At 38.0% G+C, this 53877-nt stretch carries 57 protein-coding genes and 4 tRNA genes; 51 read left to right on the top strand and 10 right to left on the bottom strand.

Translation table 11 applies throughout. The features are described from left to right. Positions 1 to 413 precede the first annotated feature (413 nt). Both Q7O55_RS05810 and Q7O55_RS05805 read left to right on the top strand, forming a co-directional pair. Positions 414 to 851 (top strand): hypothetical protein, encoded by a 438-nt coding sequence (locus tag Q7O55_RS05810; RefSeq protein ID WP_303929124.1) that lies wholly within the window; start codon positions 414 to 416, stop codon positions 849 to 851. Positions 852 to 921: 70 nt separating this feature from the next. Continuing rightward, positions 922 to 1053, top strand: coding sequence for a hypothetical protein (locus tag Q7O55_RS05805; RefSeq protein WP_303929123.1), 132 nt, complete (start codon positions 922 to 924; stop codon positions 1051 to 1053). Positions 1054 to 1161: 108 nt separating this feature from the next. Here Q7O55_RS05805 and Q7O55_RS05800 read toward each other — a convergent pair whose 3' ends face one another. After that, on the bottom strand, positions 1162 to 2535 hold the full coding sequence (locus tag Q7O55_RS05800; RefSeq protein ID WP_369691710.1) for an MFS transporter: 1374 nt from the start codon (positions 2533 to 2535) through the stop codon (positions 1162 to 1164). A gap of 211 nt (positions 2536 to 2746) precedes the next feature. Here Q7O55_RS05800 and Q7O55_RS05795 point away from each other — a divergent pair, with 211 nt between their 5' ends. After that, positions 2747 to 2959: a hypothetical protein gene (locus Q7O55_RS05795; protein WP_303929121.1), complete on the top strand. Its 213-nt coding sequence runs from the start codon at positions 2747 to 2749 to the stop codon at positions 2957 to 2959. A gap of 101 nt (positions 2960 to 3060) precedes the next feature. On the opposite strand, the gene Q7O55_RS05790 is transcribed toward Q7O55_RS05795, so the two are convergent. Then, entirely contained in the window at positions 3061 to 3852 is a 792-nt protein-coding gene (locus Q7O55_RS05790; protein WP_303929120.1) for a carbon-nitrogen family hydrolase, read from the bottom strand. Positions 3853 to 4155: 303 nt separating this feature from the next. Between Q7O55_RS05790 and Q7O55_RS05785 the strand changes: the two genes are divergently transcribed. The 12 genes from Q7O55_RS05785 (at position 4156) to Q7O55_RS05730 (ending at position 16240) form a co-directional block, all read left to right on the top strand. Then, positions 4156 to 4959, top strand: a complete 804-nt coding sequence (locus tag Q7O55_RS05785) for a polysaccharide deacetylase family protein (protein ID WP_303929119.1) — start codon at positions 4156 to 4158, stop codon at positions 4957 to 4959. A gap of 11 nt (positions 4960 to 4970) precedes the next feature. Next, positions 4971 to 5909 (top strand): phosphodiester glycosidase family protein, encoded by a 939-nt coding sequence (locus tag Q7O55_RS05780; RefSeq protein ID WP_295817249.1) that lies wholly within the window; start codon positions 4971 to 4973, stop codon positions 5907 to 5909. Positions 5910 to 5917: 8 nt separating this feature from the next. Next, positions 5918 to 6865, top strand: a complete 948-nt coding sequence (locus Q7O55_RS05775) for a hypothetical protein (RefSeq protein WP_303929118.1) — start codon at positions 5918 to 5920, stop codon at positions 6863 to 6865. Between the two features lie 72 nt (positions 6866 to 6937). Then, positions 6938 to 8113, top strand: coding sequence for a glycosyltransferase family 9 protein (locus Q7O55_RS05770; protein ID WP_303929117.1), 1176 nt, complete (start codon positions 6938 to 6940; stop codon positions 8111 to 8113). After that, positions 8100 to 8426, top strand: coding sequence for a hypothetical protein (locus tag Q7O55_RS05765; protein WP_303929116.1), 327 nt, complete (start codon positions 8100 to 8102; stop codon positions 8424 to 8426). The genes Q7O55_RS05770 and Q7O55_RS05765 overlap by 14 nt, the downstream gene beginning before the upstream one ends. Before the next feature lie 544 nt (positions 8427 to 8970). Continuing rightward, positions 8971 to 10323 carry a pyruvate carboxylase subunit B gene (locus Q7O55_RS05760; protein ID WP_008715613.1) on the top strand — a complete coding sequence of 451 codons (1353 nt, stop codon included), beginning with the start codon at positions 8971 to 8973 and terminating at the stop codon, positions 10321 to 10323. Positions 10324 to 10765: 442 nt separating this feature from the next. Next, positions 10766 to 12106 carry a sensor histidine kinase KdpD gene (locus Q7O55_RS05755; protein WP_303929113.1) on the top strand — a complete coding sequence of 447 codons (1341 nt, stop codon included), beginning with the start codon at positions 10766 to 10768 and terminating at the stop codon, positions 12104 to 12106. After that, a complete protein-coding gene (locus Q7O55_RS05750) occupies positions 12103 to 12792 on the top strand; it encodes a response regulator transcription factor (RefSeq protein WP_004693664.1) in 690 nt (229 codons plus the stop codon). Before Q7O55_RS05755 ends, Q7O55_RS05750 begins: the two co-directional genes overlap by 4 nt. A 668-nt stretch (positions 12793 to 13460) precedes the next feature. Then, positions 13461 to 14558, top strand: a complete 1098-nt coding sequence (locus Q7O55_RS05745; protein WP_303929111.1) for a S1C family serine protease — start codon at positions 13461 to 13463, stop codon at positions 14556 to 14558. Positions 14559 to 14916: 358 nt separating this feature from the next. Beyond that, positions 14917 to 15246: a PadR family transcriptional regulator gene (locus Q7O55_RS05740; protein ID WP_021147795.1), complete on the top strand. Its 330-nt coding sequence runs from the start codon at positions 14917 to 14919 to the stop codon at positions 15244 to 15246. Next, on the top strand, positions 15233 to 15808 hold the full coding sequence (locus Q7O55_RS05735; RefSeq protein WP_303929109.1) for a DUF1700 domain-containing protein: 576 nt from the start codon (positions 15233 to 15235) through the stop codon (positions 15806 to 15808). Before Q7O55_RS05740 ends, Q7O55_RS05735 begins: the two co-directional genes overlap by 14 nt. 9 nt (positions 15809 to 15817) lie before the next feature. After that, positions 15818 to 16240, top strand: a complete 423-nt coding sequence (locus Q7O55_RS05730) for a transcriptional regulator (RefSeq protein WP_303929107.1) — start codon at positions 15818 to 15820, stop codon at positions 16238 to 16240. Positions 16241 to 16515: 275 nt separating this feature from the next. On the opposite strand, the gene pyrE is transcribed toward Q7O55_RS05730, so the two are convergent. Together pyrE and pyrF are read right to left on the bottom strand one after the other, a co-directional pair. Further along, the gene (gene pyrE / locus Q7O55_RS05725; RefSeq protein WP_303929106.1) at positions 16516 to 17103 is read right to left on the bottom strand and encodes an orotate phosphoribosyltransferase; all 588 of its coding nucleotides are present in this window, start codon (positions 17101 to 17103) and stop codon (positions 16516 to 16518) included. Further along, positions 17100 to 17819 (bottom strand): orotidine-5'-phosphate decarboxylase, encoded by a 720-nt coding sequence (gene pyrF, locus Q7O55_RS05720; protein WP_303929103.1) that lies wholly within the window; start codon positions 17817 to 17819, stop codon positions 17100 to 17102. The genes pyrE and pyrF overlap by 4 nt, the downstream gene beginning before the upstream one ends. A 188-nt stretch (positions 17820 to 18007) precedes the next feature. Between pyrF and Q7O55_RS05715 the strand changes: the two genes are divergently transcribed. Genes Q7O55_RS05715 through Q7O55_RS05700 form a run of 4 tightly spaced genes read left to right on the top strand, consistent with a single transcriptional unit; the run spans position 18008 to position 21075 of the window. Beyond that, a complete protein-coding gene (locus Q7O55_RS05715; RefSeq protein WP_303929101.1) occupies positions 18008 to 18637 on the top strand; it encodes a 3'-5' exonuclease in 630 nt (209 codons plus the stop codon). A 14-nt stretch (positions 18638 to 18651) separates the two neighbouring features. Further along, positions 18652 to 19314 (top strand): deoxyribose-phosphate aldolase, encoded by a 663-nt coding sequence (gene deoC / locus Q7O55_RS05710; protein WP_303929100.1) that lies wholly within the window; start codon positions 18652 to 18654, stop codon positions 19312 to 19314. A 53-nt stretch (positions 19315 to 19367) separates the two neighbouring features. Further along, positions 19368 to 20669 (top strand): thymidine phosphorylase, encoded by a 1302-nt coding sequence (locus tag Q7O55_RS05705; RefSeq protein ID WP_303929099.1) that lies wholly within the window; start codon positions 19368 to 19370, stop codon positions 20667 to 20669. Between the two features lie 10 nt (positions 20670 to 20679). Further along, a complete protein-coding gene (locus tag Q7O55_RS05700; protein ID WP_303929097.1) occupies positions 20680 to 21075 on the top strand; it encodes a cytidine deaminase in 396 nt (131 codons plus the stop codon). Positions 21076 to 21112: 37 nt separating this feature from the next. On the opposite strand, the gene Q7O55_RS05695 is transcribed toward Q7O55_RS05700, so the two are convergent. Further along, positions 21113 to 21931 (bottom strand): MetQ/NlpA family ABC transporter substrate-binding protein, encoded by an 819-nt coding sequence (locus tag Q7O55_RS05695; RefSeq protein WP_303929096.1) that lies wholly within the window; start codon positions 21929 to 21931, stop codon positions 21113 to 21115. Between the two features lie 142 nt (positions 21932 to 22073). Beyond that, on the bottom strand, positions 22074 to 22976 hold the full coding sequence (gene menA / locus Q7O55_RS05690; protein WP_303929095.1) for a 1,4-dihydroxy-2-naphthoate octaprenyltransferase: 903 nt from the start codon (positions 22974 to 22976) through the stop codon (positions 22074 to 22076). A 242-nt stretch (positions 22977 to 23218) separates the two neighbouring features. Here menA and Q7O55_RS05685 point away from each other — a divergent pair, with 242 nt between their 5' ends. From Q7O55_RS05685 to Q7O55_RS05670, 4 genes are all read left to right on the top strand, one after another. Then, positions 23219 to 24163 (top strand): hypothetical protein, encoded by a 945-nt coding sequence (locus Q7O55_RS05685; protein ID WP_303929093.1) that lies wholly within the window; start codon positions 23219 to 23221, stop codon positions 24161 to 24163. 1 nt (position 24164) lies between these two features. After that, positions 24165 to 24944, top strand: a complete 780-nt coding sequence (locus tag Q7O55_RS05680) for a hypothetical protein (protein WP_303929090.1) — start codon at positions 24165 to 24167, stop codon at positions 24942 to 24944. A 132-nt stretch (positions 24945 to 25076) separates the two neighbouring features. Further along, on the top strand, positions 25077 to 25448 hold the full coding sequence (locus Q7O55_RS05675; RefSeq protein ID WP_303929088.1) for a RidA family protein: 372 nt from the start codon (positions 25077 to 25079) through the stop codon (positions 25446 to 25448). Between the two features lies 1 nt (position 25449). Next, positions 25450 to 26697, top strand: a complete 1248-nt coding sequence (locus Q7O55_RS05670; protein WP_303929086.1) for a serine dehydratase subunit alpha family protein — start codon at positions 25450 to 25452, stop codon at positions 26695 to 26697. 112 nt (positions 26698 to 26809) lie between these two features. On the opposite strand, the gene Q7O55_RS05665 is transcribed toward Q7O55_RS05670, so the two are convergent. The 3 genes from Q7O55_RS05665 to tadA form a co-directional block, all read right to left on the bottom strand. After that, the gene (locus Q7O55_RS05665) at positions 26810 to 27997 is read right to left on the bottom strand and encodes an MFS transporter (protein ID WP_303929084.1); all 1188 of its coding nucleotides are present in this window, start codon (positions 27995 to 27997) and stop codon (positions 26810 to 26812) included. Positions 27998 to 28055: 58 nt separating this feature from the next. Continuing rightward, a tRNA-Ser gene (locus Q7O55_RS05660) sits at positions 28056 to 28146 on the bottom strand. Then, on the bottom strand, positions 28100 to 28645 hold the full coding sequence (gene tadA, locus Q7O55_RS05655) for a tRNA adenosine(34) deaminase TadA (protein WP_303929126.1): 546 nt from the start codon (positions 28643 to 28645) through the stop codon (positions 28100 to 28102). The genes Q7O55_RS05660 and tadA overlap by 47 nt, the downstream gene beginning before the upstream one ends. 83 nt (positions 28646 to 28728) lie before the next feature. On the opposite strand from tadA, the gene Q7O55_RS05650 reads away from it, so the two are divergent. The 27 genes from Q7O55_RS05650 to Q7O55_RS05520 all read left to right on the top strand — a co-directional run bounded on the left by Q7O55_RS05650 (position 28729) and on the right by Q7O55_RS05520 (position 50753). Then, entirely contained in the window at positions 28729 to 29355 is a 627-nt protein-coding gene (locus Q7O55_RS05650; RefSeq protein ID WP_303929082.1) for a trimeric intracellular cation channel family protein, read from the top strand. A 148-nt stretch (positions 29356 to 29503) separates the two neighbouring features. Continuing rightward, entirely contained in the window at positions 29504 to 31318 is a 1815-nt protein-coding gene (locus Q7O55_RS05645; protein ID WP_303929080.1) for a DUF4127 family protein, read from the top strand. A 10-nt stretch (positions 31319 to 31328) separates the two neighbouring features. Then, on the top strand, positions 31329 to 32450 hold the full coding sequence (locus Q7O55_RS05640) for an acyltransferase (protein WP_303929079.1): 1122 nt from the start codon (positions 31329 to 31331) through the stop codon (positions 32448 to 32450). A gap of 284 nt (positions 32451 to 32734) precedes the next feature. Further along, positions 32735 to 33592 (top strand): aminotransferase class IV, encoded by an 858-nt coding sequence (locus Q7O55_RS05635; RefSeq protein WP_012863977.1) that lies wholly within the window; start codon positions 32735 to 32737, stop codon positions 33590 to 33592. 55 nt (positions 33593 to 33647) lie between these two features. Then, positions 33648 to 34694 carry a methionine ABC transporter ATP-binding protein gene (locus Q7O55_RS05630; protein ID WP_303929077.1) on the top strand — a complete coding sequence of 349 codons (1047 nt, stop codon included), beginning with the start codon at positions 33648 to 33650 and terminating at the stop codon, positions 34692 to 34694. Then, the gene (locus Q7O55_RS05625; RefSeq protein WP_303929075.1) at positions 34675 to 35328 is read left to right on the top strand and encodes a methionine ABC transporter permease; all 654 of its coding nucleotides are present in this window, start codon (positions 34675 to 34677) and stop codon (positions 35326 to 35328) included. Before Q7O55_RS05630 ends, Q7O55_RS05625 begins: the two co-directional genes overlap by 20 nt. Before the next feature lie 9 nt (positions 35329 to 35337). After that, positions 35338 to 35634 (top strand): YerC/YecD family TrpR-related protein, encoded by a 297-nt coding sequence (locus Q7O55_RS05620; RefSeq protein ID WP_004693609.1) that lies wholly within the window; start codon positions 35338 to 35340, stop codon positions 35632 to 35634. 65 nt (positions 35635 to 35699) lie between these two features. Continuing rightward, entirely contained in the window at positions 35700 to 36494 is a 795-nt protein-coding gene (locus Q7O55_RS05615; RefSeq protein WP_278470476.1) for a TSUP family transporter, read from the top strand. Positions 36495 to 36505: 11 nt separating this feature from the next. After that, entirely contained in the window at positions 36506 to 37273 is a 768-nt protein-coding gene (locus Q7O55_RS05610; RefSeq protein WP_021147817.1) for an SDR family NAD(P)-dependent oxidoreductase, read from the top strand. A gap of 126 nt (positions 37274 to 37399) precedes the next feature. Further along, positions 37400 to 38251: a hypothetical protein gene (locus tag Q7O55_RS05605; protein WP_303929071.1), complete on the top strand. Its 852-nt coding sequence runs from the start codon at positions 37400 to 37402 to the stop codon at positions 38249 to 38251. Between the two features lie 22 nt (positions 38252 to 38273). Beyond that, positions 38274 to 38618 (top strand): YkvA family protein, encoded by a 345-nt coding sequence (locus Q7O55_RS05600; protein WP_303929069.1) that lies wholly within the window; start codon positions 38274 to 38276, stop codon positions 38616 to 38618. A 116-nt stretch (positions 38619 to 38734) separates the two neighbouring features. After that, entirely contained in the window at positions 38735 to 39154 is a 420-nt protein-coding gene (locus Q7O55_RS05595; protein ID WP_303929067.1) for a thioesterase family protein, read from the top strand. After that, positions 39147 to 39950, top strand: coding sequence for a glutamate racemase (gene murI / locus Q7O55_RS05590; protein ID WP_303929065.1), 804 nt, complete (start codon positions 39147 to 39149; stop codon positions 39948 to 39950). Before Q7O55_RS05595 ends, murI begins: the two co-directional genes overlap by 8 nt. A 12-nt stretch (positions 39951 to 39962) precedes the next feature. Beyond that, the gene (locus Q7O55_RS05585) at positions 39963 to 40502 is read left to right on the top strand and encodes a hypothetical protein (protein WP_004693598.1); all 540 of its coding nucleotides are present in this window, start codon (positions 39963 to 39965) and stop codon (positions 40500 to 40502) included. 12 nt (positions 40503 to 40514) lie between these two features. Beyond that, the gene (locus tag Q7O55_RS05580) at positions 40515 to 41165 is read left to right on the top strand and encodes a coenzyme F420-0:L-glutamate ligase (RefSeq protein ID WP_004693597.1); all 651 of its coding nucleotides are present in this window, start codon (positions 40515 to 40517) and stop codon (positions 41163 to 41165) included. Between the two features lie 191 nt (positions 41166 to 41356). Then, positions 41357 to 43069, top strand: a complete 1713-nt coding sequence (locus Q7O55_RS05575) for a hydantoinase/oxoprolinase family protein (RefSeq protein ID WP_303929062.1) — start codon at positions 41357 to 41359, stop codon at positions 43067 to 43069. After that, the gene (locus tag Q7O55_RS05570; RefSeq protein WP_303929060.1) at positions 43059 to 44483 is read left to right on the top strand and encodes a histone deacetylase; all 1425 of its coding nucleotides are present in this window, start codon (positions 43059 to 43061) and stop codon (positions 44481 to 44483) included. Before Q7O55_RS05575 ends, Q7O55_RS05570 begins: the two co-directional genes overlap by 11 nt. 163 nt (positions 44484 to 44646) lie before the next feature. Further along, positions 44647 to 45402 (top strand): ribonuclease PH, encoded by a 756-nt coding sequence (gene rph / locus Q7O55_RS05565; protein ID WP_303929058.1) that lies wholly within the window; start codon positions 44647 to 44649, stop codon positions 45400 to 45402. Between the two features lies 1 nt (position 45403). After that, complete coding sequence (locus Q7O55_RS05560) at positions 45404 to 45979, top strand: XTP/dITP diphosphatase (protein WP_303929056.1); 576 nt, start codon at positions 45404 to 45406, stop codon at positions 45977 to 45979. A gap of 66 nt (positions 45980 to 46045) precedes the next feature. Continuing rightward, entirely contained in the window at positions 46046 to 46543 is a 498-nt protein-coding gene (locus Q7O55_RS05555) for a metallophosphoesterase (RefSeq protein ID WP_303929054.1), read from the top strand. A 77-nt stretch (positions 46544 to 46620) separates the two neighbouring features. Further along, complete coding sequence (gene speD / locus Q7O55_RS05550) at positions 46621 to 47403, top strand: adenosylmethionine decarboxylase (RefSeq protein WP_008715652.1); 783 nt, start codon at positions 46621 to 46623, stop codon at positions 47401 to 47403. 288 nt (positions 47404 to 47691) lie between these two features. After that, positions 47692 to 48897, top strand: coding sequence for an NADP-dependent malic enzyme (locus Q7O55_RS05545; protein WP_303929052.1), 1206 nt, complete (start codon positions 47692 to 47694; stop codon positions 48895 to 48897). Positions 48898 to 49277: 380 nt separating this feature from the next. Beyond that, positions 49278 to 49354 (top strand) — tRNA-Pro (locus tag Q7O55_RS05540). Between the two features lie 10 nt (positions 49355 to 49364). Continuing rightward, positions 49365 to 49438: transfer RNA gene (locus tag Q7O55_RS05535), tRNA-Gly, on the top strand. 105 nt (positions 49439 to 49543) lie between these two features. Next, positions 49544 to 49620: transfer RNA gene (locus tag Q7O55_RS05530), tRNA-Arg, on the top strand. Positions 49621 to 49813: 193 nt separating this feature from the next. Further along, the gene (locus Q7O55_RS05525; protein ID WP_004698325.1) at positions 49814 to 50032 is read left to right on the top strand and encodes a helix-turn-helix domain-containing protein; all 219 of its coding nucleotides are present in this window, start codon (positions 49814 to 49816) and stop codon (positions 50030 to 50032) included. After that, positions 50025 to 50753: an MvaI/BcnI family restriction endonuclease gene (locus Q7O55_RS05520; RefSeq protein ID WP_303929051.1), complete on the top strand. Its 729-nt coding sequence runs from the start codon at positions 50025 to 50027 to the stop codon at positions 50751 to 50753. Before Q7O55_RS05525 ends, Q7O55_RS05520 begins: the two co-directional genes overlap by 8 nt. Positions 50754 to 50758: 5 nt before the next feature. Here Q7O55_RS05520 and Q7O55_RS05515 read toward each other — a convergent pair whose 3' ends face one another. After that, positions 50759 to 52975, bottom strand: a complete 2217-nt coding sequence (locus Q7O55_RS05515; RefSeq protein ID WP_303929049.1) for a helix-turn-helix domain-containing protein — start codon at positions 52973 to 52975, stop codon at positions 50759 to 50761. Positions 52976 to 53097: 122 nt separating this feature from the next. Here Q7O55_RS05515 and Q7O55_RS05510 point away from each other — a divergent pair, with 122 nt between their 5' ends. Continuing rightward, a complete protein-coding gene (locus Q7O55_RS05510) occupies positions 53098 to 53790 on the top strand; it encodes a DNA/RNA nuclease SfsA (RefSeq protein ID WP_303929047.1) in 693 nt (230 codons plus the stop codon). The last annotated feature ends 87 nt before the right edge of the window (positions 53791 to 53877 follow it).

Here is a 53877-nt window from a genome sequence, read left to right as displayed (position 1 = left end):
GATTAGAAAATTGATTTAATTTTGTCGCATTACTTATTGCAATTCATCATATAAATAATCGCTAGAAAAATATATTTTTAGGAAAAGGGATATTATAGTTGATAAATGAGGTAAAATTAAGCAACTTATATCGACTATATTACTCTAGAAATAATAAAGACGAATGTAGTAGCACTTTATATGTATTTTTGCGAATCTGTTTCACAAAGTATCTTTCTTAAAGTAATTGTATCAATTTTAGAATAAAGATGAAATACTTATCTACTTATATTATCAGACGATATTTAAAACAATATGGAATTAATAAAAGTGTGGATAATTAATAAAAGTTGGCAGACTTTTACAATACAGGTACAATCATAGTAATTAATAATATACATTTATGTGTGTAGTTTTCAGTATGAGAGAAGATTATGGTTTTTAATTATGGTGAGACGTTGCGTATTCGAAGGGATTTATATACGATCTTAGGCAAGATACGCTATATTGATACTCATGGAAAAATTGGGTATGAGTATAAGTTAGTTAAACATAAGAATAATGCAGAGTTTTGGCTCAGTTGGGATAAGAAGCGAGATGCGTACCAGTTTTCCAAGTTGTGTGGAAAAGTATTACCAGCCGATATGAAACTCGTAGATAGTGGTTATGAGATGGTAACGGGTGCTTGGGGTGAGGTAGATGTAGGTACTACTGATACTGCTAAATATAAAGAGTATGAAAATGCTGATGGTACTGCTACGTTTTTTGTTCAAGAGTGGGCTTTTGAAACGGAATATTTAAAAGGCTTTTACATTAATAAAATATGTATCTGTCGAAAAGGATTCAGAGGTAACCGAGTCTATTCTAGATAAAATGGATACGATTAAGAAGTTGAAGTTCATAGGACCAGTCGGTTGGATTTTGGGGAACTTACTACTTTATATGCCAATCTTTGATATAAAAACATTGAATGATGTACGTGATGTACTTACATGGCCTTATATAGTAGCTGGGAGTATAGTCCTTGGTACCATTGTGGCTTGTGCTTTCATTATTTCGAGAACTATGCGTTGATGAAAACATATCGGTTATATGGGCTTCCCTTTTGTGGGGTAAATAAAAGGTCGTAAATGTATTAATACATATTACGACCTTTTTACTATAGGATTTATTTGTTAGGTGTTAGCTATTAGCTTCAGTTGGTTGAAGTTGTTCAAGTTCAGCTTCTTTAGCATCTAATTCTTTGGCGCCAAAATGAGCCAATACACAGAATGTAATACAAAGAACACATGCTACTAATAAAAGATAGAAACCTGCATTCCAACCAAATTTATCTGCTAAAACACCAAATAGTGTTGTACCTAAGTTTGCACCAACAATGTAACTCATGAATCCACGAAGACCAACAGCAGAACCTACTGCAAATGGTGGTACAATATCCATAGTTTGTACTGAAGCTAAGAATTGAGGAATGTAGATTAAACAACCTACAATAGCAGCGAAGAAAGTAACCCATAAGAGAGACTCGCTTTGCCAATAACCAAATATACAGAAGAAGATAATACTTATAGCAATGATTGCGGGTGGCATGCGATAACCTTTAAAGAATTTATCGGAAATATAACCAGCAAAAATAGTAGAAGGAATAGCCGCCCATTCAAAGAATAAAAAGGCAACAGCCATTTCTGCTTTGGAGAAACCCTTTACTTGTAATAAATAAATTGGAAGCCAAGTAAGCATACCAAAGCGAATCATGTAAACGAAGGTATCAACTAATGATACATACCAAGCGTTTTTATTTTTCAATACGTATTTTACAAAGATTTCTCTTGTGCTCATATGCGGTGCTTCAGAACTTCTGTGCGCTTTATGAGCCGTGTCGGCAATGATTTCACTTGTTGGCGGTAAGCCTTCACGTTCAGGGCTTTCTTTGATTAAGAAAGAAATGGCAATTGCTATGATAACTGCAATAAGGGCTGGTACACCATAACTCCCTAATTGCCAGTGATCTGTAGTAGTGAAATATAATGCGGCGGCTACGATTGGTGCTACGATACCACCACCGAGATTGTGGGAAATATTCCAGATAGCTCCATAACGGCCGCGCTCCTGTTTTGGGTACCATTTAGCTAGGGTGATAAAGGATGGTCCTACACCAAATCCTTGGAAAAAGCCATTTAGTACTACTAAAACTAAGAAGAAGGCTAGACTATCGGCAAAGCTCATAAAGATATTGATAATTGCACAGCAAATGAGACCGAAAGCCATAAACTTGGCAGGACTTGCTTTGTCCGCAAGACTACTCATAAAGCCTTTACTTAAACCATAAGCGATAAGCATACCACTAGATAACAAACCAATTTCTGTTTTGCTCATATGGAGAATATCTGATAAAAAGTGTGTTGATAAGGCAAAGTTATTACGAACAATATAGTACGCAGCATAACCTATAAAAATACCAATTAATGATTGGAATCTATATTTATAATATAGATTCATAATCATGCTTTGTGGAACTGATGATTTTGCCTCTTTGGGTTGTAGAAATGAAAACATAGTTATTACCTTTCTTTCTTAATAACTAAATCCTATTGCATTGTTAATACTACCATTTCTATAGAATTCATGTAAATGATTTATGAGATAAAATATTAATTTACAACTTTAAATTGTTTATTATTAGCTGAAGATGTGTATAGAAAATACTTGAATTATAGACAAGTACCTCTTAATATATTAGATTAAATATATTGGGAGGTTATTATTTATGAAATATTTACGCCGTGAACTTAATCAAGTGGAAAAAGAATATTTAAAGCAATTTGGTGAAGGTTCTTTAAATCGTGTCATCCTTCATGATCCTGATACAAAGGATAAACAAGAGGTGCAAGATACTATTGATATTCTAAAAGAAGCAATTGCAAAAAATAAACCTCTAGAACAGGTTCCAGAGGATATGTGGAAGTTTATTGAATTTTAACGTATATGAATTCCATCTAATAAAAAGGCACATTGTTTTATGCGCAGACCATCTATAAATGAATTGTTTAAGCTGGTAGTTAAAAACAATGTGCCTTTATTTTATAGCTTGTAGAGTTCAGGTTTGCGATCTCTAAAAATATTGATTTTATTGCGAATATCCTCTACTACGGTGAGGTCGATATCTACAGATGAGATGCCTTCCACGGTGCCCATTTCAAGGAGGTTCGTACCCCATGGATCGTATACGGCGGAGTGACCAGTGCTTTGGACTCGACCCACAGTACCACAGCCGTTGACTGCACATAAGAAAAGTTGGTTTTCAATGGCGCGCACTTCGTTTAATACTTGCCAGTGGCGTAAACGCATGGTAGGCCATTGAGCAGGTACAAATAATAACTCTGTATTTGATAATGCAGCCATTCTTACGAGCTCAGGGAAGCGAATATCGTAACAGATAACCGTACTACAAGGAATACCATCCAATTTGAAATGAGTGGTATGTGTACCGCCAGCAAAGTATTGGTTCTCTTTAGCAGGGCTAAATCCGTGCATTTTGGAATACTCTCCTACGAGTGTGCCTTCACGGTTGTAAGCATAGGATGTATTAAATATTAAATCCTCTTTTGCTACGGCTACAGAACCGCCCACAATGTTTACATTGTGTTCCTTGGCGAATGTACTTAATAAATCTTTTGTTCTTTCTCCATTTCTATCAGAAATGTTGATTAAATCCTTAGATGGATGAAATCCTGTGTTCCATGTTTCGGGCAAGATGATAATATCAGGACTTTCTGATAGGGCTTGTAAAAGTAATTCTTGGACGCGTGCATAATTGTATTCCACTTCGTTTACATGGACGTTCATTTGTATAAGGCTTAAGCGTTTTTTCATAAGAAATCCTTTGTCTATTGGATGAGCATAATTTTAGTAATGTGTATTATAATTAGAATATTAAAGCATTATTGAACGGATTACAATATAGCTCTAAATAATCGTAGAAGTTTTAAATGATTTTTGATACTGAAGATTTATATGAATTTAGGCTTTCAGGTGTTATAGGCATCCAGATGAAACTATGTATCCTAGATCCCGAAAATTAATTGATGAAGTACTAATAAAGCGTTACTTTTTACTATTCTTCATGGAAATGTTATAATACTCTGTATATAATTGTGTTCTAATAGAGGAGGACCTATGAAACGGATTCCGTTGGTAACACTGTTAGTTTTGGTATTGGCAATGGTTGTGGCAGGTTGTGGTTTGCTTTCACAAAAAACAGAACCTACTAGTTCAGTACCGCCTGTAAAAGAAGTTAAGATGGTACATCCATCGGGCATTCCTGTCCTTATGTATCATAAAGTCGGTGACGACAAAGATAATGATGCGGTTATTCGGAAAAATTTATTTAGAGAACAAATGAAGTTTCTCAAGGATAACGGCTATAATCCATTAACGATGGATCAATTGTATGAGTATGTTGTAAATGGTGCTGCAGTGCCTGAAAAACCTGTCGTTTTAACCTTTGATGACGGTTATGCAGATACATATTCTATCGTATATCCAATTATGAAAGAATATGGATTCTCTGCGACTGTTTTTATTAATCCTGGCGATGTTGGGACTCGTTTAACTTGGGATCAAGTGCGTGAAATGCACAAAAATGGTATCACTATTGCTAATCATGGTTTCCAACATATAGAAATGGGCCAATTGTCAGAAGCGAAACAAATTGAAAATATCACAAAGGCCCAAGAGGCACTTGCTAAAGAAGTAGGCATTAAGGATAATCCTTGGTTCTGTTATCCGTATGGAGATAAAAATGAATTCACCGACTCAGCATCTAAAAAGGCTGGCATTAAAATGGGGATGGCTATGAAATCTGGCTGGGCTCATACTGGTGATAATCCATATAATATTTTGCGTGTTTGGGTAGGCAATGCGGTAGATATCAAGCATTTTGAAGAACGCATTAGCACCGAACATTTCACTGATTTATAAGGAGAAATACATTGTTCAAAAAGAATTGGGTAAAGTTCATCGTTATGGTGTTCTTATTTACCGTTATCACATCACCCTTCGTGGTGCTCTTTGGACCATTTAATAATGTAAAGCGCGCCGTTATTGGTGCTATCTTACAATCTCGCCATCCTCATTACATTACGTGGTTGTTTAATGACGAAGAATTACAAGCTATTTTGGGGACTGTAGGGGTTGTTAAAAGCCAAGATTTGTTCAAATTTAATGCTCGTGAAGATAAGACTTTAAATCTTGAAAAAATCCAGTCTGCTCGTTATGTAGGCTATATTTTAGAAATTCCTGATCCTCGTCGTATCCAAGTAGGTACCGCAGCTAATATTCAAGAAAAAGGCGATACTACAAGTAATATTGCGAAAATGAATAATGCTGTAGCAGCGATTAATGGCGGTGGATTTCACGACCCTAATGGTACTGGTACAGGTCGTTTGCCATATGGTTTCATCTTGCATGACGGCGAATATGTTATCGGTAAGGATGTGGGCCCTGATGAAGACGTAGACTTTGTTGGTTTCTCTAAATCTGGTAACCTTATTGCTGGTAACTATGATAAAACTCAGCTTAGTGATATGAAAGCTATGGAAGGTATTACCTTTGGTCCGCCTCTTATCGTTGATGGTAAGAAGATGATTACCGAAGGCGATGGTGGCTGGGGTGTAGGTCCTCGTACTGCTATTGGTCAAAAGAAAGATGGTACAGTGCTATTCCTCGTAATCGATGGTCGTCAACCAGGGTATTCCATTGGTGCTACCTTGCGTGACGTACAAGATATTCTTTTTGAAAAAGGTTGCTACATTGCAGCAAACTTAGATGGCGGTTCTAGTTCTACTTTGTACCTCAACGGTAAAGTAGTAAATAAACCAGCTGATTTGTTAGGGGAACGCATGATCCCAACGGCGTTTATCGTGAAATAGGAGGACAGATGAAACCTTTTACGCGTGTACTGAGCGCCTTTGCGGTAGGTATTCTTCTGCAAGGTGGGGTATACCTATACCTTGATCAATATATGTTTGCGCCGACTACAGAGTTTAACGTAGCAGGCGCATCAAAAGATGATACTAAAAACTTCCCTGATGTGAAGGAAGGCACTAAATATGTATCCTATGACCGTCAATTCATGGCCGTTGTTACAGAAAACTCTTTGAAAATTTACAAGGCTAATGAAAGTACCCCTACGAATATTGATTTGAAGGGGCGTTCGATTAGTTACTTCAACTGGATGCCAGACCGTAACTATGCTGTTATGGGTTTATATGACTCCAGAGATGTTGTCATGGCTCGTCTTAATGCGGATGATCCAGAACATGAAGTTGATACGAAACTTGAAGACTTGCCTCGGGGCAGTAAAATTGTAGATGCTGCGTACTCTGAAGCGACGAATGTGGTTTATATGAAGGTAAAAGTTCAAGAACATACATATCGTATTTATCGTACCGATGCTAACTACGATACACGTCGTGTTTACATGCAAGCTACTGATATCGGTCATATCGGCGTATTCTACGATGAGGATAACTTCTTCTACGATAATGTGAGAACTGGGGATGTTTTCATGTTTAATGGCATTGAAGGTGGTTGGCGTGTTATCAACCCTGAAGGGCGTTTCCGCTTTATCGGTGTTGATATGGACAAAACTATCTATATCGCTCGTGTTGATGAGGATAATAATGCATTGACTGTTTACACTGGTAAACTAGGTGTAGGCTTCAATCCAGTTTACAAATACAACCACCCTACTACATTTAACGAGTTGACATTATCAGATGTAAAAAACATTATTAAGAATGGTAGTGAAGAAACTACTAAGGTAACAGAAGATACTACATCTTCTAAATCATCCAATAGTAGTGGTAGTAAAAAGAAATCTTAAGAAAAAGCCTTTATAATGTTCTTTCATTATAAAGGCTTTATTCCTATAATAGTATGTACCCTAAGGATATCTATGAATATATTATTTGTACGCCTTAGTTACATAGGTGATATTTTGCATGCTACACCTGCTGCGCGGTGGATTAAGGAACCGTATCCTGATGCTAAGTTGCATTGGATTGTAACGCCTAGTATGGTAGAGCTTTTACAGGATAATCCCTATGTAGATGAGATAATTCCCTGGGAACGGGATGAATACGAGGCTCATTCTAAAAAACTACATATCCCTACAATGTGGCGCATGTGGTGGGATCTTAAGGCTAAATTAGAACCTTATAAATTTGATGTAGCCATTGATGTGCAAGGACGTCTTATAACAGGGTTAGTACTATTAGCTTCAGGAGCCCCCATTAGACTTGGCCTTGGTGGCACAAAAGAGTTGAATTGGTTGTTTACTAACTATAAAACGAAGCCTAGTACAGAACACGTGATTAAGCGCTATGTAGAGGTAGCTCAGTTGTTAACAAAGGCTGTTACTGAACATGCAAATTTAGATACATCGCTTAACATAGCTAAATGCGGTGTTGAAAGCAGTTCTCCACTAAATGAATCTAGTGCTAATACACTGTACCACATGGATTTTCAGGCGCCATCAAATTCACATAGTTGGGCAGAAGAGCAATGGAAATTGATTGATAATGATGTTTCTTTGTATCGAGGCGTGGTAGAAACTCCTTTTCGCGTTGGGCTAGTATTAGGCACCTCTTGGGCAACGAAAGAGTGGCCTCAGGAAAAATGGTATTCTCTCATTAAATCTCTTCAATATAGAGCAAATTTTGTTTGTTTAGGTGGCCCTAAAGAGGCTACTCAATACAAAAACTTGATGGACTCGCTAACAAATGAAGGTATTGATAAAATCGTACTGAATATGTTAGGGAAAACGACGCTTCAAGAATTAGGGGCTTTAATTGAAAGTTGTGATGTAGTAGTTACTGCTGATACTGGAGCTCTGCATATTGCGTTAGCTTTAAATAAGCCTGTAGTAGCACTCTTTGGCCCTACGGACCCTAAATTATGGGGACCTCTGACGGGAACCTTTAAGGTGCTCGTAAATGATGAATTAGATTGCTTGGGCTGCCGAAAACGACGTTGTCCTAAGCCTGATCAATATTGTATGTCTGGTATTGAACCAGTACGCGTAAAAAAAGCAATTTTTGAATTGATAGGAGATACACATGGCAAAGTTTAAAATCCAAAAAGGTTTATCCGATGCGGATATGATGAAAAATTTTAAGGATACGGAAAATTTTGAAGATACTATGCTCAATATGGAGCGAGATGCTAAGAAGCCAGTAGTTCACCAAAGTCCAAAGCAAAAAGAAGATGCATTTTACCGTGAGTTCTTAACTGAAAAAGTAGAGACTATAATTGGTAAAATGCTCCTTGATATCAAGATGGAGTATTATAAAGAAGGAGAAGGGGCCTTTTCTATTCAAGTAAAACGGGAAGGTAAAAATATTGTCCTTGAAACTGCGCCTAAAAAGGTTAAGCCTGAGAAGTAAGGCGTATAATGGGAACTCTTAAATTTTAAAGATTACGTCAGAGCCTGTCCGTAAATGGACAGGTTCTTTTGTATGTTTATGCATTTAAAAATATCGACTAAGTTATTAATAAAATTGATGAACTCATAAGCATACCGATGTTTATCGAATTACTACATTTATAAATACCGATATATTTTGAAAAGCATTTAATAATAACTAAAAATTATTACGATATAATTTTTAGTTTCTCATTAAAATGAGCAATTACAAAAAAAATAATTTGATTAAACATACATGCTAAACTCTAGTTCCTCTGCAGTTTTTTGTGATATTCATCACGAAAAAATCATCTTTGTATACATGAAATTATGAGTAAATAGCATAATGTGGTTGTTGACAAAGAATTTTATAAGTAGTCTAATATAAGTATGTATTACGATTTTAGCGCGTTTGGCTAGTGTGAGCAGACATCGAAAAAATCGTAAAAAAAATAGGTATGAGATAGTTGTTTGATGAGTGTATAAAGTTACATACACAGACTATTTCGATTTGGAGGATTAACATGGCTAAAAAATTAAGAATTTGCGAAACCGTTCTTCGTGACGGTCATCAATCTATTTTGGCAACACGTATGCGCTACGAACAAATGGAACCAGTGCTCGGCCTTTTAGATGATATTGGTTATGAAGCTCTTGAATGTTGGGGCGGCGCTACTTATGACAGCTGTCTTCGTTTCTTGAATGAAGATCCATGGGAACGCCTTCGCAAATTGAAAGCTAATTTGAAAAATACCCCATTGCAAATGTTGCTTCGCGGTCAAAATTTGTTGGGCTATAAACACTACTCCGACGACGTAGTAGAAGCATTCTGTAATGCGGCTGTAAAAAATGGTATCGACCGTATCCGTATTTTCGACGCATTGAATGACCCACGCAATATGGAAGCTGCTATTAAGTATTCCAAAAAAGCTGGTGCACACGTTCAATCCGCTATGGTATACACAATTTCTCCAGTTCACACAACTGAAAGCTTCTTGAAAGTAGCTGAAACTTTGGTAGAAATGGGTACTGATTCCCTTTGTATCAAAGATATGTCCGGTTTGTTAGGACCTGCTGATGCATATGATTTGGTTTCTACTTTCAAAAAACGTTTCGGCGAATTGCCAATCGACTTGCACAGCCATTTCACTTGCGGCCTTGCAAGTACTACATACTGGGAAGCTGCTAAAGCTGGCGTAGATATCATCGATACTGCTATCTCTCCATTCGCTCATGCAACTAGCCAACCAGCTACTGAAACTATGATCGAAATGTTCAAAGGTACTGAATGGGATCTTGGTCTTGACCTTGATAAATACATTCCATTAGTTGACCACTTCCGTAAAGTAAAACAACAAATCGCTGAAGAATTCAACTTGAAACCAGCTAGCGATGTAATCCCAGCTGTTCGTCGTTACCAAATTCCTGGCGGTATGTTGTCCAATACTCAAAACCAATTGAACGAAATGGGGATGGGCGATCGCTTCTTCGACGTTATGGATGAAATGCCACGCGTTCGTGAAGATTTGGGTTACCCTCCATTGGTAACTCCAACATCCCAAATCGTTGGTACAATGGCTATGATGAACGTTATGATGGGCGACCGTTACAAAATGGTTCCTAACGAAGTTAAAGACCTTGTACGCGGTAAATATGGTGCGTTACCTGGTACTATCTCCGATGATATTCGTCGTACTATTATTGGTGATGAAGAACCTATCACTTGCCGTCCTGCAGATCTTATCGAACCTGAATTGGAAGGTTACCGTCAAGATTTAGCTTCCAAAGGCTACAATGGTATCACTGACGAAGACGTATTGACTTACGCTATGTTCCCAGAAGTTGCTATTAACTTCTTCGATGCAAATCGTCGTTAATCCAAACTTTAAAAGAGGATTCTTAGGAATCCTCTTTTTTTTGACCATATTTAAGCTATCCTCATAGAGAAATAGTATAATCCAGTATATATTTTGTTTTATTAAATGAAGAGATTCAATAGTTGTTTTATATTTTAGTTTTTTATAAATAGTATAGACAAGTTCCTATTAAAAGAGGAGACTAAGAAACTGATGAAATATCAGATATTACTATTTTTCATATCGCCATAAGATACATGGATGCGTGTGAAAATATAATTTTTACGAAAAGCATAAGATATTAAAAGGGTCGAAGTACCTTTGAATAATCAGTCAATTATAAACTACGTATGAAAGAATCGTGAAAAATATGTTGGATATTTGCGTGTTTTACTTGCGTTAAGCATTAAAAATAGCGTAAACTATAGAGAGTATCTACTATTTATGATATTGAGGTAATCCTGTGAATTTACAAATACGAATTTGGATATCCAATGTTGTGCTGTTTGTTGTACCTATTTTAATAGCAATTATCTTATTTTTGCTATATTTTACAGGTTTGCGCATATTGGCCAATGCCGGTTATTATTTGCGTATTGAGCAGGAACAACAGTTTAAAAGTGTCAGTCGAATAACTGAAACCATTACCTTTTATGGGTTAGAAAATGATCTAATTAATAGCTTGGTTAAGCCTAGCTATAGCCTACTTGATCCAAAGGAAGTATATGTTGAAGTACTCGATCAAGGAAACATGGTGTATAACTACGGTAATCCACAAATCTATAGTGCTTCTGCCATTGTTGGTCTTATTGATGTTAATCCTGAATTACAGGGCATCGTATATCAATCCAATAATACTTTCGTTTATGAAATGAGAAAGTACGATGGACGTCATTCCTATGTATACCATATTGCGATTAGGCGTGCTACTCATGGTAGTGATAGCTTAATGGAATCCGTATCTTTTTATATTATCGTAGTTTCCATATTGCTCTTTATTGTTACATTTTTTGCTATTAACCGATTTGTTACACGGTTTATCATGATTCACGTTAAGAACATGACAAAGTCGTTAGAAATGGCAAATCGTCAGATTGAAATGGAACAAGAACAACAGAAAGAGCTACTCGCTGGTATATCCCATGATATACGAACTCCGTTGACGGCTATTAAAGCTTATGCTGAAGGTGTTCGTGATGGTATTGCACCAACGGAAGAGCAACAAAAAAGATATATGGGGATTATTTTGAAGCGGGCCAATGATTTGGATTCTATGTTAGAGGAACTATTCCTCATAACAACATTGAACTATAAAAAAGAATCTCGTCCGTCTGAGCGAATTGAATTAGGTCAGTTTGTGCATGACTTTGTAGAAGATCATTTAGCTCCGTATCAATCGAAGGGGCTTGAGATTAAGGCTCGTATAGCTACGGAAACACCTTTTATCAATGTTAACCCACAATTGTTACAACGAGTTTTGCAGAATGTGTTGAACAATAGTGCTAAGTATAAAATGGCCGATATTGGTCATTGCGTCATAGATGTAACGAGTGATGATGATTTTGTATATTGTGTCATCAGTGATGATGGTCCAGGTGTACCGCCAGAATCTCTAGAGCGTCTGATGCGCCCATTCTATCGTGTAGATTCGTCTCGTACGAATCCTCAAGAAGGTAGTGGCCTAGGATTGTCGATTATCCGTCGAATTATGGAAATCTTTGAAGGCCGAGTTATGATTGAAAATGTAAGGCCACATGGTCTACGTATTATATTAGAGTTTCCTAAGCAAGGAGAAGAATCATGAGTGAACATATCTTAATTATTGAAGACGATTTGGATATTGCCAATATTGAGCGTGATTATTTAATGGTGGCGGGCTATGATGTAACTATTATGACTAATGGTACAGATGGCATTGAAGCAGCATTGAATACTCCTGTAGACCTTATTATCCTTGATGTTATGTTGCCAGAAATGGATGGTTTTGAAGTTTGTCGCCAAATTCGTGACAAAGTTCGTGTACCAATCGTTATGGTAACTGCGCGCCTTGACGATATCGATAAAATCCGTGGTTTAGGCGTAGGCGCTGATGATTATATTGAAAAGCCATTCTCTCCATCTGTATTGATTGCGAAGATTAAAGCTATGTTGGCGCAATATAAACGTTTAACAGAGCGCGATGCAATGGAAACTAACGCTATTCAATCCGGTGAAATTCGTCTCGATCCTAAGATGATGAAAGTATGGGTGAATGAAAAAGAGGTTCATCTCAAAAAGAAAGAATTCCAGTTGTTAGAATTCTTGATGCGTAACCGTGATATTGTATTTAGCAAAGAAGAATTATATTCTCGTGTATGGGGACTTGACTCCTATGGTGATTATGCAACTGTAGCGGTTCATATTAATCGTTTACGTGAAGAAATTGAGGATAATCCATCTGATAGTAAGCATATTATTACAGTATGGGGCGTAGGGTATAAATTCGTTTAGTATCGAAAATATGTATTCACATTATACTCACGTTATTCGTGGCTGTTGATTAGATATGACTTCATAGAGATTTTATTATAGAGATATAATCAAAGGTTTAAGAATTGTTTATATAGTTACTTTGATAGTTTAGATATTCCATGTATACTTATTTAAGTAAGGCTGACTATGACTCTAGATAAGTAATATTTTAACTTCTCTCTCTTAATAAGTTCTCTCTAAAGCTTATCTAGATCACATATACTCTCTCTCTCAACAGTCCTTACACTCTCAAACTATATGCATAAAGGGCATTTGCTAGCGACGGCTAGTGAATGCCCTTTATGTTTTTTAGACTTTAGATAGTTGAATACATTCTATATAGCTTCTTTCAGAATTCTAGGTATTTATCTAGTGGAGGATATACGGTTATAATAATTATACTTTTATAAGAAAAGTTATAAATTGATATCTTGCATTGTAAAAGCAGGCGTACTATAATAGGTTCATTAAAATCAATTTTATAAAATTAATTTTGAGATGATTTGAATTAGTGTGAGATGTGGCGTATTTATAAAGTATCATAATTATGTGATTTATGATTTGGTTCTAATCTTAACTTTTATAATCATCATTAAGAAGTTATGGGTGATGTAGAAGAATATTAAGAAGAATATAAGGAGATCTACATGACATTTTCAAAATATAAGAAAACAGTAATTGCGTGTATTCTTGCTTTGGGTATTGGGGTAGGCGGAGGATACTATTTCTTTGGCAGCCCTGTTAATACGCAACCAACAAACGTGAGAGAACAAACTAAACAGACTAAGCCTATTACTGAAACGCGTAATACCTATGTAGTACAAGCGGCTAAAGAATCTGGGCCTGCTGTAGTAGGGATTACAACACAAGTATTTCAAAAGGATATTTTTAACCGTACTATCTATGTTGGAGAAGGTGTCGGGTCTGGTGTACTTATCGATAATGATGGACATATTGTAACAAATAAACATGTTGTAGCGGGGGCTAAAAATGGGGAGGTTACAGTATCATTGTCTGATGGTAGTACGGTGACGGGGACCGTTATAGGTTCAGATTCACAGACGGATTTAGCAGTTGTAAAAATTAAACCTCCAAAAGATATTAAACCTATAAAAATTGGGGACTCTGACTCCTTACAAGTAGGGGAGCCAGCTATTGCTATTGGCAATCCTTTAGGTCTTGAGTTTAAAGGTTCAGTTACCTCTGGTGTTATTAGTGCCTTAGCACGTACAATTGATGATCAAGGTCAACGATTCCCATTGATTCAAACTGATGCAGCCATTAATCCAGGTAACTCAGGCGGTGCTCTCGTTAATGCAGATGGAGAGTTAATTGGTATCAATAGCGCCAAAATCTCTAAAGAGGGAATTGAAGGTATGGGCTTTGCCATTCCAATTAATTCTGCGATGACAATTGTTGATTCTATTATTAAAAATGGTAAGGTCATTCGTCCTTATATTGGGGTATGGGCTGTAGACCGTCAAACTGCAGCTCGTAATAATGTAACCTATGAAGGTGATGGACTCCTTATTGTGCAACTTGATTCAAATGGTCCTGCTGCACAGGCTGGTCTCGTAGAAGGGGATACGATTGCGCAAATTGATGGTAAGGATATTAGTACATTACTCGAATTAAAAGAGCAAATCGATGCTAAGAGCCCTGGAGATACAATTTTGGTATCCTATACTCATAATGGCAAAATGAAGAGTACACAGCTTAAATTAGGGGAAGCGTCTTCAAATTAGAATCTAGTAAATAAAACTTAATTAAGTATTCCAATAATGCACTAATTTCTTTTGTAGTGTTAGAAAATCCTCATCTTTTAGATGAGGATTTTTTTGTTATAATAAGGTACTTTAATAGATTTTGTATAAAAAATACGATAAATAAGAAAATTTTTTGAAAAAATTTTCTTCTATAAATGCAGGAATTAACTGTATTTTAGTATAGAATGAAGAAAAAATATATTAATTCTCAATATTCTTTTGTGAGGTACCTTGCGTTCCGAGGTACCTTATGTTATTATATATTTGTCAGTACATGATAGTGACCGTAAGAGAGCTTTCGCATTGGCAGGCAAGCACAGCCTAAAAGGGAGGAACTATGCAAGTTCAATTAAAAAAAGGTGTTATGGACATGCTGGTGCTAGCATTATTAACACAAAATGATCGCTACGGATACGAAATTGTAAGCACCATTTCGGAATATATTGAAATATCTGAAGGAACGATATATCCATTGTTTAACAGACTGAAAAAAGAAAAGTATGTTGAAACGTATTTAAAGGAGTCTTCTACAGGTCCATCACGGAAATACTATCATATCACGAACGAAGGCCGTGCAGCATATAACAAGATGCGTCAAGAATGGGATGAATTCTCTGGTGTTATCAATATGCTGTTGAAAGGAGTCGATAATAATGAACAAAAATAGCTTTTTAGATGCATTGCGTAATATATTTAAAAAAGCGCGTGTTGCAGATGTGGAGAGTATTATAGAGGTTTATGAAGAGCATTTTGCGGTAGGTTATGAAAAGGGTCTTACCGATAGTGAGATCATTAAATCCTTAGGGACTCCAGAGGAAATATATGCATCCTACGTAGATGCAGGTATCATTACAGACACAATGAATCAAGATGGTAGTGAAAGTAAATCCGTTAATATGCAGGAAATTTATGCACGATTTGATGATTATAAAGAACGTCTTTTACCTCAATTACCGGGCATGGCTAAAAAAGCATCCAAGACTTTGCTTTCTATTGGAAGTGCCTTATCCTATATTGTAGGTGCTCTTATATTCATTATTACACCGGCTATTTTGTTCTTGCTAGGTAGCTCATGGCAACCATTTGAGAATGTTACTGCATTTCCAGTATTGTCCATTGTAACTTTAGTGGTACTTGGTGGTGTAGGCTTATTTGGTGGACTTACATGCGTCTTTGTTGGTACAGAGCTTCGTGGTGTGCGTGAACGTTACTTCCGCAATGTGGACTAAGGAGGATTTATGAGACGAATTATAATAACAGCGATTTTAACCGTAATTTGTGCTGTTGGGGCATGTACATCCTTTGCAGTTAATGATTTACCTAATTTTGGTGAATGGATGAAAACGAATGAACAACAGTTTAGAAAACCACCAAAACATGATGGTCCTGATAAGCATATGGATAAACAAATGAAAGATGGTAAGGACAAACATGAGCGTAAAGATGGTAAAGGTCCAATGGATGGGCAAAATATGCCACAAAATGGGCAACCAGGACAGCTTAATGGTCAAATGCCTCCACAAGGTCAAGCGCCACAAGTAGGGCAACCAGCACAACCAAATGGTCAAGTGCCTCCACAAGGCCAACCACCTCAACAAACTAATGGTAATGCACCACAACAACAGATTGATCAAGGTGCACCACAAACTACACAAAATTAACGATACTTTATGAGTCCATTTCTTTCATAAAATATAGAGAACGTGGTCATGAAAGTGCATTCATGACCACCATAGAGCCGCACACTCTATGTGATACATTCGTATCAGAATCTCTCTCTTACACACAATAACTACACACAAACAAAAAGAGCTCCTCAGCAAAGGAGCTCTTTTTGTATCTATTTATAAATATAGATTGTACTTGATGGGCTGGGAATATTTTATTAACTTCTTAATGAAAAACGACCTATGCATGCACATAGGTCGTTAAAAATTTATTTGATGTGTTTAGAACCGCGTTCTGTCATAGCTACGCCGTCTTTGCAAAGAGGGCATTCTTCAGGTTTATAAGTTGGAACTTGAAGATTGAGTAATGCTTGTACCTTTTCGTGAGGTACACCGAATTCTGCTTTACCACCAGAACGGTTAACAAGAAGTCCTACACCTACGATTTCACCACCGGATTGGTTTACCACATTTACCACTTCTTGTACAGAACCACCAGTTGTTACGATGTCTTCTACGATAAGGACACGAGTGCCTGGCTCGATTTTAAAGCCGCGGCGCAATGTCATTATGCCTTTTTCACGTTCTGTGAAGATAGCACGAGTGCCAAGAGCTTTACCTACTTCGTGAGCAAGTAAGATGCCGCCAGTCATAGGTCCAATAACAAGTTCCACATTTTGATCGCGGAAGCGTTCAGCTAATTCTTTACAAAGTTTTTCTGTATATTTTGGGTGTTGTAATACATTAAATTTTTCAACATACATTGGACTGTGGAGACCAGATGTCAAAAGGAAGTGGCCTTCTAAAATAGCTTGAGTATCGATCAGTAATTGTTTTACTTCTTGTTCTGTCATCATTTGGATACTTTCTCCATTTCTTCAATAATTAAACGAACCGCTTCACGAGGGTTTTCGGCTTGTGTAATAGGGCGACCAATAACGAGGCGAGATGCGCCATCTTGTAATGCGCTAGCAGGCGTAGCAACCCGTTTTTGGTCGTCTGTTGTTGCAAAGGAAGGACGAATACCAGGGGTAACGATGAGAAAGTCATCGCCACATGCTTTGCGAATCATTTTAGCTTCTAATGCGGAACATACAACACCATCCATACCACAGTCTTTAGCGAGTTTTGCAAGGCGAATGACTTGGTCGGAAATTGGTAGCTGACCACCGATAGCAGTCCAAGATTCATCGTCGAAACTAGTTAAAGCAGTGATGGCTAATAATTTTGGTCGCTCAACGCCTAGTTTCTCCCCACTCTCACGAGCTGCCTCAACAGCAGCTTTCATCATGACAGGACCACCTTGACCATGTAGAGTAATTAAACTAGCACCGAGACGTGTTAAAGAAGAAACGCCATGGGCTACGGTATTTGGAATGTCGTGCAATTTTAAATCAAGAAATACCTGTTTGTTTTGCTCCTGTAAAAAACGAATTGTTTTTGCTCCTTCGGCATAGAATAGCTCCATACCGACCTTGTAAAAGCTAACCGAATCACCGAGGGATAATACGATTTCTTTCACTGCATCCATCGTGGATACGTCAAGGGCAACGATTAATCTGTCATCTGCCATGTTGCAACCTCCATACTACATACATATCTAAATAATTTTCACATACTGAGGGCCTATCTGTCAATTAAAATTGGTGTAAATGAGGTGATTATTGGTCACCTTTGAACAGTAGATTTTAGTCTATTTCATGCTATAATAAGTAGAGTAAATGAATATAATTCTTATATATAGATTTTGAAAGGAGTCCTATGTTAGATTTTGTTGCATTAGACTTTGAAACAGCAAATAAATTTAAAAATAGTGCGTGCTCCTTGGCGGTTATTACCGTAAAGGATGGACAAATTACTAAAAAGGCATATAGTCTCATCAAACCACCATTTATGAGTTTTGATGATGAATGTATTGAAATTCATGGTATCCAACCGAAGGATGTTCTTCATGAAAAGACCTTTGATCAGTTGTGGAATGCCATTTATGAAAATCATTTAAAAGGAAATATTATGGTGGCTCATAATGCGAAATTCGATATGAACGTATTGCGTGCTACCTTAGATTATTATAAAATCCCTTGGCCAGAAATAGATTATGCATGCACTGTTAAGCTTTCACGTGCTGTATGGCCTGATTTAGTTAATCATAAGTTGAATACAATGGCTGCATACATTGGAGTTGAGTTTAAGCATCACTATGCACTGGATGATGCGGAGACTTGTGCAAAGGTTGTATTAAAAGCTGCTAAGTTGAAAGGCGTTAATAGCTTACCAGATTTATTAAAGATTACAGGTGTACCGTTAGAACCATTCATTGATGATAAAAATCGCTCTGCTCAAGATGCATTACATAAAGAGCCAGAACCAGAGCAAATGTCGTTCTTTTAGTAAGGAGAGGTACTATGTTGGGTAAAGAATTATTAGCTTATGTAGATCATACATTATTGCGTCCTACAGCTACATGGGATGATATAAAAGAAGTCTGTGAGGCTAGTTTAAGGTATAAAACTGCATCTGTTTGTATTCCTCCAGACTTTGTAGCATCCGCCCATGAAGCATATCCAGAACTTAACATATGTACCGTTATCGGCTTTCCTTTAGGATATGAAACAACAGAGGTAAAGGTAGCCGAAACGAAACAGGCTATTGAAGAGGGCGCTTCTGAAATTGATATGGTTATTAATCTTGGAGATGTAAAGCAAGGTGATTTTGAAGCAGTAACTAGCGAAATTGAGGCGCTTAAGAAAGCTTGTGGTGATAAGATTTTAAAAGTTATTATCGAAACTTGTTATCTTACAGATTCTGAAAAGGTAGCGCTTTGCAAATGTATTACAAATGGTGGTGCAGACTATATTAAAACATCTACTGGATTTGGTAGCGGCGGTGCAAGCCTTGAAGATATTAGACTCTTTAAAAAGCATATTGGTTCTAATGTACAGATTAAGGCCGCAGGTGGTATTCGCTCTATTACGGATATGAAAGCCTATATTGCAGAAGGTTGTAGCCGAATTGGAGCCAGTGCAGCTGTAGAGTTGCTAAAGAATCACTTGAACGAAGAAGTATAATAGAAAACCACCTAGGCTATGCTTAGGTGGTTTCTTAGAATGGCGGTGTAACTATGCGTATGTATGATATTATTCTGAAGAAAAGGGCGAACTTGCCGTTATCAGATAAGGAAATCCGCTTTGTCATAGATGGTTATGTAAAGGGGGAAATCCCTGATTACCAAGTGAGTGCGCTCTTGATGACCATAGTTTTTAATGGTATGAACGCTCGCGAACTAGGAACCTTGACCTTGGCTATGGCTCAATCAGGTAATATGGTAGATTTGTCGAATATTGATGGGATTACCGTAGATAAACATAGTACAGGTGGTGTAGGGGATAAGACAACACTTATTATTGCGCCTCTCGTAGCCGCTTGTGGCGGCAAGGTGGCTAAGATGTCTGGACGTGGACTTGGTCATACAGGCGGCACTATTGATAAGATGGAATCTATTCCAAATTTAAAGGTATCTTTAGAGCAAGATGCTTTTATCGATCAAGTTAATAAAATCGGTCTTGCTGTTATAGGTCAGTCGGAAGGGCTTGCACCTGCTGATAAAAAGCTATATGCTTTGCGCGATGTGACGGGAACTGTTGATAGCATCCCTCTTATTGCATCCTCTGTTATGAGCAAAAAACTGGCTTCTGGTGCACAAGCAATTTTGTTAGATGTAAAGGTTGGTAGTGGCGCCTTTATGAAAAACATAGAGGATGCTCGTGAATTGGCTAAAGCAATGGTCGATATTGGAAAGAAAAATGGCCGTTCAGTTAAGGCTATTTTGACGGATATGGACCGACCGCTAGGACATGCTATTGGAAATGCTTTGGAGATTCGAGAGGTTATTAATACGTTGAAAGGTCATGGTCCAGAGGATTTAACGCATGAATGTATTATCATGGCAGCTCATATGCTCGTATTGAGCCGTATGTGTGATTATGAAACTGCTCTTAATCGTGTGCAACAAGCACTAGATTCTGGAGCAGCCCTAGAACGATTACGTTTAATGATTGAAGCCCAAGGTGGAGAAAGCAGAGTTATCGATGATGACCGTGTATTAACAATAGGTAAGTTTACCTATGATGTAACATCGCCTCAAGATGGTTATATTACCCATATGGATACAGAACGATGTGGCATTGCATCCGTTATGCTAGGGGCAGGTCGCACGGTTAAAGATGGTCCCATCGATTATAGTGCAGGTATTGTAATGCACAAAAAAACTGGGGACGCCGTTAGCATGGGTGAAAGGATAGCCACACTATATGCTTCTGATGAAAGCTTATTCACTAATGCGGCTCAGACCTATTTGGCGGCTATTACTATTGGTGATACTGCATCTAAAGTAATGGATACTATACTTGATATTGTAGAGTGAGGAGTGCAATATGAAAGAAAAGGATATTCAAAAGCTCATCAATCGTGCTGTTGTGGCTCGCGATAAAACCTATAGTCCTTATTCACATTTTGGCGTGGGCGCAGCCCTTCTTTGCGAGGATGGAAGCATCTATGAGGGGTGTAATATAGAGAATGCTTCTTATGGATTAACTAATTGTGCGGAGCGAACTGCTATATTTAAGGCCGTATCAGAAGGGCAAACAAAATTTAAAGCCCTTGCTGTAGTTGCTGATACGGAAGGACCTTGTGCCCCATGTGGTGCTTGCCGTCAGGTGATTTCTGAATTTGGAATACCTCGTATTATAATGGCGAATTTAAGAGGGGACTATACAGTTGTTGATTTAGAAGGACTATTACCTTTTAGATTTAGGGCCGATAATATGTAAAAAAGAGACCACCTATGTGGTCTCTTTTTAGTATACCTTAAAATGCAGGAACAATAGCACCTTGGTATTTTTCTTGGATGAATTTGATAATTTCAGGGCTATGAAGTGCAGCCATCAATTTTTTGATGCGAGGGTCATTTTCATTACCTTTAAGTACAGTTACGATATTAACGTAAGGGGAATCGTTAGTTTCAATCGCCAATGCATCTTTGCCAGGGTTAAGACCTGCGTTTAATGCAAAGTTAGTGTTGATAGCTGCTAAGGCTACATCGTCAAGGGAACGAGGCACTTGTGCTGCTTCTAATTCTACGAATTGATATTCGTTAGGGTTCACAGTAATATCTTGTACGGTAGATAAGATGTTTGTAGAGTCTTTTAATGTAATTAGACCTTGCTTTTGTAACAACAATAATGCACGACCACCGTTTGTAGGGTCATTAGGAATAGCGATTTTAGCGCCTTTTGGAAGATCTTTCAAATCTTTGATTTTACGGGAGTATAAACCCATTGGCTCAAGGTGAACACCACCAGCAGATACTAAGTCAAGTTTGTGAGCTTTTGCGAATTCCTCCATGTAAGGTACGTGTTGGAAGAAGTTGGCATCAATTTCTTTGTCTCCTAAAGCCAAGTTAGGTGTGTTGTAATCAGTGAATTCTGTGATTTTTAATTCGATACCATCTTTTGCTAAAATCGGTTTAACTTGTTCTAAAATTTCTGCGTGAGGTACTGCTGTTGCCCCAATTTTTAATACTTGTTTACCATCGCTAGTAGCTTGTTTGTTGTCGTTACCGCAGCCTGCGATTAATAAAGCACCGCCAAGGATTACAGTAGCTGCTAATGCTAAAAATTTTCTCATTACACACACTCCTTATACAATAATTACATATAAAATATTAAATCTATAGTACTAAATAATTTCCTATCTATCAAGAAGGAATTATTATAGGTTCTCCATAACTAAAAACTATGGAGAACCTATAATATAAGTATGTTCATTTTTAAAACAATTTGCCCATAATAAGTCCAATCGCCCACATTAGTTGATAAATCATGGCTGCCCCAGCGGTAGTGCCCATAGCCTTATCTAATTGGAACTCATCTGTATTGGTAGATAATGTATGAATTGTTTTGAAAGCTAGTGGTGCCGCAAGGAATGCTAATAAGGCGAACCATGTCATATGGCCTATTATAATCCAAGCAATGATCCAAATAAAATTGAAAATATATGAGATACTCATTAAGCTGAGCGTTCTTTCACGACCAAGCACGATTGGCAATGTGTGACGTCCATGGCTTTCATCATTTCTAATATCTCGGATATTATTCGTCAACATGATGGAACCAACTAACAATGTAGATGGAATTGCAGGAATTAACAGAGCTAAGGATAATTCTTGTGTCCAGGCATAGCCTGTAATGAGTACGATGGCAAAACCCATAGCGATACCAGAGGAAATTTCTCCAAAGGGTGTTCGAGAAATTGGTTTTGGACCGCCAGAGTAAAGGAAACTAATTAGAATACATAAGAAGCCTATAGGGATGTAATACCAAGTTATAGTAGCAGATAAATAAAGACCAATGATAATGGGTACAAACATGAGTACTTTAATCATCGTTATAATGAGTTCTGGTGTTATAGCGCCACGCGTGATAGAACCAGCATTACCTATCTTTTGACCAGCATCGAGTCCAGATTTAAAGTCTTTATATTCATTCCATAAATTTGCTATAATTTGGGCGGTTACAACTGCTAAGAATATAAGTATCGTATGGAATATAGCTAGCCCTGTGCCCTGAACGGCACCAAATGCATAATAACTAAAGGCGGCACCTAAAATAGTAGGCCCTAATGCGGCAGCTAATGTGCGAGGTCTAGTAAGGGGAATTAATTCTTGTATCATATCAAAAGCACACCGAGTGTGCACTCCTTTCCATTTCTCATACATATATCATCTTTACATGTCTATTTATGTATTGTATAGCAGAAAGATAAGCTTGTAAATTATACTATACAGTTATATATGTCGATATAGTATAATAATTTATATATGCAGTATAGATTATCTTTTAAACTCTTAATATATACTGCACAAATTATCTAACAATCTATACATAGTGTATTGTTAAAAAGGTGAGGTGTCTTATGAGAACTCTCAATAAAAAGATGATGACATTGGCTTGTGCTACCTGTTTAACTGTGGGTATGGGGGCAGTGGCATGTGCTGATACGGTTGATTTAGGTTATGGTATGTACGGCAGTACCTCCCCAACTGTGAAAGCTGTAGAAGTTATGCACATTTCTACTGATGCAAGATTGCGTAATCAAGAACAAGATAAATTTCTCAAAGTAGCAAATAAATCTGCTGTTGATACTATTAATAATGTTGTGAAAGCACAGACTGGTGTAGCTGTTGAACCAGTGAAGGGGGATTTTATTGATGGTTACTCCTTCTATCAATTGCAAGGTACTGATAAACAAGGTCATCATACAGGTAGTTTAATTGTTATTAACTATTCTAAAAATGCTATTGATCAAGTTATAGGTATGAATAAAACTATTTTAGAGAAGGGATCAGATGCGGAAAAGGCTGCATTAAAGCACTCCATCTCTAAACATGTAGAATCTTACTCTAAAGAGATGGCTCAACAACAATTACAAGGCTTAAAAAGCAACACGGTTGAAGGTGCTAAGTTATCAAAAGATTTGAAGACGATAAATGATAAAATACCTGCTCAAATTATGGGCGCTGTTGATAAAATGCTTGCTACAGATAAGAAAACATCTACAAAGGATAAACAAGAGTTCATTTCCTATGTAGAGTTTATGACGAAACAATTGCGTGTTGATGCAACTCATGTAGCGTATAAACCTGTTCAAACGCGCTATGGTACGGCTGTGACTGGTGATTTACGAGGCGGTCTTAGCTATGATGGCTTTAGAAACACTTACTCCTTAATTGGATATGCTGTTCCTACAGATAAGGGTGTATCTTTACAGCTTTTAATGTCTGACGACTCTAGTCATGATTATTGGACTAATGAATTGAATCATATGTATCAAACACAATCTCTCAAGGGAGGTAAATAGTATGAAATCTTTGAAAGTATTGGCTTGCACTGCATGCTTATTAGGAACTGTATCAAGTATTAGTTTGGCTAAGGATGTACAAACTATTGGGGGCTCTATGGTAGTACCTAATAATGTAAATATTGTTTCTGCGTCTAAAACAAATACTCGTGATTTTGTAGAGAAACAAATGCAACAGAATCCCTCAAAATCTACGATGACCAATATGATGGCTAAAGAATTTTTCCAAAATTTTGGTACTAATTTTGATGTATACCAATTACAAGGGGCAGATAAAACTGGTCAAAAAGATGCATTCGTAGTAGCTGTAGATGTTAAACAAATAGCGCAACAAGTGGCTAAAGAAAAGGCTAATGACCCAATGTTTATAGCTGCTATGACCGCTCTTGATAAAGGTCAAATTGATCCTGTAACAGAGCAACTTTTATTAGGAACAATAAATAAACAGATTCCTACTAGCACAACGGTAGTTCCTTTGAATGGACCTATTAATGTGTCTAGTCGTGATCCCCAAAAAGCAACGATTATGCCTAAGACACTTAGAACTCTAACCGTAGAAAATGCAGAACAAGTACATCCGGTGACTGGCACAAAATATCAAACGTATGCTGCAAGCTCTCGCTTGTTATATGCAGATGGAAATGTACAAACTCCACTCTATGCAAATGCTGCATTTGTGTTGAAGCCAGGAAAACCGGTGTTGTATGTAGGTATAACAACTGATGTACAACGTGATTATTTCAAACCAATATTTGATAATGCATTTAAATCAATTAAATAATTGGTTATATACGTACTTTTATGTAATATGGTATATATTGAGCTAAGTCATATATATCGTGGCATCAACATGAGTTTTATGCCATAAGCATAGTTATATTAATTTGTATTTATTTATAAAAGGAGAATTATCATGAAAACAATTTCTACAGACAAAGCACCAGCAGCAGTAGGTCCTTACTCTCAAGCTAAAGTGGTTGGTAGTTTATTATTTGCTTCTGGACAAATTCCACTCAATCCTGCAACTGGTAAAGTTGTTGAAGGGGGTATCGTAGAGCAAACTGAACAAGTATGCAAAAATATTGAAGCCGTATTGACTGAAGCTGGTATAGACTTCTCCAAAGTTGTTAAAACAACTTGCTTCTTAGCTGATATCGGTGATTTCAAAGCATTTAATGAAGTGTATGCTAAATATTTCACTTCTAAACCAGCTCGTTCATGTGTAGCAGTAAAAGATCTTCCATTAGGTGTTATTGTAGAAGTGGAAATTATTGCGGAAGTATAAGATGGATTATATTTATTTGTTACAGTCAGAGATGCGTCCTGCCTTCGGTTGTACTGAGCCAATTGCATTGGCTTATGCGGCTGCGAAGGCCGTCTCTGTTTTAGATGAATTTCCTAACCGTATTCACGCAAGATGCAGCGCGAATATTATTAAAAATGTAAAATCTGTAGTCATTCCAAATTCTGGGGGACGAAAAGGACTAACGGCGGCTGCTACACTGGGTGCTATTGTAGGTCATCCAGAGCGTGAACTAGAGGTATTAGAATCTGCTACAGACGAAGATCGTAAATGGCTTGGCACATTGCTTGATGCCAACTTCTGTACCGTTTCACTTGCTGAAGGTGTAGATAATCTATATATAGAAATCACTGCAGAAACAGATGAACATACAGCGGTTGTTCGCATTGAAAATGACCATACGAATGTAACATATGTATCAGTAGATTGCGAGATTGTCTCTGAAGCAGTCAATGAAATCAAGAAAGCGACTAAAACAGAATATGCCATGACCTTCGATAGCATTTACAAATTTGCCTTAACCGGTGATATTTCTGGTATCCTTCCCCAAATAAAACAACAAGTAGAGTATAATTCTGCTATTTCTAAGGAAGGTCTGTCCAATGATTACGGTGCTAACATTGGTCAATTATTATTATTGGACGATGAAAATCCATCTCTTGAAACAAAATGCAAGGCTCGTGCCGCGGCCGGCTCTGATGCGCGTATGAGCGGCTGTCCATTGCCTGTAGTTATTTGCTCTGGCTCTGGTAACCAAGGCTTAACGGTATCTGTACCAATCATTACGACTGCCGAGGAACTTGGTAAAAGCGATGATGAACTTTATCGCGCTCTCGTCTTTGCGAACTTGCTGACGCTTTATGTTAAATCCGGCATCGGTAAATTGTCTGCATACTGCGGTGTTGTATCTGCCGGTGTTGTAAGTGTAGCAGGCATAGCTTTCTTGAAAGGTGATAGCAAAGAAATCATCGAGAACACTCTTGTAAATGGGCTTGCAAGTTTATCGGGTATCGTATGCGATGGTGCAAAACCATCCTGTGCAGGTAAAATTGCAATTTCTCTTGATGGTGCTTTTATGGGATATAAGCAAGCTCGCCTTAATAAAAACTACCAAAAAGGCGATGGCCTTGTAGCATACTCCGTTGATGAAACCATCCGCAGCATCGGTGCTGTGGCACAAGGCATGAAAGAAACAGACGTAGTTATATTGAATGAAATGCTAAAACACTAAACTGTATGTGATGTGTTTAGTTGAATATAAAAAGAACCCTTCGTTGGTCTGTACCTTTAAAAATTGTGTCCAATTTTTTTTGGTGTAGTTCACATGAAGGGTTCTTTTTTGTTTATTGTAATTTTTTAGGATCTTTAAGTATCAATGAAGCCCCAAGACCCACTACTAGGAATGGTACAAGTGTCATCATAGCGGCAGGTAAAGTATAGGTATCCGCAAGGTTACCTACTACAGGTGCGACGATACCGCCGATAGTTTGGCTCACGCCGAGGGTAATACCAGAGGCAAAGCCGATGCTTTTAGCGAGGTAGGTTTGACCTAGTACGATAACTGGGCTGTAGCTAATTGCTTTTGCGGCACCAATCATGAGTAGTAGTAGATAGGCTACAGGCATCATGATGACAGGGGAGAAGGTTGGCACTTCTGTTAATAAGAACATAGCCGGCAACCAAATTAATAGGGATAGTCTAATGATTTTGATAGGACCATATTTGTCGCCTAATAGACCGCCGATATATGTCATGAAGATGCCTATACTAAAGAATACGGTTAATGCAAAACTGCCTTGTTCTGGACTGGTGCCGAGTTCACGAGTCCAGAAGATAGGAATAAATGCATTGATAACGCGGAAGTTTACCGATTGGCTTAGAATGATAACGAACAAGATACCAAAGTATTTCCAGTAATTTTTGAGTGGTTTGGCTACAAGTGTAGGGTTTTCTGTAGCTACCGCTTGGTCGATAGTGCGTGCATGAGCTACTATGCGAGGCATGAGGATGAATAAAATTGTTGATATGATAAGACCTACCACGGTGAAAGCCGCCAATCCATGCGGACCTACTGTATAGGCAATAGAGCCAGCAAAGAGTGGGCCGATGGCAAAACCAGAGCTACCGCCGATAGCAAAGGTGCCCATGGCTTTTCCTTTTTTGCCGCCACCGAGGCGGTTCATGATCTTTGCCCCTTCAGGGTGGAAGATAGAAGACCCCACACCGGCTAAGGTGGCACAAACAAGTAAGCTTTCATAGGAGGTGACAAAACCCATAACACCTGTGCTACAAGCAGAGAGTAAAACACCTAAGGCGATGAGTCGAGGCTGATTGATCTTGTCAGAAAGATACCCTAATAATGGTTGTAATAATGAAGATAATGCTGTATTGGCTAAGATAAGAAAGCCCGCTTGTTCTAAGCTGAGTCCATAGGTATAGATGAACAGTGGCAAGAGGGCAGGCAATACACTTTGGCAGGAGTCATTAATCATATGACTCACCGTGATGAGATAAGGATAATATTTTTTCATAGTAGTGGTCCCTTCGCAAAAAAGCGCTAACCACGGTTAGCGCTTTATATATTTTATATGGCAGAGGAGGAGGGATTTGAACCCCCGCGCCGGTTGCCCGACCTACCGCATTTCGAGTGCGGACCCTTCAGCCTCTTGGGTACTCCTCCGTGTTTTACGGCGCTCCTTAAAAAAGTCTTTCATGATTTGGCTACATTCATCACCAAGGACACCAGATGCTAGTTCAGGCTCATGATTTAAACCAGGGTGAGAGAGTACATTGAAAAGAGACTCTACAGCGCCTCCTTTGTAATCACTTGCACCATATACAACACGGTCAATACGACTGTTGATGATGGCTCCAGCGCACATCGGACACGGCTCTATCGTAACATACAGGGTACAACCAGTCAACCGCCAGCGCTTGAGTACATCACATGCTTCACGGATGACGAGCACTTCTGCATGAGCCGTTGCATCGTGATCTAATTCGCGGCGATTATGGTGGCGTGAAATGATTGTATTGTTTTGAACTAAAATGGCGCCGATAGGAATTTCTCCTAAGTCATAGGCCTTGTGAGCTTCCTCTAGGGCGAACGCCATGAAATACTCGTCCCGAGTACGCTCATCCATATTTTTAATCTCTATAGGTGTAATGTCTTTTGTCATTCTCATACCTCTTAATGTATAATATCTTACATAAAGTCTATCATAGTGTACGCAGTTATGCGAATAGATTGTGTGAGGGTATTATGGATATTATTTGGTATATATTTGATATGATTGGCACTATTGCCTTTGCTATCTCGGGAGCACTCGTTGGGGTGGCGCGAAAGATGGATATATTTGGTATGGTTGTGTTGGCATTGGCCACGGCAATCGGCGGTGGAATTGTACGGGATGTTCTCCTGGGGTATTTTCCGCCGAACTCATTACGCAATATTGTATATGTAACTGTGGTTATTTCTGTAACAATTATCGTATTTATTATGTATAACAGCCGTTATCGCAAGCATGCTATGGGCCCTCGTAGTCGAGCAAGCTATTTATTGGCCGATGCAGTCGGGTTGGCATCTTTTACAGTAACTGGAGCATCTGCAGGATTTAAACTATATCCGGAGTTGCCAATTTTCATTGTTTTATTAGGAACTATTACTGCTGTTGGTGGCGGCATTATCCGAGATATGCTAGCTCAACGGATTCCGTCTGTTTTGAAAGAAGACGTGTATGCTCTGCCTAGTGTTATTGGAGGCATCGTTTATTACTTAATGGTTATTTCTAACTGGGTTGGAGAGGCTGTATATGGTGCTTTTACCGTTGTACTAGTTATCCGTCTACTAGCTATTAAATATAATTGGAGCTTACCCAAAGTGCGCTAAAGCTAAAGGCGCTGCATTTGAGAAATAACAAGTAAATGATATAATTATACCGTTAAGTATTTCATAAAAGTGTCAGAAAAAAAGAGTATTATATAAGAGTTAATTTTCGAGTCGAGAGTACTCGTGTACACAGAAGGAGATTTGCTTTATGACAAATAAATGGTTGAAAGTAGCATTAATGGTTACAGCCATTGCTACAGGTACATCCATCAATATTGATGCAGAAACCGTATTATATGTACCTCAAGATGATCGCCCTGTAAGCTTACAATATACAGTTGACACAGCTCGTGAGGCGGGTATGACTGTGTTGACACCACCTCAACACTTGATTTCTGGTAAGACATACCAAGGTCAAGCTGATCAAATTATGGCTTGGGTAGAGCAAAATGCAGGTCGTGCTGATGTTATGGTATTAAGTACAGATACTCTTATTTATGGAGGTCTTGTAGATTCTCGTAAACATAATATTCCGCTTAGCACATTGCAAAATCGCTTGAAACGTATTGAAGGTTTAAAAGCGCGTAATAAAAATGTACGCATCTATGGTTTTGGTACGGTAATGCGTTCTCCGCGTGCGAGTGGTGGCGGTACTGAACCGGCTTATTATGCGGAATATGGTCCAACTATCTTCCAAATCGCTGCATTACAAGATAAATTGGATTCTGGCTCCTTAACACAAGAAGAAACTCAAAAATTGATGAGTCTACAAGCCTCTGTTCCTGTGGAATACTTGCAAGACTGGTTTGACCGCCGTCAAAAAAATATGAAAATCAACAAAGAGTTGATTGATGAAACTCGCAGTGGTGTATTCGACTACTTTGCATTAGGTCATGATGATACATCTCAATTATCTCAATCCGCACTAGAAGGTCGTTACCTCAACAGATATTCCAAGGATATTTCTGTTGAAAAATATGGTAGCTTCCCTGGTGCTGACCAACTCGGTCTCTTGTTGATGGCGCGTTCCCGTACCGATGTGAGCACAGAAAAACCTACATTCTCCGTAATTTATCCACTCGGTGGTGGTGGTAAAACATTGCCAGGTTACGAAGATCAAACGATTGATAAAACAATTGCTCAACATGTTGAGGCTGTAGGTGGCACGATGGTGACACAAGGCAAACCAACTGTATTATTGGCTGTTAATACACCGCTTACTACGAGTACAGGTGAATCTGAAAACTTCGAAAACTTCCCAATGATTTCCAACTCTACAAATGCTTTCGTAGATCGTATTCAACAAGCTGTTGATTCTGGTGTGAACGTAAGCGTTGCAGATATTGCTTTCAATAATGGTGCAGACAATACGTTAGTATCCGCTATGTATAAACGAGATCTGTTGTACAAAATCGGTGCGTATAATGGTTGGAATACAGCAAGTAACACAGTAGGTTACGCTATTGCTCAAGGATTATTGCTTAAATCTATGAGCCCAGAAGGTCATCGTGATATGTTGACGCAACAATATTTGGATAACTGGGCATATCAAGCAAATATCCGTAAAGATATTTATCGTATGCAAGATTCTATCAGAACAGACAATGTTCGTTACTCTGGTGAATTAAATGAACGTCTTGAAAGTTACTTAGGTGAACGCATTCAAGATTTCGCTGAAAAATACCTTAAAATCAATCCTCGTACAGTAAAAGCTACATTCCCATGGGGGCGTCTATTTGAAACGGATATCACTGTTTATGATAAACCAGTGGTACCTCTTGAAAAAGAATTGCGCTTGAAACGAGAAGCTGAAGCAAAAGCTAAGGCTGAAGCAGAAGCTAAGGCTAAGGCAGAAGCGGCAGCTAAAGCAAATGGTCAGGCTGTACCAGCTCAATCGGCACAACCTGAAAAAGCTGCAACGCCTCAAACACCTACATCTACATCTCCGGTAGTTAAACAACCAGCTACAGAGTCTCAAGGTCCACGTGTCGTACCGACACCTGCCGCTGCACCTGGTCAATAATGAATAGGGAATGGCTATGAAAAAAGCATTTTTACCGGAAATTACTTATATGCGAGGTCTCTGTATGCTCGGTGTTATCGGCATTCACGTAGGATCTTACGCATTGCAAAATCCTTTTGTAAATTTAGAACTCATCAGCGTGTTAGAAATTCTCTCTCGCTTTGGAGTGCCTGCGTTTTTTTTCCTCTCTGCATTTGGTTTGTTTTATCATACCTCGGTAGAGGGACCATTCTCATATAAGGAATTTATGCACCGCCGCATTCAGGTGGTGCTGTTTCCATATATTACGTGGTCCATCTTTTACTTGCTCTATACGGGATTGACGGCGCACAATCTCGGCAATTTACGTCCGGGTCCATTGGCGATAAATCTACTCTTTGGTACCTCTATGTATCATTTGTATTTTATGGTTATTTTGCTATGGTTCTACGTGATGATGCCGTTATGGCGGGCAATGGTGAAAGTTATCCTCAAGCGACCTGTGTTCTGGATGGTGTTATTATTTGTTGTCCAAGTCGCTATTGATTATGTATCATCGTATATGCTTGGCCGTTGGGTAACGGAAAATCTAAGTAATCAGCCGATTCTTAAATATCTTTTCGATATGCGACTCAACTATTGGGTAATTCATTATGTGTGGATTTTCCTTTTAGGTGCTGTATGTGCTGAACGATATGAAACGGTCTGTGAATACATGTGGCGCTATCGTTATCTTTTAGGTGCTAGTGCAGTAGGATCTGTATTATTGATGCTTGGATCCTATTACTATGTCATGGACGTATGGCATTACACGGTGCTAGAAGCAATTTATACGGTACATCAAATGAGTCCGATGGGTGTTCTTTACACTGGTTTGGGAACGATGTTTAGTTTATTCCTATTCCAAACACTACCTATGAATGTGACTATGGAATCCATTTGGTCTGAGATAGGGGACAAGTCCTATGGCATTTATTTAACACATCCGTTCTGGCTGTTAATCATATCTGCTGTGATGGCTAAATACAATCTCTTGTACACGGTGGTCAATGTTCTCGTTATGTATGCCATGGCGTTGGCATTATCCTATTTGACTACGGTAGGTTTCAATTATTTACCTAAGTCTATTTGTAAATTTGTACTGGGGCACTAGTATAATCAGAAAGCTTTTGTTGTATAGAGAGTCCTAATTGGTATTAGTACTTTCGTATCGACCATAGTACTAACTAGCTCTGTGGTGCTGATTTAGTATTAAAATAATATATGCAATACATCCGCTAGGATATAGTTTTTAACTATGGTATCCTAGCGGATTTTTGTATATCTAATTAATATCTTTCACAAAGTAAAGTGTGAAAATTTGAAAGTAATTGTGTTATAATAAGTCCATGATGATTACCACTTGATAGAGTAACGAAAAGAAAAAGAGGTGCTCCTATGCAAGAATTAACATATTTTAACGGTGAATTCGTTGAACCAGGTGCCAAAGTTATCAGTATTGATGACCGTGGCTATTTGTTTGGTGATTCTGTATATGAAGTTGTTCGCGTCGTAAAGGGCCGTTGCTTCGCTTTGTCTTACCACCAAGATCGTTTGTATCGCTCTATGCGTGAAATGGATATCCCTGTAAAAATGACCCCTGATGATTTGACAGAATTGCACGAAATTTTGATCGAGCAAAGTGAAATCAAAGAGGGCTATATTTATTTACAAATCTCTCGTGGTGTAGCACCACGTCACCATGCTTATGATCGCTCCAAATTAGAACCACAAATGCTTATGTCTATCCGTACCTTGGATTTAGATGAAGTCAATAAATTGGGTGAAGGTGTAAAAGCGATAGCTTTACCTGATGAACGTTGGGATCATGTAGATATTAAGACTACAAACTTGATCCCGAATATCTTGGCACAAACAAAAGCAGAAAAGAAATTTGCTTATACAGCAATCTTGTTCCGTGATGGCATTTGTACAGAAGGCGCCACATCTAATGTGTTTGCTGTTAAGGATGGTATCTTGTACACGCATCCAGCGGATAATCATATCTTAAAAGGTATTACGCGCCAAATGATCTTAACGCGTGTAGCACCATCTTTAGGTATTACCATTATTGAGAAAGAATTCGATCGTAATTTTGTAGATGATGCGGATGAATTATTCTTTACCGATACAATTGGTGGTGTCATCCCAATTACTAAGCTAGACAGAAATTTAGTATCTGGTGGTAAACCAGGTGCCATTACACTTCGTCTACGCGAAGCACTAGAAAAATTGATGGAAGAAGGGCTACCTTGATAGATAAGTTGCTTTCATCAAATGGTACACATTTACCTTAAGAAAGGAAATTATTTTGATACAATTAGAACACATTAGTAAAGTCTATGAAGGTGCTACTCGTGTGGAAGCGTTGAAAGATATTAGCCTAAATGTGAAAGAAGGCGAAATCTTTGGCATTATCGGCCAATCCGGTGCCGGTAAATCCACCTTGATTCGTTGCATCAATATGCTCGAAGCACCTACATCTGGCTCTGTTATCGTAAATGGTACAGACTTAACCACACTTAGTAAATCAGCTTTGCGTAAAGCACGCAAAGATATCGGTATGATTTTCCAACATTTTAACCTCTTGTCCTCTCGCACAGTGTATGACAATGTAGCATTTCCGTTGGAATTACAAGGTATGAGCAAGGCTGAAATCAAGGAGCGCATCGAGCCGATCCTTGATATCGTAGGTCTTACAGAGCGTATGAACAACTATCCATCTCAATTATCTGGTGGTCAAAAGCAACGTGTTGGTATCGCTCGTGCATTGGCCTCAAATCCAAAGGTTCTCCTTTGTGATGAAGCCACATCTGCCCTTGATCCTCAAACAACAGATTCTATTTTGAAATTGTTGAAAGATATTAACGAAAAGATGGGGCTCACTATTGTGCTCATTACACATGAGATGCATGTTATTCGTGAAATCTGTGATCGTGTGGCAGTTATTGAAGGCGGTGTAATACTCGAAGAAGGTAGCACGGTTGAAGTATTCACACATCCTCGCGAAAATACGACAAAAGAGTTTATTAACTCTGTAGTGAGTGAAAACTTACCTCCAGAAGCATTGGAACATCTAGAGTTGCATGATCAATGGATTGCAGGAACCGCGCCATTAGTTCGCCTCAAATTTACAGGACAAGCAACAGATGAGCCTGTAGTAGCAGGTCTTGTAAGACGCTTTAATTTAGATGTAAGCATCCTTTTTGGCGGCATTGATTACATCCAAAATACGAGCGTTGGTCGCCTCATCGTTATCTTGAATGGTGACCCAGAAAATGCACAAGAAGGTTTGGACTACATCAAAACGTTACCAATTGAAAGCGAGGTGATCGGTTATGTCAGAGCAAATCATTAATCTACTCATAACTGGTACCCTTGATACATTGCAAATGACGATAATTTCTACGGTAATGGCAATGTTATTAGGTATTCCTCTTGGTGTTGTTTTGGTTGTTACTTCTAAAGGTCATATCTTGGAAAACGTAGCACTAAATAAAGTGTTAGGTGCAATTGTGAATGCCATTCGTTCCGTACCTTTCATCATCTTGATGGTTGCCATCATTCCATTTACTCGCATGGTGGTAGGTACATCCATCGGTACAACTGCAGCATGTGTACCATTGACAATTGCGGCGATTCCATTCTTGGCGCGCCTTGTAGAAACGTCTATTAAGGATATTAATTTTGGTGTTATCGAGGCGGCTCAATCCATGGGGGCAAGCCCATTACAAATCATTTGGAAAGTATTATTACCAGAAGCATTGCCAACAATTATTGACAATGTGACGGTGCTTATCGTCAACCTCATCGGTTACTCTGCGATGGCAGGTGCTATCGGCGGGGGTGGTCTCGGAGATATTGCTATCCGATATGGTTACCAACGTTTCCAAGCCGATATTATGATCGCTACAATCATCATCTTGATTGTATTGGTACAAGTTGTACAAATGATTGGTGATGCTTGGTCTAAAGCGATGAATAAGAAGTAGGAGGATCCGATGAGTATCAATGAAAAATTGAGAAGTCAACAAAATGACGAATTGTTCACCGCCATTTTAACGCTTGAAAATACAGAAGAATGCTATGCATTTTTTGAAGACATCTGTACGATTAACGAATTAAAAGCATTATCTCAACGTTTGCAGGTAGCAAAAATGCTTCGTGCAGGGGATAGCTATGAGAAAATTGTAGAAGAAACAGGTGCGAGTACTGCGACGATTAGTCGTGTAAAGCGCTGTTTAGTATATGGTGCGGATGGTTATACATTGGCTCTCGATCGTCTAGGCGCAAAATAAAATAAACTAGCATGACAACGGTGGTCTTTGGCGACCGTTGATGTGCTATCTGTAGGAGGTTTATTATGGAGTGGCTCATTGCGGTAACAGGTTTACCATTCGATATCCTTATACTCATTTTACTTGCCGTAGCTGGTGCATTTGCTGGCTTTGTAGACTCCATTGTGGGCGGTGGAGGCCTTATCTCTGTACCTGCCATGTTATTAACAAATCTTCCACCTAGTGTGGCTCTGGGCAGTAATAAATTATCTAGTATCTTTGGAGCTGGTAGCGCATCCATTACATTTTTGAGAAATCACATGGTTGATTTCTCTCTAGTTCGTAAATTATTGCCTTTTACCTTTGTGGGCTCTATGCTTGGTACATTGGCGGTTGTTTCTTTACCTCCACTGTATGTAAAGCCTATTATCATCATATTACTTGTTTGTGTAACACTTTTTGTGGTGTTCAAAAAAGACTGGGGTGAAATCAATCGTACATCTCAGGTAGCAGGAAAAGCGTTATATATTTGCATGGCGTTTGCTCTTGGTATCGGTATATATGATGGCTTTATAGGACCTGGTACAGGTACGTTTTTGATTATGGGTTTTATCTTTACAGGTTTTGATTTCTTGCATGCTTCTGCTAACGCAAAAATATTAAATTTTACTAGTAATTTGGCGTCTTTATTGGTATTTTTATATTTAGGGCATGTGAATATTATGTATGGTCTGGCTGCAGGAGTGGGTCAAATTATTGGCGCTTATGTAGGATCGCACCTCGCCATTGTAAAAGGCTCATCTTTGGTGCGAGTTGTATTCTTGTCGGTAACGACAGTTATGTTGTTGAAATTAGTCTATGACTATGTTTCAACTTTATAGGAGGGCAAGGTATGCCTCATAAAAGTGATGTACAAGTGGCCTTGATCAGTGGTGGTACATCGGGTATTGGATTTGCTACGGCAAAGCTTTTACTCAAAGAAGGTTGGTGTGTAGTCATCAATGGTCGAAATGAAAAAGTTGGTCAAAAGGCTAAAACTAAGCTACGTCGTTATTCATCTAAGGTACAATATATTCAAGGTGATGTATCTAAAATTGAGGATTGTCAGCGAATTGTAAAAGAAACAGTAGATTTGTTTGGTGGGGTGTCTGCTCTTGTAACAGCTGCAGGCTACTATGAAGAAGAATTGCTAGCTGATGTTACAGAGGCAGCTTTTGATGAAATGTTTGGGACTAATGTAAAAGGTACTGTATTCTTATGTCAAGCGGCGCTTCCCTATTTACGATCATCAAAGGGCAGTATTGTAACGATCGCTAGTGATGCAGGTTTACAAGGTAATGTAGCGTGTTCTGTATATGGTGCATCAAAGGGGGCTGTAGTGAGCTTTACAAAATCTCTATCCCTTGAAATGGCACCTCACAGTGTTCGTGTAAACTGTGTGTGTCCTGGTGATGTAGATACATCATTAGTGGACAAACAGATTGCTAATGCCAATCAAGATGCGGCAGCTGCAAAGGCTGAAATGGGCCAACATTACCCACTAGGTCGCATTGCTAAGCCCCATGAAATTGGCGAAGTAATTGTATTTTTGTTGAGTAATAAGGCTTCTTTTGTGACAGGTGCAGCATGGACAATCGATGGTGGACTCACAAGTTGGTAATATAGAAAATATTAGAAGCTGTTATATATGGATAATTAGAAAAATTCATTTCACTTCTATCAATAGAATGGTATAATAATACTAATAATAAGACCTATAGTTGGTTCACAACAAAGGAGAATACTTATGGCAGAATATAATGGCGTAACACTTGAGCCGCTTATGGATGGATCTCAAGATCGTGACTATCAAGTTGAACAATTTATTTTCTGGGGGGCAGGTCGTGCGGCAGCATTGGCATTATCCTCTAAATTCAGCAGTGTCGCTTTGTGCGCCAATGCTACGTACATGGTAACTCGTATTGCTCATCTTTATGACGTAGAATTGCAAGCTGGTGCTGTAGTTGGTTTAGTAGGTGGTCTTAGCACAGCTGTAGGTACAGCTGCAGTATCCCTTCTAATTCCAATTAAAGCTGTTCGCGTTCCTGTAGCTATCGGTTTAACTTATGCTATTGGTAAAATTGCAAATATTTGGATTCAAGATGGTATGCCTTCTGATATCGAACGTTACAAACCGATGGTTGCTGAATTCCTTGAAAATGGTAAAGCTATTGCTTCTGAAATCGTTCGTGATGCGGGTGCTAGTATTCTTTTCACTCAAGGTCAACGTGACGTATGGGCTGGGATTGCTAATGAAACAGGTCTTGCTAAAGAATCTTTAAAGCAAGTTTACGAAGAAAAAGTAACACCTGCCATCAATAAATGGAATAATGAAACAAAATACCAAATTCATGATAACGCAGCAGAAGTTGTAGCAAAGGTTTCTGATGCAGCGAAAGAAAAACTTGATTCTGCTAAAGAAGGTATTGAAGTAGCTAAAGAATTCGCAAAAGGTGGTGTAGAAGTGGCAAAAGCTTCTGCACAGGTAGCAGTAGAAACTGCAAAAACTAAAGCTTCTGATGCTGTAGAGACAGCAAAAGATGTTGCTACAAACACTGTTAACACAGCGAAAGATAAAATTGGCGGTTTGCGTAAATAAACGCTGAAGGATTATTATTACTATGAATCCATTTAAGATTATTAAATATGGTAAGTATTTTAGCGAATCAAGATTTTTAGGGTTTCTTGGTCGATATGGTAAGAAACTTACCTTTGTACAACAAGCAGTAACCTTGTTCCTTTGTTTTCGCGACAAGGACACTCCCAAATATGTAAAAGCGGTCATTGCAGGTGCCTTAGGATATTTGGTATTACCTATTGATATTGTACCGGATACGATTGCTGTATTAGGTTGGGTAGATGATGTGGCAGTACTCGGATTAGCCTTTAAGATTGCGAATCGTTATATCAAAACGAGTCATCAAGAAGAGGCAAAAAAATTCTTTCCATTTGGTAGCAGTCGCTAACTTTTACCATTTTAGGCAGTTTGATCCACAGTGATTGAACTGCCTTTATTTATTTGACACACTAAAGTAATAGATATAGAATAAAAATTGTATACTATTTAAAAAGGACAGAATTTATGCATATTGCTTCAGTAAATGTACGATTTTATGAAACTGATATGATGGGGATTGCTCACCATAGTAATCATTTTAGATGGTTTGAAATGGCGCGCATTGAATTCCTTCGTAAGATCGGTGTCACTTTGTGGGATATGATGAATGAGGATATTGTATTTCCCATCATGAATGTATCTTGCAATTATAAAGAACCTGCGAATTTCGATGATGAACTTCACATCGAAACGTATTTGGTTAAGATGACGAGGGCTCAAATGGTGTTTCGCTATCGCATGCACCGTGCTAGTGATGGTGCAATACTTGCTACGGGGGAAACTAAGAATGCCTTTATGTCAAAATTAACAGGAAAAATTGTGCGATTAGACGATACTTTTTACCTGCCTATGTTAGCAGCTGTTGAGGAGATGCCGCATGAGTAATGTACAACAATTGCCTATCGGTGTATTTGACTCTGGTGTAGGCGGACTATCTGTGTTAAAGGTATTACAAGAACAATTTCCTAACGAAGATTTTATCTATATCGGTGATAATGCGAATAATCCTGTAGGTAATCGCAGTGATGATGAAATCACTTATTTAGCGTGCCGTATTGCGGAGACGCTAGAAAAGCAGCCTGTTAAGTTGATGGTGATTGCTTGTAACACCTTCACCGTTGTGGCTCTTGATGCGGTACGTGAACTTGTATCTGTGCCAGTTATTGGTGTATCACAAGGTGTAAAAACAGCTATTAATAAAAGTAAAAGCAAGACTATCGGTATTATGGCGACCGTGGCCACTGTAAATAGTCATATTCATAAGCATGTGGCATTAGAAGTTGATCACGAGGTTTTTGTTTGGGAACAATCTTGTCCAGAGTTGGCGGGGCTTATTGAACAAGGTCATTTAGATGATTACTTTGTTCGTGAAGTATGCAAGGATTATTTAGAACCTTTATTATCTCGAGAAATTGAGGTTGTTGTTTTGGGGTGTACTCATTTTCCATTTGTACAACCTTTACTAGAGGAACTAACATCGTGTCGCATTCAGTTCATTGATCCTGCTTTTGAAACAAGTGAATTGGTTCGTCACAGACTAGAGAGTAAAAATCTTTTCAATCCTCAAGATACTCTAGGCACCGTGACATTGTATTTTACAAAGGATGTCGAACTTGGTGATACGTTGAGTGCATCCTTCCTTGATACAAGCCGTCGTACCATTGAACATATTACATTATAAAGGAGATACCCTATGTGGTTTTATAACATCCTCAGTGCAGTAATCGCTATTATTGTGGCTGTTGCAGCTCTGTACTTATTATTCCGTTTGTTTGTGTTGAAACAAGGTAATGAAAATATTGTCTTATTAGCGAAACGGGCAACGAACTTCCAAGTGTCTGATCGTAGTTTTGAGTCCATTACTTTGTTCTGTGATATACCATTTGTAAATAAAGGGCGCCAATTGGGCACAATAATGGACTTATTTCCACGTCCATTATTACCAGAAGAACATTTTGATGCAGTTAAGGTAAATGCTTGGGCTATGGATATTAATCGTCCGCGTCAAGATGGATACTTTGAAGCTATAATTATCAAACCACGCAAAGGTGGCACAATTCGTGTATATGTTACATTAACAGGTAAAACTGGCAATATTCGAGAAGATATTAAGGGATTCCCTTATATGGACATCGATATTTACTACCAAATCGTAGGCCGGACAGACTATCATATCGATAAACAGCGTATTCGTTTGACTGCTGAAGAAGTTCAAGCAGCAATGGTTCAATAAGGAGGTATAACAATGGCAGAATTAGAGTTAGTATGTGTGCCAACACGTATTCTTACAGATAATGATGACATCGTTGATGCTATCGTTGAATTTGGCGGACATAATATTGGACCTGAAGATATCGTATGCGTTGCTGAATCTGTAGTAGCTATTACGCAAGGTCGTTTTACACGTCCTGAAGAGCTAAATGTGTGCTGGCAAGCTCGTTTAATTAATCGTTTTATCCATCCAGATGGTTCCATGGCATCTATTTATGGTATGCAATCGGCTATGAATTTGGATGGTAAATGGAAGGTATTAGGTGCTTTTATTTTAGGCGCTATTGCTAAAATTTTCCGTAAACCAGGGGTATTCTATGCAATTGCTCGGGCTGCATCCTTAACAGATGATGTAACGGGGACTATGCCTCCATTTGATAAGCACATTGTATTTGGTCCAAAGGATCCTGATAAAGTGGCTGAGAAAATTGTATCTCGCACTGGTTGTTATGGTGCCGTTGTAGCTGATGTTAATGATTTGAAACGGTCCGCTATTTTAGGTACAAGTCGTGGAATTGACGCTAAAAAAATTGCACAATTGTTGATTGATAATCCATTTGGTAACGATAGTCAAATGACTCCGATTGTTATCATCAAAAATTACGCATCTGTATCTGGTAAATAACAGAAGGCTGTACTCATCACATAGAGATGGGTACAGCTTTTTATATAATGAGCCTGAATATGGACTATACGCAGGTTTGAATAGGGATTGCATATTAGATCAAATAGAGAGTATATGCTAGCTTAAATGGAGTTTTCTTTACTACGTTTTGAGTTTGTATGGATTCTTTATTAATACTAAAAGGAGGTTATATGTTATTAGGTTTAGACGTGGGTGGTACTTTCACCGATGCGGTTATCATTGATGGTTATCGTGTGATTGGATCTGCTAAAAAGCGGACCACAAAGGATAATTTAATGCATGGTATTGGAGAGGCTCTTGATGCAGTTCTTCAAAACTGTGATACCTCGCTTATAAATCAAGTTACCTTGTCTACTACAGTTGTGACTAATACCATTGTAGAAGGAAAGGAGCAGCCTGTAGACCTTTATGTAGTAACAGGACATGGGCGAAACGTTGATTATATTTTTCCTGTAAGCCCTATATATCTTCAAGGTTATACAGATCATAGAGGTATCGTTGTAGAGCGTACCCCTGCTGATGCTGTACGTGGTATAGCCAACATGGTTCAAGCACGTAGTGGTACCGATTTGGCTGCTGTGTCCGCTAAATTTGGGGTGCGGAATCCTCAAGAAGAACTATCTATTACAGAGGAACTGAAAAATACGTATCATACAATTTCTAATGGCAGTTTATTAAGTGGTTCTTTAAATTTCCCTCGTCGTACTATTAGCGCTTATTTTAATAGTGCTGTGACACCAGTATTTACAGTGTTCAAGAAAAATGTCGAAGAGGCTCTTAAAGTACGTAATATCATTGCGCCGCTTCACATTTTAAAGGCCGATGGTGGTTCTCTACCTATGGAGCATATGGTGAGCCGACCTGTAGAAACGACCTTTACGGGACCTGCTGCAACAGTTCTTGGACTATCGGCTCTCGGTGTTATAGGAAATAAGCATATAGTGGCTCTAGATATTGGTGGTACTACAACGGATATATCCCTTTGGAAGCATGGTAAACCATTGATGACAAAAAGTGGTGTATCTATCCGTGAATATCCAAGTGCGGTACGATCCTTTGCCGTTACTTCCGTCGGTATCGGAGGTGAATCCGTAGTTCGTCTTAAAGTCGGTGACCTTACGGTAGGTCCTGAACGAGTGGGGCCATCGGTGGCTCTTGGTGGTGTAGAACCTACATTAGGGGATGCACTTATCGTGCTCGGTCATGCAAACTATGGTGACTTTAATCTGGCATCACGAGCTTTACAAGATTTAGCGGATGCTATACAGGCTACATTACGATCTAATAATGTAAATACCTCAAATAATCAATTAACTCTTATTAAGACTGCCTCTGATGTAGCACGACTAATCGTAGAAAAAGCGTTGCAAACGATTCAACATGGTATTAACGAGGTCGTAAAAGTAGAAAATAAACGACCTATTTATGTGGTAGCAGATATCGTAAATCCTGATGTATTTGTACCAGAGCATATCGTTGTGGTAGGGGGAACAGCGCCAAATTTAGGTCCAAGTATCGGTGAGTATCTAGAGTTACCTGTTACGATTCCTGAGAATGCTGCCGTAGCAAATGCTATAGGCGCTGCACTAGCTTTATCTACCATCGAACTCACTATTCATGTAGATACAAAACGTCGTTTACTTGTCATTCCAGAATTAGGCATTAAACAGCAAAATTGTACTTTAAAACGAGCAGAACAAGTTGTAGAACGAGCTAAAGAGGTTCTTAGTGAAGAGGCTTTACGTTTAGGATTAGATACAGCGCAAGAAATCGAGATCATTAACATTGAGGATTTCCCTGTGGTAGAGGGATGGCAATCTATGGAGCGTTTAATTACGGTAAAAGTTCAACTAGCGACGGGGGTGAAACACAATGTGGAATAAAGGTCTATCCTATCGTGAGCGTCATGGCCTTATAGAAAAGAATATGAATACGAAACTGAATGACGACGTGAATTCTACTATTGATAAAGCTGAATATAATCACAGTTTAGGTCTAGTATTCTTCCCTGCGTTTGACTGGAAAATTTCTGAAACACATCCTGAACGACAAGAGCGTTTACTTTATACGCGTGATCAAATCGTAGAGGAAGGTCTGTTAGATATACCGAATATTAGAGAATATAATCCAATAGTAGCTGATTGGGATACAATAGAGCGGGTTCACGTTGGTGCTCCAGATTTAGAGTCTTGGGTGACTGAAGCTCATCGGGTATCTGCTGGAGGTGCTATTGCGGCAGCTGATGCAGTCATGCGCGGTGAAGTAGACCGTGCTTTTGCGTTAGTAAGACCACCAGGTCACCATGCAATGGCTATGGTTCATGGTATTCGCGGCTTCTGTACGATTAATATTGAAGCCGTTATGATTCAACACATACGTCAAACCTATGGACTCAAACGCATTGCCGTAGTAGATACCGATGTACACCATGGTGATGGTACTCAAGATGTGTTTTACCACGATCCAGATACATTGTATATTAGCTTTCACCAAGATGGACGAACCCTCTATCCAGGAACAGGCTTTATGGATGAATTTGGTGGACCTCAGGCTATCGGTGGTAATATAGATATTCCGCTGCCTCCGGGCACAGGTGACGAAGGCTTGATGAAGGTCATGCGTGAGCTTGTATTGCCTATCCTTGAAGAGTTTAATCCAGATATCGTCATTAACTCGGCAGGACAAGATAATCACTTTAGTGATCCGTTGGCTAATATGCAGGTAACTGCGAAGGGTTATGCAGAATTAGTCGATTTGTTACAAGCAGATATAGCTGTACTTGAAGGAGGCTATTCCGTACAAGAAGCGTTGCCATATGTAAATACGGGTATCATTTTATCCATGGCAGGTCTTGATTACAGCAAAGTCGTAGAACCTGCCTTTGATCCTGTTAAATACAAACAGAGTCAAAATGTAACTAGATACCTAGATGATTTAATCGTTAAGTGGAAAATACAATGGGCTAACCGTCATAAGATGGCCGAAGACGAGCGCGTAGGTGCAGGGGATGTTTGGTCTAATCATTATAACGTGTACTACGATGAAACAGGCGTACAAGAGGAGCGCCTTGAAAAGGTGCACATGTACGAAGACAAGGTAGGCTGGCATAGCGTGCTCTCGCGAGGACAATACGGACCGTATGGGCCGCAAAGTGTATATGCTATGTTTATACCTTGGCAAGCAGATGAAGGGACGCGTCAAGATGCTATTGTAGAAGCAAAACGAGCCAAAGTAGAAGGGGGAGCAAGCCGTTACGTTGTGGTAGATCCACTTGGTGACGGACAATATGAACTATAATGTTAATTTCCATAAATAATAATGCGAGTCATCATGTTAGAATCGTAAATTATAATATGATTCGTAATACTGAAAAATAGAAAAATTATGATATAATATAAGAAATAACGCCCCTTTGTGTAAGGGGCGTTCTAATATTTAGTTTTAGAATGGTGAGGTTCCTATGCGCAGCGATAATAGAACAGCCGGTCAATTGCGACCTATTAAAATAACACGGAATTTTACAGAGTATGCAGAAGGATCTGTACTTATTGAGTGTGGTAAGACCAAAGTTATCTGTACGGCTACTGTTGAGGATTCTGTGCCACGTTGGTTAAAAGGTTCTGGGCAAGGATGGGTAACTGCGGAATACTCATTATTGCCACGTTCTACGCAAACTCGCGTGAGCCGTGAGGCTGCAAAGGGAAAACAAACAGGACGGACTGTAGAAATTCAACGTCTTATCGGTCGTGCATTGCGTGCTGTTGTAGACCTTGAAGCATTAGGAGAACGCTCTATCACTATCGACTGCGACGTTATCCAAGCGGATGGCGGTACGCGTACAGCATCTATTACGGGTGCTTTTGTAGCCCTCGTTGATGCGGTGGACTTCACCTTTGGCGGAGCAGGAAAATTCCCAATTACTGATTTTTGTGCAGCCATCTCTGTAGGTATTGGTCCAGAAGGTCCTATTACGGACCTTTGCTATGAAGAGGATAGTGCTGCCATCGTAGATATGAATGTAGTTCGTACAGGTTCTGGCAATATGGTTGAAGTGCAAGGTACAGGTGAACACGGTACATTTAATCGGGATGAGCTCAACACTTTACTTGATCTAGCAGAAGCTGCTGCTGATGAGCTCATGGCAAAGCAACGTGAAGTGCTTGGTGCGACAGCAGATAAAGTAGGTAAAGCGTATCCTACAGCTCCGGAGGTGTAAGATGGAACAAATTGTACTTGCTACAGGCAATAAAGGAAAAATTCGTGAGTTCTCCGAGGCTTTCTCCCATTTATCTATCGATTGTGTACCTGTAAAAGCTATGATTTTTATTGAGGAGCCTGAGGAAACTGGTACAACTTTTATGGAAAATGCTTTGTTGAAGGCTCGCTACTATGCAAAGGCTACGAATCGCCCATGTCTTGCTGATGACTCTGGCATTACGGTTGATGTCCTCAATGGTGCACCAGGTGTATATTCTGCGCGTTATGCAGGTCGCCATGGTGATGACCATGCAAACAACGAGAAGTTAATTCGTGAACTACAAGGGAAAAGTAACCGTACAGGTCATTATGTATGTGCTTTAGCACTTGTATATCCTGACGGTCGAGAAGTGACGGCTGAAGGCTATTGCGATGGACTCGTTCAAGATGAGCCAAAAGGGGAAAATGGCTTTGGCTATGATCCGTACTTCTATGTGCCTGAGTTTAAAAAGACGATGGCAGAGCTTAGTATAGAAGAGAAGGAAACTATTAGTCATCGTGGCCGTGCACTACGTGAATTGATTAACAAGCTTTGATATTTTTGAACTATATGGTATAGTTCATATAAATATATAATATAGTGGCATTAGAGATTAAATACAATGAAACGAATTGGCATTTTAAGTGATACTCATGGGTATCTAGAGGATATTAACCTCGTATTGGAGGCTACTGCCGATCAAGATATTGATATGTGGCTTCATGCTGGTGATTTTGGCGATGATGCACGCTATATGCAGGAACATACGGATATTCCTGTTTATGCGGTGCGTGGCAATAATGATCGTGTGCAACCGCTTGAACCACGAGAGCAATTGATTCCGCTCGAAGATACTTATATTTACATGACTCATGGTCATGAGGTATCATATTATAATCGAATACAAAAACTGATTGAGTTAGGAACTGACATGGGTGCGCGACTCATCGTGTCCGGTTATAGCCATCATCATGGTGAGGTTCGTGCCCGTGATGCGGTATTTGTAAATCCTGGCAGTATTTCTTTGGCTCGTGATCGCTCCGGTGGTACCTTTGCCATCGTTACCTACGATAATGGACAGTTTGATGTAGAGTTTGTGTATAAACAAGATATTGTTTAGTTATATGGTGAAAGCTTCGTTTGCGAAACTTTCAAAAGGAATAGTAAGTCTATGCATGGAAAGGGTTATGACATATCATGGATACACCAGTTAAAGCAAAGCCTAAAATGAAGTTATATGGTTTTAACAATCTCACAAAGACATTGAGTTTTAATATTTATGATATTTGTTATACTCGTACGGAAGAAGAGAAAAAACAATACATTCAGTACATTGATGAAGTATACAATGCGGATCGTTTAACGGCTATTTTGACGGAAGTTAGCCATATTATTGGCGCTAACATCCTTAATGTAGCGAAACAAGATTATGATCCTCAAGGTGCGTCTGTTACGATTTTGATTTCTGAAGAGGAAATTGAAAAAGAAGATGTAGTTATGCATCTAGATAAATCGCATCTCACTGTACATACTTATCCTGAAAGTCATCCGCACAAAGGGATTAGTACATTCCGTGCCGACATTGAAGTTTCTACATGTGGACAAATCTCTCCACTAAATGCACTGAATTATTTAATTCAAAGTTTTGACTCTGATATTCTTACCTTGGATTATCATGTACGTGGATTTACTCGTGATGTATCTGGTAAGAAGATTTATATCGATCATCGCATCAATTCCATTCAAAATTATATCAGTGCAAAAACTCGCAACATGTACAACATGATTGATGTAAATGTATATCAAGAAAATATTTTCCATACAAAGATGATGTTAAAAGAATTTGATTTAGATAATTATCTTTTTGGCATCACTGAGTCTGAGTTGAGCGATCGTGAAATCAAGCAAATTAAACATCAATTAAAACAAGAAATGATGGAAATTTTCTATGGACGCAATTTGCCATCTGTAAAAGCTTAAAGACAGCTTTTATGACATTGTTGTGACAGCTTTTAGCGTATAATATGAAGATAGACTTGAAGTAGATAAGCCTTATATGGTTTATCTACTTTTTTATAATTTACTTTATTGCTAATGGAGCTTAATCTTTATTACTACGGGATCTTAATGATAGTTATTTTTAAAAAGTTCAAAAAACTATATCGAAAAAACTTGAATTGTTATGTTGCATTATGTATAATACAATTAGTTAAAGGTATAAATTACCGACTCTAAAGAGTCCGAGTGTATCCACAAAGGAGAATAGTTATGGACGTACGTGAATTAGCTGTACAAAAGAAACGTGAATTAAAAGGTTTCCTTACTGTAGGAACAAAATATGAATTAAAAGACGCTCATGATTTATCTGTAGCTTACACACCAGGTGTAGCAGAACCATGCTTGCGTATTAAAGATAATGAAGCAGAATCCTTCGAATTAACTTGCCGTTCCAACATGGTTGCCGTTGTATCTGACGGTACTCGTGTACTTGGTCTTGGTGATATTGGCGCTGCAGCAGCATTGCCAGTAATGGAAGGTAAATCCTTATTGTTCAAAAAATTCGGTGATGTAGACTGCATTCCATTGGTTGTAGATACAAAAGATGCTGATACATTGATCAATACAGTAAAATTATTGCAAAAAAACTTTGCTGGTATTAATTTAGAAGATATTTCCTCTCCTAAATGCTATGAAGTTGAAAATCGTTTGAAAGCAGAGTTAGAAATCCCTGTATTCCATGATGACCAACACGGTACTGCAATTGCATGTTTAGCTGGTGTAAAAGGCGCTCTTCGTTTAGTTAAAAAAGATTTAGCTACTGCTAAAATCGTTGTAAACGGTGCTGGTGCTGCTGGTGCAAACATTGCTCGCTTGTTGTACCTTGCAGGTGCTCGTGATATCACATTGTTGGTATCCTCTGGCGTATTGCACAAAGACTACAAACGACTTGACTCTTTGCAAGCTGAATTGATTGATTTGCTTAAACTTGAAGAAAAACATGGCAACTTGGCTGAAAATGCTAAAGGCGCCGACATTCTTCTTGGTGTATCTGCAGCAGGTGCTTTTACAAAAGAAATTTTGGAAAACTTGGCTGACGATGCAATCGTATTTGCAATGGCTAACCCTAACCCAGAAGCTACATATGCTGATATGAAAGCTGCTGGTATCCGCGTTGCTGGTACAGGTCGTTCCGACGCTCCTAACCAAATCAACAATGTAGCAGTATTCCCTGGCGTATTCCGTGGTGCTATTGACGTTCGTGCGTCTCAAATCACTGACGAAATGAAATTAGCTGCTGCTGACGCTTTGGCTCACTTGATTCCTGATAGTGAATTGAACGAAGAAAACGTAATGCCATCCGTATTCGATCCTCGCGTAGCTCCAGCTGTTGCTAAAGCAGTTGCTGAAGTTGCTGTAAAACAAGGTATCGCAAAAAATCCTCAAGCAGTAGAAGATGGTAGCTACGAAGGTTAATCTATTTGCTTTACTAGCATTTTAAAATCTTATATAACTATAGAATAATACAACATGCACCTCGAAAGGGGTGCATGTTTTTATATGCTCGATTTAGCATATGATTGGCTTTATACTATTAGGGCGAATAATTTATAGATTAAAATGATATAGAGGCGTAGGCGTATAGGATAATAGAAGTAAGGATAGATATATATTAAAGAATGTATTAATGTATAAGTAAAAAAATTAATGAAGTTGTAAAAAAGTACTTGTCACTAGTTTCTATCAATGATATAATAATTTTCGTTGCAGAGCGATACTTGAGAGAGTAAGAACTCAGCAAGAGTAGTGGTTGACATCAACTACCGGGTTTGCTATAATAGCAAAGTAATTAATGACGGGGCATAGCGCAGTTTGGTAGCGCACCTGGCTTGGGACCAGGGGGTCGCAGGTTCGAATCCTGCTGCTCCGACCATTTTTTATTTGCGGGTGTAGCTCAATGGTAGAGCCCCAGCCTTCCAAGCTGGTCGCGAGGGTTCGATTCCCTTCACCCGCTCCATTTTTTTTTGCCTTTTTTAGGGTATACTAAGATAGGGTGTAGTTGACGATACATAGTACATAATTTATACTATAATAGATAATTCCATATATAGGTAATCCACATGGTTCAGTAGCTCAGTTGGATAGAGCAACGGCCTTCTAAGCCGTGGGTCGGGGGTTCGAATCCCTCCTGGATCACCAAAGAAATAAGCGGATAGTTCGTAATGAACTATCCGTTTTTTTATAAACTTTAGTAGTTTTATTAGTAATTATTTAATATTGAATATAATATAGCTATTTTAAATTTGATTTTGAAATGGTACATAGAATGAAACTTATTGTCTGTAGACATAAAGAGTGCATTTTTAGAAAATAATCTTAGGAGGTAGAAATAATGTTATTAAGAGATATTTTTAGGGCTAATCTGAAATATTATCGATTAAAAGCAGATATTTCTCAAGAAGCATTGGCAGCTAAAGCGGGGCTGCATCGAACCTATATTAGTTCCGTAGAACGGGGACTACGGAATATATCAATAGATAATATAGATAGAATTGCTAATGCGCTAGGGATTCCTGTAATTGATTTGTTAAGGGAGCGTAAAGATGATTGAAAATTTAGAAGATTTTATTGATGCTTTTGATGAAGTAAAATTATTAAATTGGGTGCAAACGCATAGAAGTGGTCCTACTGGTGTTGGAAAAACTTTGGAAGATTTATTGGAAATACCAGAAAATAATCTTGATGAACCCGATTTTGGTGAGTACGAATTAAAAGCCGCTCGAAAAAATAATAATAGTATGTTAACAATGTTTACTAAAGCACCAGAACCAGCTAGATCTAATAGGGTATTATTAGATAAGTTTGGTTATAGTAGTGATAGATATGATAATGGTAAGAAAGTACTTCATGCGACTTTATCTGCGGATAGATTTACAAATATTGAAGGGTCGGGAGTTCAATTGAAGCTTCATTGTGATGAAGAAAAAATCTCTATTCAATCAAATGATGGAATAGAAGATATTTATTGGAGTAAAGATAAATTAGAAAAAGCTTTTAATAAAAAGTATAAGAATAAATTAGTTTATGTAAAATCAGATAGCAGAGGCACTGGGGATAAAGAAGAATTTAAGTATCTTGAAGCGTATTTATTGTCTGGATTTGACTATGATTCTATGATTAACTTTCTAGAACAAGGAATAATAAAAGTAGATATTAGAATAGGCCAATATTCGGATGGGCGTATTCATGATCATGGCACTGCATTTAGGCTAGCGACGAAGGATTTTCCTCTAATGTTCCAAAGTGAGTTATTGGATAGCAAAAAGCTGTAGTATTCCTACAGCTTTTTTAGTATAACAATATATTCGTTTAGCATTGTTGAAACAGTTGCCCCAGCTTTGTTAGATGGAGAATTTTTTGAAGGCATTACTTTGTTGTGAATATTACGAGTAAATGTCGTAATGTATTGTAGATTATGAGCTTGTGCTAATTCCGCTAAAATTTTATCAGTTTCTAAATAAACCTCTTTGACGGTTCTATTACCAACTACCCAAAATTGATAGGTTCCCTTTTTGGATTTTTTGGAGGTTGCTTCTAAGCACATATCTAAATCTTTATAGAAGCTAAATACATCTCCAGAACGTTCTAAATCTTTAGAAACAATATCATTTAAAGCCGTTTTTAATGTTGGACTAGATAACTCATAAGCATATCCATTTCTATATTTAATACCCCCCATAAGTTTATTATCTAGCTTCATGCTTTCGTTACTAATATCATCTTTATTTTCTAAAAAATCACTCCATTGTAGTGTAAGGCGGCTAAATTGACCATAAGCTACTGTAGTACGGCTATCTCCATATGGTGGAGAAGTTATTAGTAAATCTATACTATTATCAGGAATACTTATTAACTCTTTAGCATTATCTAGTTTGATATGTAAATTAGAGGGGGCTAAAGTTTTAGTTTGGGTATAAAACTCCTCCATTTTCTTGATGTTTTTTAGTAAAATTGAATAAAACGTATCGAGAACATTTGGATCGAAAGTTTTTATTTTCTCTGCGGGCATTCGATACATTTTAAATTCGCCATTTCTTCTATTAGAGACTAATCTTAGTAGTTCACTAAAGGCAACAATATAGAATTTTTGGAATTCTATATTGTTAACTTTTTGTATTTCTTGAGCGATTAGTGATAACTCTAATAGTATATTAGGTTTGAACCAATAACCTATATTTTTAAAGTTTGGTACATTTATTGTTGAACGTTTTTGTTGTAAAAATTTTTTTATATAGACTGGAGCATTTTCACCCCAAGTTTTTTTGTCGGTTATATCTAAGTTTTGGGATAGTATAAAATCATCAATGGTATTAAGTGTTTCATTATGATATTTATAATTAGAGTTAATAGATTCTTGTAAAACTTTAAAGTCTTGACAGAGTTTCTTTGGATATAAAGCATTTGATTTGACTTCTGTTAATAAAATAGCCAAAGGATTTATATCTGTAGCATAAATGTTAGGAATCCCCGCCAATACACCTTCTACGGGGACAGTCCCAGAGCCGCTAAAGGGATCGAGTAATGTGTTAATAGGATATATCTCTTTTACCTTCGATATGATATTTCTACTGATAGGATAAATCATGGTAGCGGGATATGTATGTAATCCATGCGTGAAAGCATTTGTGTCTTCGTTTTTAAAGTCCCAAAAATTTTCTGGTAACTCCTTTAACCATTGAATTAGTAAACGGTCTTCCTTTGTGTGTTTAGGTGTATTTTTCACAGGGGTTAAATCCTTTTCCTTTAATTTCTTAGGTGATAGCTTTGCTGTACTAGTTTTTACTTCTACAGTACAAATTGTGTCATTATGCCAGCCTCCATGAGGAACTAATAATATGCGTTTTATACTAAAACCATTTGAGGCGCCAATGCCACCACTATTCCAACCGAATGTTATAACTTTACCATTTAATTTTAATATACGTGAAATTTCTCTCTTATGATTGGACCAGAAGGAGGATTTTGTTGTATCCCAAGTTACACTTAATCCCACATTATTGTAACATTCACTTACTTGTCGGGGAGAGTATGGTGGATCATATAAAATTCCATCTATGGAATTATCAGGAAATAATTTTAAAAAATCTAAAGCATCCATATGATAATCTGTATCGTATTCAGCGTTTAAGTCATTAGTTATGGTTGCTAATTTATTAGAGTTGGCAAATGGATCAATCCAAATGCCTTCAGTTAGTTCATCTAATATCAATTCTTTTATGGGTTTTATAGAAAATGTATTTTTATTAGGCATAGCCCATTTTCTCTCTATTATTGGGGAGATTAGTTGCTCTGACTCTTTTGAATGTGAATCTTTATTTTTTTGAGATACTTTTTTTCGCCTGCCATCGTAGGGTTTTTCTGCATCTTCTGGAATGGCCCAACTCCATCCAAATTTTTGCGCGCCTGGGATTCTATTTTCGTTGCATAGTTTGGTTAAACGGCGTTCGCTTATAGACCAAAGTTCTGCAGCTTTCTTTATAGTCATATAACTCATAGATAAACTCCTTGGATAATTTTAATAAGTCAATATTATTCTTTTCTCGGAATAATGTCAAGACGTATATGAGGGGTTATTATTGTTTTAAAATGTATATAATTTAATGGAGTATATTTTATATGAGTGTGGATAATATAAATTTTAACAGAAACTTGATTATTGGAGAGTTTATTAAGGAAGGGAAATTTCGATTTTCTGGTACAGTGAAAGTAAATGATAAAATAGAAGATTGTTATATTGCCAGTAATTGTAAGTTAGGACAATTTATCAATTTAAATGGAGAAGAAGTATGGTTAAAATCTATTAAGAAAAAAAGTAAATTTAAATATATGCTTTATGCCGTAAAAAAAGAGAGAAGTCCTATTTTATTAGAATTGCAAGCAATAAATGTTATAATTGGAGATTATTTAAGAAGACAAAGAAAATTTGAGAATTTAAAAGGCGAGATTTCTTATGAAAAAACTTTAGGGAATGGTTATAGAGCTGATTTGTATATATCTAGTCAAGATATAATTATTGAAGGTAAGACAATATTATCTGAAGATAAAGTTGCTAGTTATCCAAATGTTAAGATGGGAAGAGCGGTTTCTCAATTACAGAAAATTAAATTTTTATTAGAAGAAGTCCATAAGGTTTATTACTGGTTTGTGAGTTTAAATCCTTCATGTAATAGGCTTTTATTCAATGAGGAAAGTAATGATTTTATTGAGTTGATTGCTGTGTGCAGGAAAATGGGGATGAAGATAGTTTTCTCAACTTTAAAATATGATATAGAAAAAGGTTTTTATATTAATAGGAGTCGTTTGTTGTAATGGAGGTGAATAGTTTTTTATTTAAGTCTTGAATTGCAATAAGTAATGCGACAAAATTAAATCAATTTTCTGATCTCATGTTTAAAC

This window comes from Veillonella parvula (assembly GCF_945949885.1).
In the GTDB taxonomy this organism is placed as follows: Bacteria; Bacillota; Negativicutes; order Veillonellales; family Veillonellaceae; genus Veillonella; species Veillonella parvula_B.
Note: the sequence above shows the minus strand (reverse complement) of the source record. Positions and strands in the feature narration are given on the sequence as shown.

Bases quoted from the DNA above. Each gene is read 5' to 3' on its own strand.
- Q7O55_RS05810 (WP_303929124.1), top strand. From the start codon at position 414: ATGGTTTTTAATTATGGTGAGACGTTGCGTATTCGAAGGGATTTATAT.
- Q7O55_RS05805 (WP_303929123.1), top strand. From the start codon at position 922: ATGCCAATCTTTGATATAAAAACATTGAATGATGTACGTGATGTACTT.
- Q7O55_RS05800 (WP_369691710.1), bottom strand. From the start codon at position 2,535: ATGTTTTCATTTCTACAACCCAAAGAGGCAAAATCATCAGTTCCACAA.
- Q7O55_RS05795 (WP_303929121.1), top strand. From the start codon at position 2,747: ATGAAATATTTACGCCGTGAACTTAATCAAGTGGAAAAAGAATATTTA.
- Q7O55_RS05790 (WP_303929120.1), bottom strand. From the start codon at position 3,852: ATGAAAAAACGCTTAAGCCTTATACAAATGAACGTCCATGTAAACGAA.
- Q7O55_RS05785 (WP_303929119.1), top strand. From the start codon at position 4,156: ATGAAACGGATTCCGTTGGTAACACTGTTAGTTTTGGTATTGGCAATG.
- Q7O55_RS05775 (WP_303929118.1), top strand. From the start codon at position 5,918: ATGAAACCTTTTACGCGTGTACTGAGCGCCTTTGCGGTAGGTATTCTT.
- Q7O55_RS05770 (WP_303929117.1), top strand. From the start codon at position 6,938: ATGAATATATTATTTGTACGCCTTAGTTACATAGGTGATATTTTGCAT.
- Q7O55_RS05765 (WP_303929116.1), top strand. From the start codon at position 8,100: ATGGCAAAGTTTAAAATCCAAAAAGGTTTATCCGATGCGGATATGATG.
- Q7O55_RS05760 (WP_008715613.1), top strand. From the start codon at position 8,971: ATGGCTAAAAAATTAAGAATTTGCGAAACCGTTCTTCGTGACGGTCAT.
- Q7O55_RS05750 (WP_004693664.1), top strand. From the start codon at position 12,103: ATGAGTGAACATATCTTAATTATTGAAGACGATTTGGATATTGCCAAT.
- Q7O55_RS05745 (WP_303929111.1), top strand. From the start codon at position 13,461: ATGACATTTTCAAAATATAAGAAAACAGTAATTGCGTGTATTCTTGCT.
- Q7O55_RS05740 (WP_021147795.1), top strand. From the start codon at position 14,917: ATGCAAGTTCAATTAAAAAAAGGTGTTATGGACATGCTGGTGCTAGCA.
- Q7O55_RS05735 (WP_303929109.1), top strand. From the start codon at position 15,233: ATGAACAAAAATAGCTTTTTAGATGCATTGCGTAATATATTTAAAAAA.
- Q7O55_RS05730 (WP_303929107.1), top strand. From the start codon at position 15,818: ATGAGACGAATTATAATAACAGCGATTTTAACCGTAATTTGTGCTGTT.
- pyrE (WP_303929106.1), bottom strand. From the start codon at position 17,103: ATGATGACAGAACAAGAAGTAAAACAATTACTGATCGATACTCAAGCT.
- pyrF (WP_303929103.1), bottom strand. From the start codon at position 17,819: ATGGCAGATGACAGATTAATCGTTGCCCTTGACGTATCCACGATGGAT.
- Q7O55_RS05715 (WP_303929101.1), top strand. From the start codon at position 18,008: ATGTTAGATTTTGTTGCATTAGACTTTGAAACAGCAAATAAATTTAAA.
- deoC (WP_303929100.1), top strand. From the start codon at position 18,652: ATGTTGGGTAAAGAATTATTAGCTTATGTAGATCATACATTATTGCGT.
- Q7O55_RS05705 (WP_303929099.1), top strand. From the start codon at position 19,368: ATGCGTATGTATGATATTATTCTGAAGAAAAGGGCGAACTTGCCGTTA.
- Q7O55_RS05700 (WP_303929097.1), top strand. From the start codon at position 20,680: ATGAAAGAAAAGGATATTCAAAAGCTCATCAATCGTGCTGTTGTGGCT.
- Q7O55_RS05695 (WP_303929096.1), bottom strand. From the start codon at position 21,931: ATGAGAAAATTTTTAGCATTAGCAGCTACTGTAATCCTTGGCGGTGCT.
- menA (WP_303929095.1), bottom strand. From the start codon at position 22,976: ATGATACAAGAATTAATTCCCCTTACTAGACCTCGCACATTAGCTGCC.
- Q7O55_RS05685 (WP_303929093.1), top strand. From the start codon at position 23,219: ATGAGAACTCTCAATAAAAAGATGATGACATTGGCTTGTGCTACCTGT.
- Q7O55_RS05680 (WP_303929090.1), top strand. From the start codon at position 24,165: ATGAAATCTTTGAAAGTATTGGCTTGCACTGCATGCTTATTAGGAACT.
- Q7O55_RS05675 (WP_303929088.1), top strand. From the start codon at position 25,077: ATGAAAACAATTTCTACAGACAAAGCACCAGCAGCAGTAGGTCCTTAC.
- Q7O55_RS05670 (WP_303929086.1), top strand. From the start codon at position 25,450: ATGGATTATATTTATTTGTTACAGTCAGAGATGCGTCCTGCCTTCGGT.
- Q7O55_RS05665 (WP_303929084.1), bottom strand. From the start codon at position 27,997: ATGAAAAAATATTATCCTTATCTCATCACGGTGAGTCATATGATTAAT.
- tadA (WP_303929126.1), bottom strand. From the start codon at position 28,645: ATGACAAAAGACATTACACCTATAGAGATTAAAAATATGGATGAGCGT.
- Q7O55_RS05650 (WP_303929082.1), top strand. From the start codon at position 28,729: ATGGATATTATTTGGTATATATTTGATATGATTGGCACTATTGCCTTT.
- Q7O55_RS05645 (WP_303929080.1), top strand. From the start codon at position 29,504: ATGACAAATAAATGGTTGAAAGTAGCATTAATGGTTACAGCCATTGCT.
- Q7O55_RS05640 (WP_303929079.1), top strand. From the start codon at position 31,329: ATGGCTATGAAAAAAGCATTTTTACCGGAAATTACTTATATGCGAGGT.
- Q7O55_RS05635 (WP_012863977.1), top strand. From the start codon at position 32,735: ATGCAAGAATTAACATATTTTAACGGTGAATTCGTTGAACCAGGTGCC.
- Q7O55_RS05625 (WP_303929075.1), top strand. From the start codon at position 34,675: ATGTCAGAGCAAATCATTAATCTACTCATAACTGGTACCCTTGATACA.
- Q7O55_RS05620 (WP_004693609.1), top strand. From the start codon at position 35,338: ATGAGTATCAATGAAAAATTGAGAAGTCAACAAAATGACGAATTGTTC.
- Q7O55_RS05615 (WP_278470476.1), top strand. From the start codon at position 35,700: ATGGAGTGGCTCATTGCGGTAACAGGTTTACCATTCGATATCCTTATA.
- Q7O55_RS05610 (WP_021147817.1), top strand. From the start codon at position 36,506: ATGCCTCATAAAAGTGATGTACAAGTGGCCTTGATCAGTGGTGGTACA.
- Q7O55_RS05605 (WP_303929071.1), top strand. From the start codon at position 37,400: ATGGCAGAATATAATGGCGTAACACTTGAGCCGCTTATGGATGGATCT.
- Q7O55_RS05600 (WP_303929069.1), top strand. From the start codon at position 38,274: ATGAATCCATTTAAGATTATTAAATATGGTAAGTATTTTAGCGAATCA.
- Q7O55_RS05595 (WP_303929067.1), top strand. From the start codon at position 38,735: ATGCATATTGCTTCAGTAAATGTACGATTTTATGAAACTGATATGATG.
- murI (WP_303929065.1), top strand. From the start codon at position 39,147: ATGAGTAATGTACAACAATTGCCTATCGGTGTATTTGACTCTGGTGTA.
- Q7O55_RS05585 (WP_004693598.1), top strand. From the start codon at position 39,963: ATGTGGTTTTATAACATCCTCAGTGCAGTAATCGCTATTATTGTGGCT.
- Q7O55_RS05580 (WP_004693597.1), top strand. From the start codon at position 40,515: ATGGCAGAATTAGAGTTAGTATGTGTGCCAACACGTATTCTTACAGAT.
- Q7O55_RS05575 (WP_303929062.1), top strand. From the start codon at position 41,357: ATGTTATTAGGTTTAGACGTGGGTGGTACTTTCACCGATGCGGTTATC.
- Q7O55_RS05570 (WP_303929060.1), top strand. From the start codon at position 43,059: ATGTGGAATAAAGGTCTATCCTATCGTGAGCGTCATGGCCTTATAGAA.
- rph (WP_303929058.1), top strand. From the start codon at position 44,647: ATGCGCAGCGATAATAGAACAGCCGGTCAATTGCGACCTATTAAAATA.
- Q7O55_RS05560 (WP_303929056.1), top strand. From the start codon at position 45,404: ATGGAACAAATTGTACTTGCTACAGGCAATAAAGGAAAAATTCGTGAG.
- Q7O55_RS05555 (WP_303929054.1), top strand. From the start codon at position 46,046: ATGAAACGAATTGGCATTTTAAGTGATACTCATGGGTATCTAGAGGAT.
- speD (WP_008715652.1), top strand. From the start codon at position 46,621: ATGGATACACCAGTTAAAGCAAAGCCTAAAATGAAGTTATATGGTTTT.
- Q7O55_RS05545 (WP_303929052.1), top strand. From the start codon at position 47,692: ATGGACGTACGTGAATTAGCTGTACAAAAGAAACGTGAATTAAAAGGT.
- Q7O55_RS05525 (WP_004698325.1), top strand. From the start codon at position 49,814: ATGTTATTAAGAGATATTTTTAGGGCTAATCTGAAATATTATCGATTA.
- Q7O55_RS05520 (WP_303929051.1), top strand. From the start codon at position 50,025: ATGATTGAAAATTTAGAAGATTTTATTGATGCTTTTGATGAAGTAAAA.
- Q7O55_RS05515 (WP_303929049.1), bottom strand. From the start codon at position 52,975: ATGAGTTATATGACTATAAAGAAAGCTGCAGAACTTTGGTCTATAAGC.
- Q7O55_RS05510 (WP_303929047.1), top strand. From the start codon at position 53,098: ATGAGTGTGGATAATATAAATTTTAACAGAAACTTGATTATTGGAGAG.